This window comes from Vibrio genomosp. F10 str. ZF-129 (assembly GCF_000287055.2).
GTDB lineage: Bacteria > Pseudomonadota > Gammaproteobacteria > Enterobacterales > Vibrionaceae > Vibrio.
Map to the genome: position 1 here is coordinate 1 of NZ_AJYQ02000128.1, position 57,671 is coordinate 57,671.

Consider the following 57,671-nt stretch of genomic DNA (forward strand, 5'->3'; position numbering starts at 1 on the left):
GGTTGTTACTGCCGATCAGACGATCCAGCAAGTCGCCCATGAAATGCGTATTGTTCATCGCACATCATGCGCCGTCATTTATGAGAACGATAACATTGTTGGCTTAATTACTGATCGAGACATGACAAAACGCGTTATTGCTCACCGAGTGGATGTAGATCGACCAATATCTGACGTGATGACACATTCCCCATTGACCATCAAGCCTGATGACCTAGTCCTTCATGCGGCTTCCGTTATGATGCAGTTCAACATTCGAAACTTACCTGTAGTAAAAGACAATAAGGTGATTGGCTTATTAACCACTTCCCACCTGGTTCAGAATCACCGTGTACAAGCAATTTTCTTGATTGAAAAAATAAAATATGCAACGGAACCAAGTGCGCTCGCGAGTTTCACTGCCGAAAGACAAGCCATATTTGAAGCGTTGGTCGAAGGGAAAGTAGCCCCTGAAACCGTGGGTAAAGTCATGACCATGATCATGGATGCTTACACGAGAAGGTTCATTCAATTCGCGATTGACCAGTTAGGGCCGCCACCGTGTGACTTTTCGTGGATTGTGGCTGGGTCGCATGCGCGAAACGAAGTTCACATGCTGTCAGATCAAGACAGCGCCATTGTTCTTGATGATTCTGCAACCGACAATGACCGGGTTTATTTCCAACATTTTGCGCAGATGGTGACAAATGGCCTCGCGAGCTGTGATTACCCATTGTGTCCAGGTAAATACATGGCCGCGACACCAAAATGGTGCCAGCCGTTAAACGTGTGGAAGCACTATTATAAAAAATGGGTGTCTAACCCAGAATACGAGCGTTTGCTTAATATCAGCGTTTTCCTAGAAATTCGCACGATTTATGGGAACAAAGAGTTTGAAACGGTATTGCGTGATGAACTTCATTCGAACATCAAGAATAATCGAGAGTTCTTGGGTACGCTGGTGAAAGATGCCATAAGTACTAATCCGCCTCTGGGTATTTTCAATAGCCTCGTGTTGGAAAAGTCGGGGGAAAATAAGAAAACACTGAATGTAAAAAAATACGCCATTAACCTTATCATCGATCTAGCGCGAATTTACGGCTTAGCGGTAGAAAGCGATGTGTCGGCAACCGAAGAACGTTTTGCCGCCGCCCACGAGAAAGGGCTGCTCAGTGAAGATGCCCTTAAAAATATCCTAGGTGCGTATCAGTTCATTTTATCCTTCCGGTTCAATCACCAGCTTGACGCTTTAAAAAATGGTCAAATACCGGATAACAACATCAACCCGAATAGCTTTGGCAGTTTTGAGCGAAAGCATTTGAAAGATGCATTTAGAATCATCGCAGATCTGCAAGATGCTGCTAAAGTGCGCTTTGGGAATCGCTAATGAAAGCACGATTACACTTTTCACCATTACACTACTTTCACCCACTAGAGCGATTAAAACGAAAACGTAAGCACTGTTTGGCGACGATGAAGCTGCCTTTGCTTCTTGAACAACTGCTTAAAGAGCCCTTACCAACGTTTGAGGATCTGGCTAAAGATGGCGAATACATTGTACTGGATATTGAAACCACAGGTTTAAACAGTGAGAAGGATATTATTCTATCGATGGGTTGGGTAGAAATATCAGGAGGTCGAGTTGATCTCGCATCCGCGCATCATATCTACATTAACGATGATTCTCAGATCAACCCTGAAACTGCGGTCATTAACCACATTACCCCACAAATGTTAGCGGCTGGCGTGTCGATTCATGATGCGATGATGACATTTTTTGAAGCGGCGCAAGGGAAATACATTGTGGCTCATGGCTGTATCGTTGAAGAGAACTTCATGAAACAGTACCTCATTAACCATTACCACTTTCACGATCTTCCTCTCATTTGGCTCGATACCTTGCGCTTAGAGAAAAGCATGGAGAAAGCGATCAATCAGCATGAAAATATTGATTTAACATTGGGGAGTACACGAACGCGATATGGATTGCCAGAGTACAATAGCCATAATGCATTGGCTGATGCAGTCTCTACCGCTGAATTGTTTCTGGCTCAGCATAAGCGGTTAGTCAGTCGTAAAGACGTAACTATTGCCTCGCTATATCGATTTAGCCAATAAGGAACGCTATTGTTGTTCATAGGTATTTAGTGACAACCCTCTATCGGTTTCTTTTAAGTTGTTGCATGATTAAATCATACTAATTGTCAACGGGTTGCAGTATGTCGATAAGTGATAAAGTGAAGGATTTTAAAATTAACGGTTGTTTTTGAACCATCAATTTAACGATCAGTGGTCACCTAACTAATGATGTTGAACTGAATCATTTCCCCTTGGATGGCATAGTTACATTTCATTTAGAGGCTTTGGGTATAGACAAAGAAATATCAATCTCTACATGTGTTGTAGAGCCTTCCCCCTACTTATAAGCCTAGTTTATTGCGTCTGCTATTGGCGATTGCCACTCGTGTATAGGACGCTTTTAAAATCGTTGAACGATACGTTGATCAAAAAAATGTTACTTCTGGACGACTTTGCTAAATTTACGATTGATTAAATTCGAATAGCCGTATATGCTTCATATTAATTAATCATACAATAGTATATTTGGAGTTAGACATGACTAAACCTGTCATTGGTTTCATCGGCCTTGGTCTTATGGGCGGCAACATGGTTGAAAACCTACAAACACGCGGTTACCACGTAAACGTGATGGATCTTAATGCAGAAGCTGTTGCTCGTGTTATTGATCGTGGCAATGCGACCGCATTTACTTCGGCTAAAGAGTTAGCTGCAGCGAGTGATATCGTGCAGTTCTGTCTTACCACTTCAGCTGTTGTTGAAAAGATTGTTTACGGTGAAGATGGTGTTCTTGCAGGCATTAAAGAAGGTGCCGTGCTTGTTGACTTCGGTACCTCTATCCCGGCTTCCACTCAAAAAATCGGTGCAGTACTGGCTGAAAAAGGCGCAGGCATGATCGATGCTCCTTTAGGACGTACTCCTGCACACGCTAAAGATGGTTTGTTGAACATTATGGCTGCTGGTGATATTGAAACATTCAATAAAGTTAAGCCAGTTCTAGAAGAGCAAGGCGAAAACGTATTCCACCTAGGCGCACTAGGTGCAGGTCACACGACTAAGTTAATCAATAACTTCATCGGCATGACCACGGTTACGGCTATGTCTCAAGCGTTTGCGGTTGCTAAAGCTGCAGGTGTTGACGGTCAGCAATTATTCGACATCATGTCTGCTGGTCCATCTAACTCACCATTCATGCAGTTCACGAAATTCTACGCAGTAGATGGCGAAGAGAAATTAGGTTTCTCTGTTGCCAATGCAAACAAAGACCTGGGTTACTTCCTACAAATGGTTTCTGACTTAGGCACTGAATCGCCGATCGCTGAAGGTACTTCTAAAGCACTACAGGCAGGTGTTGATGCGGGTCTTGGTCAAAATGACGTACCGGTAATCTTTGACTACTTCACTAAACTAGAGAAGTAATACCGTTCAAGTTGGTATGATAAAGCCTTACCGCTAAGTGTTACGTTACAAGTAACGGCTTAGCGGAGAGGCTTTTTTTATGCCTGTAACGAAACCAAGCCGGGTGTATTGCTTGTGATCACTTAATACTGAACAATCATGCTCGTTAAACTTAAGTCCTATCTGAACCCATCAAGTCATTAATTCATCCAGCAGCATAAACAAATCAGCACACAAACAAGTCAGCAAGTAAAAATGTCAGACGGTTATTGATGTGCCGGTTGCAAACTTTCCCTCTGCTGTCCGTCTCTTTTTGTGTTGTGCCTATCGTTAGTTGAGTCGATTAGTCGATCATCTGGTCAAGCATGTTGAGCGATATTAAAGATTACCGAGGAGATCAATACAAAGTTGCCAGACAAAAAAAGGACCAAACGATTCAACGTTCAGTCCTGTTTGTTTATTTCAATGTCCGTTCTACTTTAAGCTCGTAAGCTAGAGTGAACGACATTAAAGGAATTAGAAGCTATAAGTCACACCGATACGGCTACGTAATTCAAAGTCATTGTTGTAACCGGAAAAAGAGTCATCTTTCGTGTAAGAAGCGTAACCGAACTCAGCGTAAGGTGCCCATTGGCCCATGATGTAACGGACTGTAGAATTGTATTCGGTATTCGTCTCTTTATCTTTATACAGAATATAGTCGTCCGCTTTGTAGTAGTTAGCCTCCAAACCAAAGCGCCAGTTATCAACACTGTAGTTTATATTACCAGTTAAGCGGTGACGACGTTCGTTATCAGAGGTGTTGTTTTGGCGAATATCATAACGATAACGTGCACTTAAGCTTAGGCCTTCAATGCTCTCTAGTGAATATGTAGCACGAAGCTGTGGCTTATAGGTCATGCCTGAGCTACGACCTTCAATTGGCATACCGTATGTCAGTGTCCAGTTATCGTTTAGTTTTTGACGGTAGTTTAAACCTAGTTCCCAGCCATTATTTTGTAGATCTTTTAAGAACTCTCCGTCTTTACCTTTGAACTTAGCTTCTATGTCAACTAAGAAATTTCCAATGTTATCGGCCAGCTTTACACGTGTCGCATGTTGCTCAGAGCTGTTTTTGTATTCGTGACGAACATCGAAGGACGCCGCAGATGCAGCGCCTGCCGCCATTACTGAGGCAATTGCGATAACAAGGGTTTTCATTTGAGTCATGGTATTGATTCCATCTTTATATTTAACACTGCTCGGAACAGGAGACAGTACGCAGGAAAAAGACATTAAATTAATGTCTTAATGTATTACAAATGATACAGGGCATCTGAATAGATATCTGTGAATTTGATCGGATTGTTGAGAAAAAGTCACTTTAACAAATTCAAACAAACTCGAATGATATTGCGAAGCTTCCGAATTCAGTTTCTCATGTTCGTATTATTGTCCATGTTTAAGTAACTAAAGGTCAATTAGCCATTATAAATGGGCGACGGAGCAGAGTGTTAGTGAATAACACCTTAATTAATCCCCCGTATTTATCGATAGGCAATCTGCATTTTTAACTTGGTTAGTGGTTTTTTCTTATGAAAATACAACTTTGAACTTGATCACTTGTATGATTATTAAAATGGATTCGTTAGGGATCAATATCACGAACTTGAGTTATTGTACTACAAATATTTATGGGCCTTATTATAGTTAGCATAACGAAATGACACACTAAGGTTACAAAATGGAACTCAATACCCTCATTGTTGGCATCTATTTCCTATTTCTTATTGCGATAGGTTGGATGTTTAGAACATTTACCAGTACAACCAGTGATTACTTCCGAGGGGGAGGTAGCATGCTTTGGTGGATGGTCGGTGCCACCGCCTTTATGACGCAGTTTAGTGCGTGGACATTCACCGGTGCTGCAGGTAAAGCATTTACCGATGGCTTTGCAGTTGCCATCATTTTCATTGCCAATGCGTTTGGCTATTTAATGAATTATCTTTACTTTGCGCCGAAGTTCCGTCAGTTGCGTGTTGTCACTGTAATTGAAGCAATTCGTATGCGTTTTGGTAAGGTAAACGAACAAGTATTTACTTGGTCAGGTATGCCAAACAGCGTTATCTCAGCAGGTATTTGGTTAAACGGTCTTGCCATTATCGCATCGGGTATCTTCGGTTTCGATATGACAACCACGATTATTCTTACAGGTCTGGTTGTACTCGTCATGTCTGTAACAGGCGGTTCATGGGCGGTTATTGCGTCAGATTTCATGCAGATGGTTATCATCATGGCGGTAACGGTAACGTGTGCAATCGTTGCTGTTTATCACGGCGGCGGAGTGGGTAACATCGTTTCTAACTTCCCAACAGACTCGTTCATCACCGGTGATAACCTTAACTACCTAAGCATCTTTAGTATTTGGGCGGTATTCATCTTCTTAAAGCAGTTCTCTATTACGAACAACATGTTGAACTCGTATCGATACCTCGCGGCGAAAGATTCAAACAATGCACGTAAAGCGGCACTTTTGGCGTGTATTCTAATGACGTTAGGCCCAATCATTTGGTTTATGCCAAGCTGGTTTATAGCTGGACAAGGTGTTGACTTGGCAGCGCAATACCCAGAAGCTGGCAGTAAAGCCGCTGATTTTGCTTACCTATATTTTGTTCAAGAATATATGCCTGTTGGCATGGTTGGCTTGTTAATCGCTGCGATGTTTGCTGCGACTATGTCTTCAATGGATTCAGGTCTAAACCGTAACTCTGGTATTTTTGTTAAAAACTTTTACGAACCGATCTTACGCCCAGCCGCATCAGAAAAAGAGCTAGTCGTCGTTTCAAAACTAACGTCCACCTTCTTTGGTCTTGCCATTATCCTTGTAGCTCTGTTTATCAATTCGCTTAAAGGTCTTAGCCTGTTTGATACCATGATGTATGTCGGTGCGTTAATTGGTTTCCCAATGACGATTCCAGCATTCTGTGGTTTCTTTATTCGTAAAACACCAGACTGGGCAGGTTGGGGTACGCTAGTTGTGGGTGGCTTCGTTTCTTACTTTGTTGGCTTTGTTGTTACGGCTGACATGATTGAAGGCTGGTTTGGTCTTAATGAACTAACAGGTCGTGAGTGGTCTGATCTTAAAGTAGCGATTGGTCTCATCGGTCATGTTGTCTTTACTGCTGGCTTCTTTGTTCTGTCTACATTGTTCTACAAGCCTCTTCCTGAGCATCGTGAAAAAGACGTAGACAAGTTCTTTAATAATCTAGCGACGCCACTTGTTGCTGAAAGCACGGAACAGAAGAAGCTTGATAACAAACAGCGTCGTATGCTTGGTTCACTTATCGCGGTTGCGGGTGTTGGTGTCATGGTGATGTTTGTGCTACCTAACCCATTGTGGGGGCGTATGGTCTTCGTATTGTGTGGCCTGATTGTACTATCGGTTGGATTGCTTTTGGTGAAAGCGGTTGACGACAAAGTAGAGCAACCAGTAGAGGCACAGAGGGCAGAAAATAACTAATTAATACAATTTAATCGCAACATTTTAATACTAGCGGCCAACATGTTTGGCCGCTTTTTTATTACCTAAGAAAGCAAATAATCTGATATTTGGTTATTTACACCCCTTATAAGAACTCGCCCCAGCATATAAAACTGACTTTACTTAATACAAACACCGAGATGTCCACATAAATATTAGACATAAACTTAGTTAAACGCAGTGTTTAGAAATATTAAGTTAAGAGTAAAGTTTCATGTAAAGTCGATTTTATGGTTTTTTAATTGTTAATTAAACATTTCTCTGGTGTTTCATCTTGGTAATTCTATAAAAATAAAGAATTAAATATCGTTATAAAATAGAATGCACTGCATGTACATTCATACCTGTCGATTGTAACGTTGTTTTAACTCAGAAATCTGAGTTATCCACTTTAACGTAACATAAAGGTAATAAATATGAAATATAACCACAAGCTAGCAATGTTTCTTACGTGTTTAACTATATTTACATTTCGTGCTAATGCGACGATGGTGCCTGAATTTGAGTTTCATGAAGGGACCCAAGCAACGCAAAGCACAGTTTGTAATTTAGTTGTTCTTCCTGGTGATGTTGTAACGATCAATTTTAAAAAAGATGATTACGATTGTGATAATGACGAAGCCAAATCTTTAACTCTCAGAGATGTTCCGGAAGGAACCGTTATAAAGATTTATGATGATCCTAAGCTTTCAAGTGATGATGACTATCTCGTTATTACAGTAAATGAAGATATTTTCGATAGCTATATTATTGGGAATTTTGAACAATCCTACATCGATGAGACGGTCAATGTCTATTATTCCGAAGATAATGGACTAAACGGTAAAGTGTCTTCTGTCCGCATAGTGGTTCCAGAAGCAAACTAGTCCCTATCGATTAATTGCTTTATCAGTGCCTAAAACTGATTCAGTTATAGGCACCATAACCATAAGGTTCCTCTATGAAATCTCTAATTTTATTAGCTATATTATTACCTTCTTTGGCGTTTTCTTCAGAGTATCCAGTGAAAGAAATTGCCATCAGTCTATCTGGTTCCGACCAGGGCCAAATATTTTCCAATGGAAAAAATCAGATAGAAATATTTGTAAACGTTGAACTTGAAGAAGGAGAAGAAGTTGATTGGATTAAATTAATCCGTGAACAAGATGAAACTGATATTCAGGATCTAGGCTGGCTATACCGATCACCGTTGGGAGAAACAGACGAGTATTATATCAGTCAGGGAAAGTATGCTCGGCCTAATGAATTTTTAAAAACGACGCAAGGGAATCCATTTGGACCAAGCTATATGAATCAATCATATCGTATTCGTTCAAATTCTAATATTCCTTCTACTTACGAATATAATCAGAATTTATATTTATCTACTGATATTATTCATACAGCTGATATATGTGCTGAAGTTACGCTGAAAAGCGGATACATCGAGACAAGTTGTAAATACAGTGAGCCTTCTATTACGGTGAATGCAATTGCACCTAATATTATTCCTAGGAACCAGTTTTCATCCACCAACATTATAGACGAAGACGATATAGAAGAAAAAAACGATCTACGGCATTTTACCCACGTAAAAGCACTAGTGGGCCCTGCTCGTTTAGAAGGTGCTATCCATTCAGTCTATATCGATAACTCGCCAGAAGATAGTCAACTGTTAATATATAATGGTACTCAAGTGACATTCGCTGGAGCGGATACGTCGGTATATTGGAGTGATAACAAGACATATCATTTATCTATGCCTGGATTGAAATATTTTAATTACTTAACTTTGGGGCGATTACTCGAAATTGATCTTAATTCGGTTACTACCGAAATCAATTCGTTAGCCAGTGGTTCAACTCATATTCTTAATGTTTTATCTATTCCCTATAACAAACAAGGGTCAACTTACGACACAATATGGGTTGAAAATGGAGGTGTGTACAAATCTTCATATAATGGGTGTTATTTTCCTCCAGAACGGGGTTATATAAGTTCCAATTCAGAGACTTGTTCAAAAGATATATCTGAAGCACTATTGGAAGAAATTAAAAATCGTAATCCAGAATTAGTTATTGTCGACAGGTGGGGTACGGAACACCGTATACTCATTGGAAGTATAATTTAGACTTGGTATTTAGGTGTGAAATATTAATTATCCGCCCACAATCTATTAAAATTTTAGTATTTAATTTCACATTTAATGAATGTGGGATAATAGATTTTTTTATAAAATATAGCCGTTAAAATTTTTATTTATTATGTAATTAAATTTATTATAAGATAAGTTATTCATGAGGGATTATCGATGAGTGATATAGTCAGTAATGCATTTAATTTTTCAGAATTTATTAATTCTGGCGTAGATCCTCGCACAGGAAGTTACTCTATTAGCTTCACTCTAGGGGAATTACTTTCAAATCAACTTTCGGGGCCAAATTTTCAACTAACCATCAGTCATAATTGTCTTAATCACAATGACGAAGGGTTTGGCTTAGGCTGGTCATTAAGTATGTCTGGCTATGATAAGATAAATCGAAGGCTTACTTTAGGATCTGGAAGAAGCTTTGAAATTATACTTGGTAATAATTCCAATGAATTTTTTATGCCACATCGTAAAACAAAAGATGTTAGAGCATACCTAGTAGATAATGACGCCACGATAAAAGTGGTCTATAAAAGTGGAGAAATAGAGTATATTGACTATGATTCTGGTAATTTAATTAAAAAAGTTTCAAACTTAGGGCATGAAATATGTTTCTCTTACCAGTATTTTAATGGGCGCAGTGCTTTGCATAAAGTAATTGATTGCAATGAGCACTCTATTTCAATTGATCATTGGAGCCATAGGTATTACTCAATTATAAGTAGTAAAAATGCAAGTAGTGGATATTCTAGATCTTACTTACTGAGTAAGATATCACATGGCAATGGTGTATTACTCAATAGTATGTCTATGGTTAATAATAGTGATCTAGATACTAAGGTTGAGTATCAATATATTGATGAGTTAGATAATTATATTATTAGAAGAGTTGAACACCACTCAGGGCTTATTGAGGCGATAGACTACGACTATGAAGGGCATCTTCTTCCTGAAGGAAATGAAGACATAAGTTCTGTTCCTTCCGTTAAGAGGCACTTTCTTTATCCTGGATTAAATCAACCTTATATATTGAGTCAATATGAGTACTCTCTTAATAACTATCTTGGTCGAGGAAGTAATTTAAGATGGGAAAATGGCGTTGACTTGCTTTTCAAAACTGAATCAGATTATAAGTACTCTAGTAAGGAAACCGTTAATGGCTCCCTGTTAATTGAAAGAACATATAATAAATACCATTTTATTGAGTCGGAAATTTATACTAGAGATAGCGAACTTTATAAAGAAGTCGACCTCGAGTATTTCGCCGACCTTAACAAAAGTATCGAGGATCAACCCGATAACTATTCCTATATAAAAAAAGAGACGACCACGTATTACCTTAACGAAGAGCAACGTACTGAGACATTGGAATATAATTTTGACGATTACGGGAACTGTATTTTTGAGCGTGACAAAGATGGGACCGAGACCGTACTAGACTATTACTCTGCTGATGGGGAAAATAGTGACTGTCCACCACACCCTTATGGTTTTATCTGTTACTTAAAAAAAACAGAAACTCAACCGCTTAACACTCACTACGGTGAACAGAGCATTTGGAAACGGTATCGATATGCCTTGATTACATGCCTGAATGATACCGACTGTATAGTTGAAACTGATGTACGTACCTCTTATGGGGAAACAACTGCAAGTACGTACTTTCAAGATCCGTCTGTTCCTGGTTCATGTGGGCTCGTGTCAAACATAATGGTGTCACTGAATGGAAACTCTTGTGGATCAATAACTTTTGAGTATAAATTTATAAATAATGAACGGATATCTTACGTTACTATGGAAGGGTTCGACGGAACAACAGCTACACGGATGGAAACACAAGACATTTATTCCGGAAACCTAATCAGTAAGGTTGATCATGAAGGTCTAGTCACACGTTATACCTACAATGAAAGTGGGCAATACACGGTAATAGAGGTCGCTCCAGAAACAGACCGCTACGCCAATAAAAAGTTTGATTACGATTATACGCAAGGTAGCAATAGTCTCTTGATCACCGGTTCCCAAGGGCACCACCAAAAATTCATTTACGACGGTATGGGGCGAGAGGTTTATCATTTATCCGAGGATGAATCAGGCATTTTCCGTATAATTGGCGAAACTCATTATGATGCAGAAAGTCGCGTCTTATATTCAATTGAGCGTGATTGGTATGACAGCGATCCAATAGAATATACCACGCGATATTATTACAATATATTTGGGGAACTGGATCACACGGTAATGCCTAATGGAAATGTATTACTCAGTAAATTCGATCCTGTAAAACTGACGACAAAAACGGGAATTGAAGGTCTGTCTTACGATATTATTCAATATGATATCAACGGTAAACCGGTTAATGAATCGAGGTTTACCTCTGACGGCCAATTCGATTCGAGTAGCCAACGATTCTACGATAGTCACGGCCAAACCGTCAAAGCAACCGATCCTTTAGGGCATTCTTCCTATTATTCTTACGATTATTTAGGGCGAAGCTTGACTGTAACGGATCCCACCAATACGGTTAAGTCACTAGAATACGCGCCTAACTCGGCCGATCCACTCATTACTAAAATACGTGTAGCGGGTAGAGTGGTCGGAGAGCGAACTTATGATGGGCTACAAAGGATTGTTGCGGAAACTCAGGGAGAAGTAATAACGTCTTATTCGTATCGTGATAACCAAACAAGCCCTAGCAAGCAATCCTCCTCACAACAGCCTACATGGTCATTTGATTATGATCCATTGCTGAAAAAAAATACCAGTGCATCCACAAACTTGAGTCATCTAAAATTTGAGTATGACTCTGTGACAGGTAAACTCATTTCAAGTGAGAATGAAAATAGTAGAAACATCTACGAATATGACCACCAAGGGAGACTTACAAAAGAAGTCAGAACAGTGAATGGTGTGTATTATGAATCAATATATAAGTATTCTATTCTAGGTGTTTTACTGTCGTATACCGATTACCTGGGTAATATCGAGAGCTACACTTATGATTGTAAAAAAAACCTTATTGAAATAGAAAAACATAGTCAAAATATAATTTATGTAACTAGGTTTGAATACGATCAATATAATAGATTGATCACTCAGTCTTGTTATGACTCAGATGAAATAATAAATAATCGAGTGGATCACCATATCTATTGGGATTGTTTTACTAGAGAAATAAATAGAATAATAACAAAATCAGGAAATATCCTATTTTCCTTAAAAACAGAATTTGATCTAGCGGATAGAATAATCTCGAAAGAAAAATCAAAAGAAGGCGTGATTTTACAGAAAGAAGAATTTGGCTACGACGAAAAAAGTCGCCTCTTACGCTATAGTGTTTCCGGGCCAGAACGTCCTAATAACATCAATGAGTTTGAAATCGAGAGTCAAACTTTCACCTATGACAGCCTTGAAAATATCAGTACTGTTGTCTCTATTTTTAATGATGACAGTGAAGATATAGAAACCTACCACTACGATAATTTGGCCGATCCTACGCAATTAAGTAGAATAGAACACAGTCACCCAGAGATTAATACAGTCAGTGTTGAATATGATGATCGAGGAAACATCATAGTAGATGAACAGAATCGCTCTTATATTTATGACGACGATGATCATCTAGTATCAGTGAAAGATGAATTAGATGAAATTATATCAGACTATTCTTATAATGCAGAAGGGCAACTAATCAGTAAAAAAGGTGATGGGAGTGTAATCTCATATCTATATCGAGGAGATCAACTTATTAATGAAATCAGTCAAGAAGGAAGCACTAGTTACCTTCGATATTTAAATAAACCCATACTCCGTTTATACAATGAAAAGAATTCTATGCTTCATCAATTTTTAGCACTCGATAAAAATGGTAGCGTACTTTCAGAAATTAGTTTCGGGGAAAATGAAGACAAAAACTATATTTACATGCCATTTGGCTATAAAACTATCAATTAGTTTTTATATAGAGGGTAATAACATGATGGAAGATAACCTAAATACTCTTTTCCGACAAATTCTCACGCCTAAAATAGCGGATAAGAATAGAGTCAGGACGTCGAATAATGACCATGGTCTGGTCGATCGGCATGGCCAACCACTTAAAAAGTATAAGCAACAGAAGGATGCGATCATCACTCGCTCTGAACAGGATAAATGGATTGTTACCGACATCAAGAATTTGGACAGCCGACCTTCAGAAATATCACGAAGAGATTTCTTGCACAATAGCCTTCTTTTAATGTGTGGTTCTCTTCTTCCTATGCCCGGTAGTAGCGCTCTAGCGAGCCCCCAAACGATGTTATTCGAATCAAAAATTTTGCAAAGGAATATGCTGGGTTTTCATGGGGAACGCATGGATCCATCTACGGGGTTGTATCCAATGGGCCAAGGGTATCGCTGGTACAATCCGGTGTTACGGCGATTTTGCCAATATGATCGTAATGCTTCGCCGTTCGGAGTTGGTGGGGGGAATGGCTATGCTTTTGCGATGAATAATCCCATCGGAATCACTGATCCATCGGGGCACGGCGTTATCGCCGCTATCATAGCGTTCATTTCTTCAGTAATAGCGTCGGTGGGTTCAGCGATTTCTGCGACAGCAGGTGCGGTAACAGGCGCAGTGTCTTACGTAGGCAGTGTTGCCGGTGCGTATGCTGCGTCTGCCAGTTACTTAGCAGGTGCGACAGGTGCCACTGCAGCCAGTGTGGGTTCGTTTACAACCATTGCGACTAAGGCAATCATCTATACTGGGCTAGCCTCAGGCTTAGCCGAGGGTTTTAGGGCGAGTGCTGGCGCAATTGCACTGGCTTCAGGTGCAAGTGATGAAACCGCTCAACTGGCTGAAGATATTACTTACAATATTTTTGCCGCGGCATTTTTTTTCACCGTTGCTCTGCTTCCAATTAAATCGACCGCAACAACCGCTGTTAAGGTTGCTGGGCAGCTTGGTCGTGCTGCGGGGTCTTTAGGAGTGGCTTCACAAATTGTATCGGCAACTGGTGGTGCGATCGGTTCATCCAACAGTTTAACGGCATCTAAGCTAACCCAAGCTGCTCTTTGGCTAGGGGCTATCGCGGATACCCTGGTTCTGGCGAGTTCTCCACTAGCCAGTTTAAAAGTAGCGAAATCAGGAGGGAAATATAATCTTGAATCGATGAAAACGAGCTACACGTATAGGGTTAAGCCCAAATCAAATGGCAATAAAAAGCAAAGTTTATCTAATACCGTCGAGCGGTATAGTACGATAGGCGTTAATGCCTTGGAAAGCGCAGCAACTAACTTAGCCGTAGCCGGTTACTACGGCCAAGATTCAACAATGAATAAGGCGTCGATGACGATGACCGTATTTAATCATGGCACCATGGCTAGCCTGAATCGTAAGCAATTGGCGAATAAAACAACAAAGCGAGAGTTTTTAAAAGAAGGGCTGAGAACGGTACGTATAGGTTATAAGGGCAGCTGGGCTCTTAACGCTCACCTTCCTTTACATGAAGAAGCATTTTATGGGAGAGATGAATAAAAAGACAATTGCATTATATTATCTAATAAATAAAAAAATAATAATAGATGGTTTTAATATGTTTAAAGATCAAGTTATTTTTATAACCTGATAGGTAATGAAAAATTAAATTATTAAACACTCTGATTTCTAGTATCTCCTGGTAAGTTATTTTATCTTTGTATTCTTATTGTAAAATTTATCATTTTAAATATAGGAAAGCCAATGAGATATACTACGATAGGTATTCTAGCTATAACGTCAGTGGCCTTTGGCGTGAATGCTGAAGAATTCCCTAGGCTGGATGAAGCCCTACCTTCAGATATCAAGATTAAGGGTCAAGAGCCTGTATTCGATTTTGATGTAGACGGCTGTTATCCGGTCGCAGGGATAAGTCGAAGAGGAAAGAAAAACTCAGGGTTAGATAACTCCGGGGAACTCAACGAAAATTGTCGAGATGCAGGCTTTCTGAAAATGTCTAATACATTACATCGTTATGCCTGCATTGATAGACAAGGAAGCACTTATTGCGGGCACTTTTATGCTTTATATTTCGAGAAAGATCAGGCGCTACGTCGGTTTGATAGGATTGGTCACCGCCACGATTGGGAACATGTTGCCGTTTGGACTAAAAATGGAGCCATCACCCATGGCAGTTACAGCGCGCACGGTAAGCTAAAAACGAAACCACTTGGGCAGTTGCCTATGCAGGGCGATCACATTAAGTTCGTCTATCACAAAGAGGGTGCTTTGACACACGCCTTCCGATTCGCAAAGTCTATAGAACTTGCTGAAAACCATTATCGCTATTGGGTAACACCAACGATCACCAGCTGGTATCAGTTAACGGGAGAGGGAATATCTAATCAATCAATGAGAAACAAGCTCAACAGCTTCAACTATGGATCTGCGACTATTCCGCTGAAAGACAGCAATTTCCGAGTCAATGTGAATAATGCTCGGCCTTCTGGTTATCCTGCGTTTACTCAGGCCAGTATTGAAGCCTCAAGATAAACTCATTAAACGGACAAAGCGAAAAATAAGAGGAAGAAATAAAGAGGCAACAGAATGCTGTTGCCTCTTGTGTGTTGCCTCTTGTGTATTGCCTCTTGTGCGTTAGCTAACAAGTATGCAGTTTGAAATTAACGTTTGTTAGGTAATAAGGCGAGTAAGATTATGGGCAAGACACTTCATCCCAAAACCAGGTTGCACTTTGAGTTGGCGTTTCCCAAACTCCTGGGTTGTTTTTCGCGACAAAACAAGAGCCTTGGTAACTAACCATATCGCCATTGCTTGCTTGTGTTTGACCAGGAATCCATTCGGTGACGTTGTCTGTATTGCCGTTGCCACCATTACTGTCACCATTTTCATTACCCGTATCGATGCCGTTATCCGTGTCACCGCTGTTATTGTTATCACCATTGTTATTGTCATCACCGGCGCCATTGTCACCATTATTGGTGTCATCACAACCTGCGTCAGTCACTTCGCGCCAAACGCCCCATTGTCCTGTGCTTCCCGGTTGTTCACCGCGTGTCCACCATGCCGCCTCATACACTGTGCCATCGTGTAAAACACGGTCACCGCCTTCATAAACATTATTGGTTTGCCACGGAGCAGCGCAGCTGCTTTCATCGACTACGCGTATAGTACGCTCTACCGTAGTGGATTGATTTGCGCTGTCTGTAACACTGTATAGCAGCGTCTGCGAACCCAAACGGTTTGTTTCTACGTCTCCATAGATTTCAATCCTAGTGGTGAGATCGCCATCTTCTTCATCAGAGGCGCTCACTCCAGCTAACGAGTCAAACTCACTACCGAACTGAATACTGGTATCACTGACGCCCTTGAAGATAGGCTTAGAGCTGTACACGTCAACCGAACGCACTTTCGATGTCTGGTTGCCATCACTGTCTTCAACCAAATAAGTCAGCGCATAAGTGCCCACACTTGAAGTATTAACTTGGCCTTCAACGGTGATGTGGTGGGTTAGATCACCATCTTCATCGTCCATCGCGGTCACATCAGACATCGGGTCAAAATACGATTGATGCGCGACACGAGCGTCATCAATGCCTTTTAGAACAGGTTCATTGCTAGTGATTGGTGGTGGTGTTTGACCATGAATATAAGGCCCATAGTCACGAATAAATTGCTCATTGTAAGCGCGACCGCCAGCATCGGTGCCCATGTCCCAGTTCACAGACCAGGTCATTACGCCGCGCAGTGGTTGACCTTGTTGATTGAGCTGTTCAAACGCATCGTAAAGATCCTGTGGGTTTTGTACATAACCCGTTGCCGCTGCATCATTGTTGGCAGGAATCCCAAACACCAATTTGTTGTGCGGGATCTGATGAAAGCCACGCGTTCCGTTCGATAACGAATCGGCAATGTAGTAAATAAACTCTTGCTTGAGTGCGTCATTATTCTGTGCAATCCAACCAACACTATCTACCCAGATCCCATCACCGCCCTGATTGTAAAATTGCGGGTTGATCCAGTCGTAGTAGCCGGCGAGATTATCAATATAAGGAACGTATTTCCCACCTTGTGTCAGGTATGGGAACTCGGGTGCCATCGTAATTAAAAAGTTCTTACCCTCGGCAGCATAGTGGTCCTTGACCATTTTAAGCGCAGCAGGAATCACGATTTGGTTGTCTGCGGCAGTCACAGCGGCTTGTTCAAGGTCGATATCCAGTCCATCAAAGCCGTATTGCTCTGTGAGACGAATGATTTCTTCTGCAAACGCTTGTTCATCGCCTTTTTGTAGCTCAACGTGGGCATCAGCACCGCCTAACGCAAGCAACACCGAACGGCCTTGCTGATTGAGTTGCTCGATCTGGTTGATAAATTCTTGTTCAGACAATCCAACCGTTGGGTCTAATTTAAACGTGGGGATCCGGCCTTCTGCTGTGTCGTATACCTTCATAAAAGAAATGTCGACGACATTGTACATAGGGTTAATGTCATCCAGTGACATGCATGGTGAATTGCCTCCTTTGTATCCGGCACCATCGCACCAGTTGTGCCAGTACCCTACAACAACGTTACCATCTGGGTTGACCATTTCACCGGCCATGGCTGAAGCAGACGCGGCTGAACCCGATAGCGCCGCTAAACCCAGACAAATTGCCATAGGTAATGACTTGATATTGAACATGTAAATTCTCCTGATTTAACCAAATAAGCGGCTGTAGATTTCTACTCACGGCTTATCTTTCAAGGTAATAAAACTCATTAGATAAGGTTTGTGTAACGGAATATTTGCCTGAAACCAGAATGGAAATCATTGACTGAATAGACAGCTGCGATCGATAAGGTCCGTGTATATGCCCAACAAACAAGCTGATTTCAAAAGCCAAGTTATGTTGAGTTAAGAAAGGCCAACAACCAATGAAACGAGTCGTTTCATTCAGAAGCAAGTCACTCTCTCTCATAATCCATCCATTAATAAGTGAGCCAAACAACGGCAATCAAGCAATGGAGTAGTCTAAGTGAAGCGAATTGTTCCAATATGTGTACTGATAGCAGGTACGTATTCCACATTGGCCACCGCCGCACCTGAGTGGGAAAAGAAAAGTTACTCAGGTGGTGTTCAGGTGTGTCATGAGCAAATGTTATTTAAATCAAAATGGTGGGCTGGGTCGTATAACGAGCCGAATCCGCAAGGAGCGTTGAGCTCTAATCAAGCAGGATGGGGGAATGATCCCTGGCTGCCTATTCCAGACTCTAACGAGTGTGGGACAGAGCAAGGCAACCAGGCTCCGATCGCTAATGCAGGTCGAGATCTTAATGTTCAGTCACCGAAAAGTTCGATTCGTATCGACGGTTCAAACTCATCGGATCCCGATGGTGACACACTCAGTTATGTCTGGACTCAAGTGTCTGGACCAACAGTGTCTCTCAGTAATGCGAATAAATCAGTAGCATCATTTGCATTACCTGAATTAACAAAGGATACCCAGTATACCTTCCAATTGGTTGTCGATGATGGTCAGACCTCCTCTCTCGATCTAGTCAAAGTCACCGGGTTAGCGATGGCGGTCGAGAATACCCCACCCACAGCCAATGCAGGCGCTAATTTAAGCGTCCAATCTCCGCGTTCCGCGGTAAGTCTTGATGGTTCTGGTTCACAAGATGCGGATGGCGACCCACTCATCTATCGCTGGCAGCAAGTGTCTGGCCCAACGGTGACGCTGAAGAATTCACAGCAAGCCCAAGCAACATTTGAAATGCCTGAACTGACCAAGGATACCAACTATACCTTCCAACTGACCGTTGATGATGGTGATGTCTCGTCTAAAGATCAGGTAACGATCACAGGATTGGCTGTGGTGGTAGAGAATACGCCGCCTATAGCAAGTGCAGGCGTTGACCTAAGCGTTCAATCTCCGCGTTCTTCGGTAAGTCTTGATGGCTCTGGTTCGCAAGATGAAGACGGTGATGATCTGAGTTACCACTGGCAGCAAGTGTCCGGCCCTTCAGTGACGCTGCAGAACCCAACACAAGCGATCGCAACATTTGCTCTGCCAGAACTGGAAAAAGATACCGAGTATGGTTTCCAATTGATCGTTGATGACGGTGAAGTCTCATCACAAGATCAGATCACGGTGACTGGTTTGGCTAAGGTGATAGAAAATACGCCACCGACTGCGGATGCAGGAACCGATCAAGAAGTTCAGTCTCCAGCTTCTAACGTGCGCCTTGATGGCGCGGGTTCACAAGATGCAGAGGGTGACGAACTCACTTACCAGTGGCGTCAGCTATCTGGTGATGAAGTGTCACTGAACAATGCAAATTCAGCGGTGGCGACCTTCTCTATCCCGGGTCTAACACAAGAATCTCATTATTCGTTTGAGCTAACAGTGAGCGATGGCGAAACAACATCAAAGGATACCGTTCAAGTTTATGCACTTGCAGAGCTTGAGCAACAAGAGCCCGGCTCTATTGTCATCGAGATGGACCAAGGTGACCTCGGCATTCCGAGTGCTTCTACCTACGAGGTCGTTCTAACCTCTCTAACAACTGGAGCGAGTCAACGCTTTGAGATGACAGCTCAGGGTGACCAACAAATTGTAGATTTAGCGCCAGATGAGTACCAAGTTTGGATTGAATTTGAAGATGACTACCAACCAATAAACGTACCGCGAGTCATAGCGGTGACAGACGAAAGCCCAATGACACTGGCATTTCGCGTTAAACCAAGTGTTGACTTAGAAAAACTCTCGACCATTGATGGCGTCGAAGTCAGCACTATCATTGATGGCGTATTTCAGGCGCGTCAAATGACCTGGGGTGACGGCTATTTATACGTTGGGTCATCGGCTATATCCGAAGAGAATGGTGCAAGAGGCAACAAAATTTACGCTATTCCTTACGATTATCGTACCGGTTTAGCTGGGGATCCAGTTATTGTCGCCAGTGGTTTAGTTGAACCACACGGTGTGGCGTTCAAAAACGGAGACCTTTATTTCGCTACGGCGGCTGAACTGTATCGTGTCAAAGACGTCGCCTCCAATTTAGGCAAACCGTCAGAGCCTGAAAAGCTGATTGATTTGCCAGCAGGTGACGACAACTTCCCCCTCGAACCCGTGGGCTTATACTGGCACCAAAAGCATACGCTCAAGTTCAACTCATTCGATAGTAGCGACGAGAACTTATACATTTCTATTGGCTCTCCGTGCAATATTTGTGTGATCGACGAAGAGGTCAAATACGGCTCAATACTGGCGGTCGACTTAGAGACCCTCAATGTTGATCAAATAGCCGATGGAATCCGAAATACCGTCGGGTTTGACTGGGATCCAAGATTGGGCGACTTATGGTTTACCGACAATAACCCTCAAAATACCGATGGACACAACACCTATTTCCCAGGTGAAATCAACAAAATATCCGCAGCCCAGTTAGCAGATAAAGAGATGCCACATTTTGGCTTCCCTTATGTCTCAGGTGAGGACACCCTGTCCATTACCCAAGAGCAAGAAAATGGAACGTCCGTCTATACCGGTGGTTATGATTATCTGCCACCAGGGGCGATTTACTCAGGCATCCTAATCAAAGACATTGATCCTGCCAATTTCCAAGCACCAGAATTTGAACTGGAAGCCGGCTCGGCACCATTAGGGTTGACATTCTGGCAGCCAGATGGGACCACGCCAACGAACGGACAAAGCTCGTTTGTGTACGCAACACATGGCCCAGGCGATGGAAAAAGAGCCGGTTATGAACTGCGTATTATGACATTGGATTCTGAAGGGAAACCTATCTTTGATCGCTCATTGATCACCGGATGGAAACAACCTGAGGGCATTTCAGGTAAGCCAGTCGAAATGTTAGTCATGCCAGACAACAGCTTGCTCGTGTCTGACGATGCTGGTAATACGCTATATCGTTTGCAATACAACCCAACGTCAGAAGGCCGAATTGAGCTTTCACCGACAAAAGGTGACCTTGCAGAAGACGAAAGTTTAGTTGAAGCCACATTGACCGACAGCAACGGCGTAGCAAGACGCTTATACATGTCGCTATCTTCAGGAGGTTACACCATTGATCACCTGGAATACGGTGATTACACCCTATCTATTCCAACACATGAAGGGTTAGAGCCCACCGAATCTGTTTACCAGATTACCGTGAATCAACAGCAGCCTCTCGGTGAAGTAAGTTGGAGTTATGAAGATGATTCCGGTGACGAAAAACCGCTCGGCACAGTGACAGTCAATGCACCTGATGCGCCAAGTAATTCAGCGCCGACCATTTTGTTAGAAATGGAGGCAGCAGAAGGGGGCACGGTATACATCGATTCAGAATGGGGAGAAGCCACCACAGCCGAGATGAACGTTGGTCAATATACGGTTGATTTCCCATACACCGGAACGGCCATTCCTTCGCCAAAACAGCAAGACGTCAATTTGTCGGCTTCAGGTGCGGCACTGAACTGGACGTACACCGAATATGACAACGATGAAGACTACTTTAATGCCGTTATGGAAGGGGAATGTTCAGGGTGTCACAACGGAGGCAACTTCGCCCCTGATCTCTCTGAAGGCCCATCAACAGGTCTGATTGAAAACTATTACGACAACCCGAATATTATTGCCGATAAAATTGCAGCGATGACAGACATGCCAGGAGTCACCTGTGATTCCACATGCCAAGAAACATTGGCCCGTTATCTTGAAGACGACCTTTGGGGAGATGCGTTACCCAACATTGTTGATAGTGCAGAAGTCTACGGCAGTCGTCACTTACGCTTGCTCGGACAGTCTGAATACATCAACACAGTGAACGATTTGTTCGACGTTGAGATCGATAAATCCTCATTACCATCGGATGATAAAGAACAAGAAGGTTCGCTCTATGGCAACGCAGGCGAGTTTGGGTATCTATCGAGCGACAAAATGAACAGCTACCTAAACGCGGCGGTGTACGTCCAAGAAAATATGGACATTTACGCACTGAGTCAGTGTAAAAGTGGCAGTGGCGGCAATACCCCTGAATGGAACCCAAGCCAAACCTATGTGGCCGGTGACATGGCGGTTGATGACGGCAAAGTTTATCTTGCAAACTGGTGGACAACAGGTAATCCGCCGAAAGAAAACTCAGCCCCTTATGGCCAACCGTGGACCTATGTCGAAGATTTTGAGGCTGGCGACCCTGACTGCCTGGAAAACTGGTACTGGGAAACCGCTGAGAGAATGTTCAAGCGTCCTCTCACTGAAACCGATAAAGCCTTGTATCCAGCCAGCGACATTGAGCTGAGTTTGGCTAAGATCCTCGTGTCGCCGCACTTCCTTTACCGAAGAGAAGGGGGGCACCTTAATGATGAAGGCAATTATCACCTCAATGCGTATGAGTTAGCGAACGTAATTTCTTATACCGTACTCGGCTCTGTGCCTGATGAAGAGTTGTGGTCAACCGCGAAAGACGGCAGTTTGATCCGCTCAGACGTATTAGGGCAACAAATTGATCGCTTGTTATCAACCCCACAAGCTTACGAGCAATTTGCCAACTTTATGATGCAGACTCTAGAGTTTGACGAAGAACGCGTTGTCGTTGACCGAGAGGGCATGTCTGAAGATGTGGGTGAAGCCATGCTGGATGAGTTTACAACGTACATTCGCGAAACCGTATTTGGTGAAGAAATGGGGCGTTTTTCAGACCTGATGGCTTACGAGAATACGTACGTCAATCAAGTGCTGGCTAACCATTACGGATTCAAAGGCAGCTTTAATTCTGGTTTCAAAGAAACAGCAATACCGAATGAACGTGGTCAAGGGCTACTCAGTCTCGGGGCGATTGCTGTGGCATACAGTACCGATGAACAAACGCGTCTTATTCCGCGCGGAAAAATGGTTCAGCATTCATTACTCGGTTGGGAGCAGGCCATACCTTCTGGCGCAGCCCCAGACGACATAGTGAACGACACCTCAACCAAAGATTTCTGGACTCAAGCGACAGGGCCATCGACTGAATGTTGGGTATGTCACGAGAAAATGAATGATGTGGGTTTTGCCTATGACGTACTGGATAAAACAGGACGTTACCGCGCTTACGAAGATTACACCTCCGTACACGGTGAAGTGTTTAACAATGTCGCGCTTGATACTCAAGGCACATTGATTGATGTTGATGGAACCGATACACAGTTCGATGATCTAGAAGACATATCACTCTATTTGGCAAACAGCGAACAGGCTAAGCAAGCCTTTGTTAAAAACTACATCTCTTACACATTGGGTGAAGCGTCAGTAAGATTCGCACCCTTATACCCTGAATACGCTTCGTTTGAGCAGTTCAAACAGCTAATGAAGGATTTACTAATGTCGACCACCGTTATTGAGCGTGAGGAGTAATAAAATGACTAAATTAACGACGGTATCAAGACGTTCATTTCTAAAAGCCTCTGTCTTTGCAGGAATGGGGGTAGGGTTAGCGAAATTCTCTACCCAATCTTTTGCTTCTAATGGCAGTGCGAGTGGTAATGCAAGCAAATTCATCTTTGTCAATTTTTCCGATGGCTACCCAAGGGGAACTTGGCATCCGACTGGCAATTCAGGCGGGCTGACAATGAACGCCTGTACTGAGGGGCTAGAAGCGTATAAAAACGACATCGTGTTTTTAGCCGGATGCCGAAGCGAAGGCGGCACAGGGCACAGTGGTTACAATGGCGTATGGCAAGAAGAAAGCGGCCAAGGCTCGATTGATGTGCATTTTGAATCGGTTTACGCACAAGGCATGCCCAAACGAGCACTGCGCCTGGGTGTCGACACCAAATACTGGGGGCACGGTGGGTTAGTGACCAGCCGTTCGGTTAATGGCAGCGGTTTAGTGCATAACGATGATCCTAATGCCATATTTTCAGAGCTTTATGGCTCACAGGAAGGAAATCAAGACCCAGTCGAACAACGTAAGCTTGCGTTATTGAGCAGTTACTTAGAAGACGTGGCTCATTTAAGCGACAACCTAGGAGGGCTTGAACAACGTAAGCTAGATACCTACAGCCAGGCGACAACACAAACCAAGCAAGAGTTAGAAAACGCCCTAACGGACACAGGGCAATGCTCGACCAGTTTGTACATGAGTGACAGTTATGGCCGAGACAAAACCGCAGATTTGCAGGTTGCCAACGCCGCCATGGCGTTATCGTGTGGTAAAACCAATATCGTGTCGTTGCAGCTGGGCACATCGAACGATTCCAAGGTCGTGGAAACCGTCAGTACTACGCCGCCACATTCCGCCTCGCATTATGGTTCTGCTAGCCTGAAGCAAACCTACATTGCACACAGGCAGTGGTATGTGAGTAAAGTGACTCGGTTGATTGAACACTTAAAATTGATGGGCGTCTATGATGATTGCATCATTTATGTCACCTCAGAAATGGACGACGGACAAGCCCATAGCTCAAACGACTTGCCTTGCATGTTGATTGGCGGAAAAAATTCCAAGCTAGTCACCCAAAACGGCGGACGGATCATCCGTAACGTTGGGGCAATAGGCCAGGTATTGTCATCAATGGCTTCTGCGTATGGAGTGCAAACCCCGTATCAAAGCCCGGTGATCAACGATTTGTTTGTTTGAAACCAATAAGGTAGGAGGAAAGTAACTAAACAACAATACGTTAGGTATCGTAAGAGAACTCAAGTCTAGCACTGAAAAAGCGAGCTCTGAAACCTCTAGCTCTAATATAACCAACCATAAAGTGGGCATGTCATAACGACATGCCCACTTTTTTTCCTCACATTTTTCCCTCACATTCGGCTCACATCTATCCAGAGTAACGCGTTGTTTCATCGCTTTAGCGTTATCGGCCTGCGAAAATTCCGCCTAATAAATAATGAAGGAAACACAAAGAATGCGCCCACGATTACTGTCCCCATTGATGGCATTGTTGCTATTAACCGCCTGTGGCACAGAGAGCAATAAAGGGTTGCCTACCCAGCAACAAAGTACTCCAGATGCTTATTCAGACAACGATGCTTATTCAGACAACGATGCTTATGCAGACAGCGATGGTGATGGCGAAAGTAATTCCAATGAAATTTCAAACGGAACCAACCCAAACGACGCCAATGACCCTATTCAAGGTGGAGACTCTGATCATGATGGAGACGGAAACCAGAATGGCGTTGATCCAGACTACTCACCAGAACTCGACAGTGACAACGACGGTGTGACTGACGGCAACGAATACGAAAACGGGTCTAACCCACTCGACCCCAACGACCCGCTGCCAGGTGGCGGAGAAGACCATGATGGCGATGACATACCCAATGGCAGTGACGCAGACTACTTGCCAAATAACGATGAAGACAACGATGGAGTATCCAACGGCCATGAATATGAAAATGGCAGCGACCCACTTAACCCCAACGATCCGCTTATAGGCGGTGGGCACGACCTAGACGGTGACGGCGTCACAAATGGGGCTGACTCAGACTATAACCCCGACGGCGATACGGATAACGACGGCCTCACCAACGAAACAGAATATGGGCAGGGAAGCGATCCTCTTGATGCAAATAGCCCCATTGCGGGTGGCAACATGGATCATGATAGCGATGGCACACCGAATGGCGCTGATCCCGATTACAACTTACAGGTCGATACTGATGGGGATGGCTGGACAGACAACGAAGAAGTAGAAAATGGATTTAATGCCAACGATTCACATAACCCAGTGATGGGTGGACATGGAGATTTAGATGGAGATGGTATTAAAAACGGTCGAGATCCTGACTATTCTGAGCTGGGAGATGCCGATAGAGATGGCCTTACCAATGGCTCTGAATATCAAAACAACACAGACCCGAACGACGCTAACGACCCTGTGGCAGGAGGTGACAGCGACCTGGACGGTGATGGTACTCCAAATGGTGCCGACACTGATTATGAACCCGAGGGGGATGCTGATGGCGACGGGCATAGCAACGAGCTGGAATATATTGAGACGAATAATCCCCTAAACCCGAACGTCCCTGTTCTGGCGGGCGATCAGGACCTAGATGGTAATGGTGTCGTTAATGGCGTGGATGTGGATTACAACGCCAATGCCGATGCCGATGGTGATGGCCTCAGTAACTGGGTTGAATACCGAGATGGATCAGACCCCGTTAATTCCAACCACCCCGTATTTGCGGGCGAGCAGGATATTGATAGTGATGGCATCGTCAATGGCACCGACGCTGATTATCACGGTGATCACGACTTTGATGGCGATGGCTATTCAAACGAAACTGAATATCGTGATGGATCCGATCCCACCGATCCCAACAGCCCTATCGCGGGTGGCGCGCAAGATGACGACAAAGATGGTACCCCAAATGGCGCCGACCCAGATTATAACCCCGCCGCCGACAGTGATGGTGACGGCCAAACCAATGGCGCAGAAAACATGTCGGGCACGGATCCGGTCAACCCCAATGATCCCGTTATGGGCGGCGCTCAAGACATCGATGGCGATGGGATCGCTAATGGTGTCGATCCTGACTACCAGGCGGATGCCGACGACGACAGCGATGGACACAGTAACGACACAGAATACGGTTCAGGCACCAACCCGAGTAACCCAAACGACCCGTTAGTGGGTGGGGACCAAGATCTCGATGGTGACGACACCGTTAATGGAATCGATTCCGATTACAGCGCGAGTGGTGATGCTGATAACGATGGCATCAGCAATGAACACGAATACGGCCAAGGTACTAACCCAGCCAACCCAAACGATCCGGTTCCCTTTGGTGACCAAGACCTAGATGGTGATGGGGCCGTTAACGGCACCGACCCAGACTACGCCCCGGGCAATGACAGTGATGGCGATGGCCTAAGCAACGAAGACGAATATACATCGGGTACGACCCCTTCAGATGCAAACGACCCAATCTATGCCGGTGACCGAGATTTAGACGGCGACGGAGCGGTGAATGGCATCGACGAAGACTACCAAGCCAGCGGTGATTTCGATGGCGATGGCCTAATGAACGAAGAGGAATACCAGTCAGGCAGCAACCCAGCTGATCCCAATGACCCAATCGTTGGGGGCGCGCAAGATTTGGACAACGATGGAGAACCTAACGGCATTGACCCAGACTACACCCCAGCCCACGATACCGATGGGGATGGCCTAACGAACGAAGCCGAATACACCGATGGAACAGATCCATCAAATGGTAACGACCCGGTGGTGGGTGGAAATGGAGACAACGACAACGACGGCATACCCAATGGGATTGATCCAGATTACAGCGCCAGCGCCGACGCAGACGGCGACGGTTTAACCAATGGCGAGGAAACCACCGCGGGCAGTGACCCACTGGATGGCAACTCCCCGATTTATGCAGGTAATAGCGATGTGGACGGTGATACCATCCCCAACGGAGTGGATGAACATTACGATCCGAATGCCGATCAAGACGGTGATGGCCTCACTAATGAACAGGAATATATCGAAGGCAGTGACCCAACCAACCCGAACGACCCCGTTTATGCAGGGAACGAAGACCTCGACGCAGACGGTATCCCCAATGGTGTTGATGAAGATTACCTTCCCACTAACGATGGCGATGGCGATGGCTTTAGCAATGGCGAAGAATACGGCGCAGGCTCCGACCCGGCAGATGCCAATAACCCGGTATTCGCGGGAAACGAAGATTTAGATGACGATGGCGACCCCAATGGCATCGACGACGATTACAGCCCTTCTAGCGATGAGGACAGTGATGGTCAAAGTAACCAAACCGAGTATCAAAATGATGGGAACCCGACCGATCCAAACATCCCACTTTACGCAGGAAATCAAGATCTGGATGGCGACGGTACGGTCAATGGTGCGGATACCGACTACAATGCATCGGGAGATTTTGATGGTGATGGCATTCAAAACGAGGCGGAGTATCAGCAAGGCAGCGATCCCGCCGACCCTAACAGCCCGATTATACAAGGCAATGAAGATTCCGATGGCGATGGTATTCCCAATGGTGCCGACCCAGATGTAAACCCTGGTTCTGATGCCGCTGGGGATGCTGACGGGGATGGGGTGTCCAACCTCGACGAATACAACCAAGGCAGCGACCCATTGGTCAAGAACGTGCCGACATTGACACAGTTTGATATGTCTAAATCAGCGATCCAACCAGGAGAGAGCGTTGGGGCTACGTATACCTGGGATCAAAACCAAGGCGCTCCTGGGGAAAAAGTGTTGTACCAATGGAAAACGCCCAATGGGTCAGTGCTATTAAAAGGAAAGGCGAGCGGCGGCGTTATTCCCAATTTTACGTTGAGTGAAATAGGGATTTACACGCTGTTAGTGACACCTTCAAACAGTGCCAACATCAACGGCCCGTCGCTTGCTGGCAACATAAAGGTCGAATAGGCCATTGTTATTTGCAACTCATCGTTATTTGCAAATAATCGTTATTTAGGAATGATTGTTATTAAAGAATAATGGTTACTTGAGAGTGATGGTTACTTGAGAGTGATTGTTACTTAAGAATGATTGTTGTCTTAAAAGATATTGTCATGCGCTGTGCGTTGACTTCCTAAGTGCTAGGCGGTGAACGCACACCGAGATCCATCGACAAAGATCCTAAATTAAGCCCCTAAACTATAGTATGAACAATGTAAAAGCCTGACTTACCTAATAATACCTTTTTATTTATCTACGCTATACTCTTGTTGATCTATCTAACAATAAGACAGGGCAAGATGAGTAAGCAGTTAAAAAATATTATTATCTTTAGTGAAGTGTACTCTCAGGGAAACTATCGTGATGCCTCGGCAAACCTGGGTATGTCGATAGCCACCATTTCTAGGGCAATCAATGAACTGGAAGAAGACAGCGAAGTTCAGTTGTTTATCAACGTCAAAGGCGAATTTCGTCCGACGGTTTATGCCCATACGCTTTACGAACGATTAACCGTGACTAATACAGAACTTGTGAGCACTTATAACCTGTTTAAATCCGACAGTCACTGCGTTAACGTGCTTATCCCACCACAGCTATCCTCCTCGAATTTGGTTGAAAAACTGGTGGAATACAATCAAGAGTTTGATGTTGCTCTCGTCATTAACGAAGCGCACAGATACGGCTCTTATGACGAAGCCTATACCGCACTGGTGAATGGCGAACTGGATTTTATGTTGGATGGCTACCCCAATAAAGCCAATAGCTTTATTTCAGAGCATATCGGCGAGTTCAACGTCTCACTGATTGCGTCTAAGAAGTATCACGACTCCATCAGCGTGAATGACATAGACGAAAAAACCAAGTTCGCTAAATATTCTTGGCTGGGGCAAACGGGCGATTATTTTCACCAGCATTTTGGCGTGACACCGGAAAAACAGGTTGGATTTGTCACTCAAAACGCGACGAACTATTTTCAGGTGGTGAAAGAGACCCCTTTTATCGGTATCTGCCGAACGGATATCCTTCCTAACTTAGAAAAACACTATGTCTATGATGAAAGTCCATTCATGACGGCCAACATATATTTTGTTACCACAAAAGCGGCCTTACACAACAAGCCGGTAGTAAAGTGGTTTTATGAAAACTTTAAAAACAGCGACCAGATGATTCCGAATAGAGAATTAAAGATGAAGTGATCTGGGATCCAAGTGTCCTCGAGGGATGAAAAAGCGATAAGACGCTATTTTAATTAGACGCTATTATAATTAGACGCTATTTTATATTAGACGCGATTGTTTATTAGACGCGATTGTTTATTAGATGCGATTGTTTATTAGAAGCGATTGTTTACAAGAGAGTGAGTGATTTTTTGTAACCAAACAAACAGATCACTCACTCTCTGAAACCGAACCTCTTCAGTTTAGTCTTGCCTAAATGAATTAATGGCGCTCAAGATCAAGCTGCATGACCTTAACCCAAGCCTGAACAAAATCGGTAACAAAACGATTTTTTGCGTTATCAAAAGCGTACACTTCTGCAACGGCTCTGAGCTCTGAGTTTGAACCAAAGATCAAATCCACCGGTGTTGCCGTGTATTTCACCTTACCTGTTTTCAGCTCAACACCCTCGTATATGCCTTCTGATTTCGCTTTTCGCCACTGAATGGACATATCCAACAAATGCACAAAATAATCATTATTGAGCGTACCCGGCTGGTCGGTAAACACACCATGAGAGCTACGATCTGTATTCGTATTCAGTGCGCGCATTCCTCCGATAAGCACCGTCATTTCTGGGATGGTTAACGTCAGTTGATCCGCTTTGTCGACCAACGCCTCAACCGGAGACAGCGAATAGCCACTCTGATCATCGCTTTTTTGATAAAAATTGCCTTCATAAAAATTACGGAAGCCATCAGCATGCGGTTCAAGCACAGCAAAAGAAGCCACATCTGTGTTTTGTTGTGTTGCATCGGCTCGCCCTGGGGTAAAGGGGACGGTGACGTTAACGCCAGCCTCTTCAGCGGCTTTCTCAATTGCCACAGCGCCACCTAAAACAATCAGATCCGCAAGCGACACCTGTTTATTGCCCTTAGTGGGTTGGTTACCCGCTGACTGGTTAAAAGCGGACTGAATGGATTTTAGCTCCGTGATCACACGCTTGAGTTGTTCAGGGTTATTCACCGCCCAATTCTTTTGCGGTTCTAGAGCAATACGAGCACCATTGGCTCCTCCGCGCCTATCCGAATCGCGGTAAGACGAAGCCGATCCCCAGGCAACATTTATCAATTCAGGCACCGTTAATTCAGAGCCAAGCACGCTTTGCTTCAAATCAGCAATATCTTTGTCGTTTACCAATGTGTAATCGGGTGTTGCAATTGGATCTTGCCAAATAAACGCTTCGTCAGGAAAATCATCACCCAAGTAGTGACTGCGTGGGCCCATATCTCGATGGGTAAGCTTAAACCAAGCCTTAGCGAATGAAAGGCGATACGCATCTGGGTCGGCTAAAAAGTGCTCTGCGATCTTTTTGTATTCAGGGTCGAACTTAAATGCTAAATCAGCCGTCGTCATCACAGGAGGATTAAACTTCCCCTTTACGTGTGCGTCAGGAACCGATTCATGCAACGATTCATCTGTTGGCACCCACTGAATCGCGCCTGCGGGGCTATGCACCTGCTCCCATTCAAAGTTCAGCAAGTTTTGAAGGTACAGCGATGTCCAGCTTGTTGGGGCTTGCGTCCACGCACCTTCCAGCCCACTGGTGATCGTATCTTCCGAGTGGCCTTTGCCGCATTTATTTTGCCAGCCTAGCCCTTGCTGTTCTATGGAGGCGGCTTCGGGTTCTGCGCCCAAACACTCCGATGATTTGTGAGCGCCATGCATCTTACCAAAGGTATGTCCACCCGCCACAAGCGCCATAGTTTCTTCATCATTCATCGACATACGGCCAAAAGCCTCACGTATGCTTTTAGCAGAAGCGAGAGGATCCGGAACCCCATTAGGCCCTTCCGGGTTAACATATATCAGGCCCATATGGGCGGCGGCTAATGGTTTTATTAACTCACCTTTCTCATTGCGCCTATCACTTGCGAGCATTTCTAATTCAGGCCCCCAATAAACAGTATCAGGCTCCCAATCATCGGTGCGCCCTGCGGCAAACCCGTAAGGGGTAAAGCCCATATTCTCTAAAGAAACATTACCAGCGAGCACAATCAAATCGCCCCAGGAAATACTTTCACCGTACTTTTTCTTCACCGGCCACAACAAGCGCCTTGCTTTATCTAGGCTCGCATTGTCAGGCCAACTGTTCAGTGGTGCAAATCGTTGCTGTGCGCCACTTGCGCCGCCTCGTCCGTCAAGCGTGCGGTACGTGCCTGCCGAGTGCCAAGCCATACGAATGAAAAACGGACCATAGTTCCCCCAGTCTGCTGGCCACCATTGCTGAGAATCGGTCAGGGTTGCATTAATATCCTTTTTCAAAGCCACCAAATCAATGTCGCTAAACGCTAGCTTATAATCAAAATCTTCCCCTAACGGATTAGATCGTAAATCATGGTCACGAAGTGGTGACAGATCAAGCTGATCTGGCCACCAAAATTGATTGGATTTGGCGTGTTTAGCCTGTGAGTGTGATGCTGACTTTCCCTCATTATTGCTATATGAGGCGTCTGCAGACCCCAATTTATTTTTAGTAATATCGCCCTTAGGTGCCGCCACTGGAGCGGCAAACAGTACCGTGGCCCAAAAAACCACCGCGACCAAAGTGATCAAAATGGCCAAAGCAGTTAAAGGGATAAGAATGGGGTTAGTAGAACGGGTTAATTTTTCTGAAGTATTCATGGAGCACTTTCTCCTGGATATGACAGGTTATGGATTATCAACGTGTTATGAGTTATCAATAAGATATGTGTTATCAATGTGCGTGGTCATCAGACTGCATATTCGGAACTGTACCCCAATTTTTCTGCTTATAACGTAATCACTATGATTCATAAAAAGACAGGCACTTAATCGACGGTTAGTTTGTTGAAATATCGCTACTGTTGTTTTTGTAAATTAGGTCGTTGATGTCTTTGTGACTACCTGTCGTCTGGTTTAATTAATTGTTTTATAAAGTTTTTATTATTTATTTTGCGATATTTCTCATCCATTTTCTTCGCTCAATTAGAGACAAATTCATCCCAAAGTTCCCTTTCTAATCATGAAACGAGCCGTTTCATTGTCTCGCTGTGCCTCGGCTGTAAGAATCGCTCCAACTCAGTGAGAGCGGGCGTGATTTCAAGGCGTGACGTAAAGGTCTAGCTTCAAGGTCTAGCTACTAGGTCTAGTAGGTCTAGTTTCTACACGAAGAAAACGGTCCCTCTTGAAGTCAGGTCTCACTGCTGAAAGGTCAAGTGAACGTCAAAACATGAACGACCTTGGTGCGCTCCCTTGGTCATCTATTAACTTGGTCATCTATTAACATGGCCATCCATAAAAAAGTAACCATTGACAAAGTAACCATTAATTAAACGGAACATCATAGTTAATGACTAGGAGTCTTAGAAAATGAAAATACAAAAAATAGCCATCGTCATCAGCTTATTGCTTTCTACAGGCGCCTCGGCAGGCGGCATTCATGAAGAGGGCGAGTTTTACCTGGGCGGTAAAGCAGGAGGCTCTATTTTTGGTGAGCCATGCGACGGCAACAGTGTCGATTGTGAAGATGCCACTGAAGCCCTGGGTTTGTATGGCGGTTATCAGATCAACAAATGGCTGGCGTTAGAAGGCGGTTATGACTACCTAGGTGGGCCAACCGCAACCTACCCAGCGATAGACCAACCTAACAGCCAGGTTGATTATGAAAGCACCGTGCAGGGGTTCGAATTGGGCCTAAAAGCGGATTACGCCCTAACAGAGCGACTGGCTCTATTTGGTAAAGGCGGAACAATGCTGTGGCAGGTAGACAACGACGCTAACGAGCCGATAAAAGGGTCAATCAATGAGAGCGGCTCTGGAGCATCACTCATGCTGGGCACCGGGTTGGAGTACCGTTTGTCACCCAGTTTGAGCACCCGCTTGGAATACCAATACATCGAAAGCGTGGGGGATGATTCAACCGGCTCATCTGATGTGCATGTTGTTAGCTTGGGGCTGGATTACCGTTTTGGAGGCGCGTCGAACCATTCAACGTCGCCATCGCCTGTTGAAGCCCGAGCGAGCGAGCCAATGACGGATAGGGAAGAAAAGGCCAAAGACATGATGCAAGAAGACATGATGCAAGAAAAGATAGCAGCCGTCGCCGTGGCCCCCCAGGTTATTGAAACGTTCACGCAAGTGCTGAGTGGGTCAAGTAATGAAGCGCTGTTTGAAAGCAACAGTACCGAGATGTCCGCCGAGCTGAAAGTACAACTGCTGCATGTACTTGAACGCTTGCAACGCTACCCAGAAACAACGGTGCAGATCATTGGTCACACCGACAGCCTGGGCGACGCCAATTACAACCTGTCGCTCTCGGAAGTCCGTGCACAAAAAGTGGCGGATTACCTAGCGTCTCAAGGGGTATCTCGTCAGCGCATGACGGTGAAAGGTGTCGGGGAGCTCAACCCGATCGCATCGAATGACACCGCGGGTGGTCGAGCCCACAACCGCCGAGTCGAAATCGTGTCACCAGAAGTGACGACACAAAGCACAATCATTGAACAGAAAGAACAATAAAGGAACACCATAATGATGACAATAACCAATAAACAACGAATGAAAATGGTGGCGCCGTTAATGGCGGCGCTGCTACTGAGCGCCTGTGGTGACAAAGGCGATGAAGGTTTACCTTCCCAAACAACGCTCGCTGGTGACAGCCAAATGTGTGAAGTCAGCCCAGGTTTTTCTATTGCGTGTGACGATGACAATGATGGTATCTCTGATGCGGATGAACTCCTCAACGGAACCAACCCGAATGATCCGAATGACCCAGTACAAGGGGGCGATAAAGACACCGACGGCGATGGCATTAAAGACGGCCAAGAAGTGACGGAAGGTTGGGACAAAACCGACCCGAATGACCCAGTGCAAGGGGGCGCTAACGACACCGACGGTGATGGCATTAAAGATGGCCTGGAAGAAATAGAGGGCTGGGACAAAAACGATGCCAACAATCCCGTGCAAGATGGCAACCAAGACAGCGATGGCGATGGCCTTAAAAATGGCCAGGAAGAGGTAGAGGGCTGGGACGACAACGACGCCAACAACCCAACCGACGGTGGCGATCAAGACAGCGATGGTGACGGCATTAAAAACGGCCGAGAAGAGCTAGAAGGGTGGGATGACAACGACGCGAACAACCCCGTTGAAAATGGCCACAACGATAGCGATGGCGATGGCTTCCCAGCGGGGCAAGAATGGCTAGAAGGGTGGGATGACAACGACCCGAATAACCCGATATCGTCAGAAAACGTACAATCGGTCGAGTTGGTTCTGAGTAACAGTGTGGTTAAGCCCGGTCTTGGGTTGCAAGCAAGCATTGATTACCAGGCGCAAGGGTATTCAGACACCTTCACCACGTTGGATGTGCCCGATGCGGATCATGTCAGCTGGGGCATCGTTGATGCGAATGGCGATAGTGTTGTAGGGTTAACCCCAACCAGTGAAGGCCATGTGACTATACCAGAGTCTGCCGAGGTGATGGATTATGTTGATGAGCCACTGACCATGCAGGCAACGTTTACCGAAGAGGGCTGGTTTAAACACCAAACTCCGCAGGAAAAAACGTTCACTGTGACACTGGCAGAGGTGTCAAGCTCTGAGGTGGCGCTGTTAAAAGACGGAGCACCGTTAGAGGGTAGCGAGATTAATATTGGTGATAGTATTCAAGCCCAAACCACGGTCACCCTGGCCGACGGTAGTGAGATTCTAGCGCCGTCGGATGCATCGACGGGCACGTGGAGTATAGACCAGGCAGCGATGGACCTAGGTGTGACGATTGATCCGGTGACCGGTGAGTTGGATACATCAGGTGTGGACAATGCGGCCGTTGGTGAAGACGGCGTCAGCATATCGATCAGTTGGACAGGGGCAGGTAGCCTTGAAGGGGGCGAAGGTAGCATAACCGTTAGGATTGAAGGATATGCATTTGAGATTACGAAGATAAGTGACACGTTGTCAATCGGGCCTTTGGTGACGGTTTCGATGGCGGAGAGCCTCGAAAACGGGATTGAGATAGGGTATACGGCTGCAGGCGATTATGCATATTATACGTGGGATGACGCAGAAGCGTATTGCGCCGCCACGTCGGGTGGGTTGATGGATGTGGGTCAATTGAATACGTTGGCAGATTGGATGGATGGCAACACCGAGATGAGTGAGCCGTATCGTCGTGGCTTAGGTTATGTGCAGACGGTAAGCAATACGATCGTAAGGAAAGACGCGTGGTATATATGGGGCGAAATAGGAAGTGATGGTGGACGTTGGACTGTAAGTGGGTGGGTAGGGGGAGAGGCGAATGTGATAGAGACAAGGTCGAAGAATTTTCTTAAGATCGCGTTAGCCTGTGCCTACCCTGGGTAGATTTCGGTTGGTGCCCGGTTTTGCTAATTATTTCGTTGTCTGATGGTGGTCAGCCGTTCCCGAATGCACCATCGCGTTAGCGGTATTAATTGGGGTCTAGGTCTTGCCATTTGCCTTCATGGTAATATTGGTAAGACCCGCTAATCCCCATCGGCGCCAACGCGTGCAATAGGCCGCCACCCGCTCGCAGGCTTGAGCGTGACTCTTGCCTTGCTGTCGGGCCAGTGCGTAACACAGGCGGCATTTTGCAGCGAAATTTGACAGGGCTCTCGGCGCCACGCCGCAGAGCCCTTTTTCGTTCACTAGGTAGCCAAGCCAATCAAACCCCTTCTCGACCCGACCAATAAACGTTTTGTCTGGGTGCTGGGCGAAACCAAACAGGTTGAAAAATTGATTCAGCCGGCGCACTGCGGTACGCAGTTGCCCATGGGTGCGAGTAAGAATGACAAAATCATCCATAAATCGCACATAATGGTTACCCGATCGACGGCACCAATCACTTAACGTTTTATCTACCGTATACAGTTGAAATCCGGCCAACAGTGGGCTAAGCGCACAGCTTCTCGGAATGCCGTTCAACGGAGTATGAAACGTGCCACCAAATTCGACACTGTAATGTAAAAACTGGCCGAGCAAGTTCAACAGGTTTGGGCAATGCACATACTCAGCGAGCTGATCAAGGAGGGGTATTTTTTGAATATTGGCGTAATAGCCTTTAATGTCGGTACGGCACACAAAACGGTACTGGCCCTGTTGAAGTTTGCGATGCAACGTGGCCACCGATTGCTTCGCCCCACCGTGGCCTTTCACATGCATACAGCTTTTGTGGCAGGGCAAAACAGGTCGCAGCGCCAAGGCGAGCAGCTTAAGCACTATAGCATCACGCGACGACCATACAACCGCCTCAGAGCCATCTGTCTTTGTGATGCGCTGCATGGGCGACAACCGATACAGCCCAGAATGCAATTGTGGCTGTAGTGACAGTAATTCCTGTTGGGCGTTGAATCTGAAATGCCAGATATCAGCGTTAGGCGGGTGGTGCCTGCGTTGGTGGCACACCCATAGGTAGGCCTGTTGGTAGGGTTTGCTCAGTGACCATATTCACCCCCCCCAACGAATGGGCTCGTGTTCGCTCAGTGAATGGTGACTCGCGACGGCGTAAGATACGCTAACCGCAAATTCGCTAGCCGCAAATTCGCTAGTGAATCTCCCGCCCCCTTTCTTTGAGATCTATCCTTACCTCATATCCAATTCACACACCCGCTTGATGATCAGCACGAGCTCTTTTGTCATGCGTTATTTCTCACATCTCATGGCTGTGAGCACACGGTATATGACCGGTAGAGGCATGCTCTATAAATCGCTGCCAGAAGGAAATATAGCCATTTTAATCGAGAATATGGATATAACTTATAACACAAGGGAATAGATAAATGGCCTATATAAATCGAATGAAACTAATCAATTATAAACGTTTAATTATCAATTAATATAGATAGTGCCAAATTAGAAAGGGTTGATGATGAAACATCGTGTTTACTTGTGGCTATTGTTTTTTTGGTCAATATAGCTAAGTAATCGAATACTAATACAAATCAAGCATCAAATAAATACTATTTTGGAAGCGATGTCAAATTAGTGTAAATATATCGTGTCAAATTAGGGTGGCAACTATATGAAGAATATATCGAATTTATCGGAATTATTAATCCACTTTGAAGCGATCTACCGTTACGATGGCCTGCGAGCCGCTGCACTTAAGACGGGCATACCATTGTGTCGATTGTCTCGGTCACTGAATGATCTAGAGACCATTGTTAAAAAGAAACTATTTTATTCGGATAAAAACGAATTTAAGCCCACACGAGAAGGCGGGCGCCTGTATCATGAGGTTGATACAAACTCGATGCTCATTAATTTATCTCATCAATTGAATGAATATATGAACCATGAAAGCATCAAAGCCTGTGTATTACCTCAAATAAAAATGAATCTAAGTGGTGAAATTATCTCGAATTATTATGACTACAGAAAAGATTCAGGGAGAGTCTTGTCAGTCACAATAACGAGTGAGTATTTTAATGAGCGGGAAATGTACAGTCAACTTCGAGCGTGTGATCTAGACATTGTGTTGTCGTATTACAAATTTGACTCTATCGCTGTGGAAAACAAGCAACTGTATATTGATGAGTATTCATTTTATCAAATCAACAATGATAATAACAAAATAGAATACTTGGCCATGCTTGGTCTAGGCAATACGAGTAATGATAATTTCATTGTTGATTTTATTGATCAGTGCTGTGATAGCGAATGTACAGTGAAATCTCTACCTAGGTTAATTCTTCCCGATATTGATAGCTTACTAAAAGTGGCAAAAGAATTGCCGCTCATTGTCCTTCTAAACAAAGCGTCGATTAGAAAATTTGTTAATTCGGGTGTTGATTTAAAAAAGATAGACAAAATAGGTACGTTAGAGCTCCCTGTTTATATTTCATACCATAAGATGAACCCTAAAAAGAAAATGATCAATATGGTGTCTGAGACATACCTGAACCTCTTGAAAGAGGAAGATGTTGACTTAGAGTGCTTGCCTGTTTAAGGAAAACAAGCTGCGTATATTAACCGCTGCGTACATTAACCTAGGTGAGCATTGGTCGTATCTATAACCGGAAAGTATTATGAATAAGAACCAGTTAAGACTCGTACTGAGAGAGCCAACAGTCAATCAGTATAATTTATTGAGGCAATCTGTTGGCTGGGAATCGATAGAAAAATATCGAGCTAATTTGGCGTTGAAGAATTCTTTACTTTCAATTTGCGCTCTTTATGAAGATGAACTTATCGGTATAGGCCGAGTCGTTGGCGATGGTGCTTTGTACTTTTATGTTCAAGATATTATCGTTAGCCCTAAATACCAAAATCAAGGTGTCGGACGAAAAATAATGGAAACTATTATGTCCAATATCAATAAAATGGAAAAAGAAGGGTCAGGTGCGTTTATCGGAATAATGAGTGATAAAGAGTTAGCCTCTTTATATGAAAAGTTCGATTTCAAATTTCAATCAGAAGATGTGCTGTATATGAGTGTTTGGCGAAAGGTAAATAGTTCACCTTGTAGAAGTAATACACTATCAAGGTATTGAATCAGTCGTTGTCATAAAAATCATGCGGTCAATATACTTGATGAAGTGCGTGAAAACGCGAAAAAGAATCACATGGCCATAATCAGTGAAATCTGAGTCGCTGTCGCTATGGAGGTGCCATTGGCCCTTTCAAGAGAGCTTTCACAGGTGAATATCGATGGCGCGATAGTGCTCGGTATCATCGAAAAAGGCGAGACAAAACATGGCCTGGTAATGGCAAGTGCGGTTATTGATAGCGTTATTCATCTTTAGTTTGTGTGCATGACGTTCAATTAGAGCACATGAAACCTGCCGGAGTCGGGATACTCGGGCCAGAGATTTACCCCACAGTCAGATCCCAAGTAGGGTAGGGCCTTATGCGTAAGCAGCCAGCGAAGCTTTGCATACTATGCTAACGCGCTAGGCAGCGTTAGTGAGTAGAGATAGCTAACGAGTTATATGTAATCCGCCAATTAATTTTGTTTTTCCTAACTTTCGTTTTTCCTAACTTTCTATGTTTAAAATAGGTGTTTGTATTTCTTGATTCGATTAAGCGATACTTACATCCCACCTATAGCCAGTAAAAATTTAGTATATAGCAAGGTCGTTATTCCTTCCCCTCAATCATTGCCATTTATACAGCATCACCATAGCCTAATGAACCATCCGTAGATTCTTCCTATATTATTGTTAACAATAAGTTACACAGAACAAATTATCCTAATTTAAACACTCTGTTTTTTTTCAGTCGTTTAGGTGCACATCACACCTATTATTCTAACTGGGTAGTAAACGTAGTGTTTGTTTTTTATTGCTACACTATTGTTACATTGTTGTTACACTATTGTTACATTGTTGATTCTCTTTTTTTTCATCAGGATTGTATTTTATTGATTTAATATTTTTGTTTTATCAGTTTTATAATTCATTAATAGGACAATAATGGCCATTTTATTTAAATATATGATATTTAAGGGGAATAATATGAAATCACAGTTAATTTTAGGTGTTGTAATACAATGTTTATTGGGATTTATATGTGTAAATGCTTCTGTTCTTTCAGCGGGGGATAATATACCTGATAACTATGAGCGTGATACGTCAACCGTAACTAATCCGTTAGAAAAAATAGCTATTTATAGTGTAAGTAATTCAAATAACGCTGTAATTTATGCCAATGGAAAAATGCAAGTAGGGGTTCGTGTCGCTTATAGGATTAAGGAGGAAAGTGGTTATGAAATAGATAGTATAAAACTTCGCGAGTCAATCACTGGAGCCAACTTATCTATGTGGAGCGTTGGGCCAAAGAATGATTATTCACACAATTTAAATACTAGATCTATTCGAAGTTACCCTCATGATATTGACCCTAATAGTATTATTGAGGGAGGCTATCAGGATTATTATCTATCAGGAAAGGATATTGAAGATATTCAGATTTGTGTAGGCATTAACCTTGTTAACCACGAGAGTAAAACATACAGATTTCAAACGACTTGTGAGGAAAGTGGGATTGGTGAATCGCTTAATATTGATGTACTAGAACCGGTGCAGTATAGCTATGATAATCTTACTCACACTATAACTCCGGCTTATGATTCTTTTTTGGAATGTAATGGTTTGAGTTCGGTATACCATATATATCATGAATTTAAATTGTCGGGTGGCAAAAAGATTTGGAATGCGGAAATAAAAGATGAAAGCGGTGGTAGTATGAGATTTCCGAAAAAGTCCGATAATATAAGTGCATCTGATTTTAATTGGTTCCCTCATGCTATGTTTAGAAAAAGAGGTGGGTCAAATTCGCATTATAGTTCTTTTACTTCACCGCACTTTGATACGGCTTTATACGCTTTATCAGCTCCAGAAAATGGAAAAGAGAGGGGTGTCATTATCCCTAGCCTAAAGATTCTATTACTTTGGGTATCGAGATCCGGGAAGATTAACATTCCAGGAGAATGCAGTTTAGATTCTCCTTCCCTAAACCCGAATAACTCGATTGTTTTCTCTGAAATAATTGGTAGCCCAATGCTAAATAGCCGAACTGATGTTAACTATGGCGGTAGGGTTTCACAGGGGTTTTATCATAGAAACGATATATATGTTGTGTTTGAAGATCAATATGGAAACCCTGGTAAGTTCACGATATCAACGACAAAAACTGGAAGAAACTATTATTCAGAATTTGTACAATCTTGGTCTGGATCTAACGATAATAACCTTAAAGTATTTAATAGGTTTAGTAATTAGTGATAATACTTCGTGCCGGCTTAACTAAATGATATAATAGATATTAGGATTATCTATAGGTAATCCTAATTTATAAATATTAAATTTCTTATGAGTTAAACTCACCTTTAATTATATTTATTGATGTTTAGAATAACGGTTTTTATTTTCTCTATTTTTCTATAAATATATGAGAGCTTACTTATGTCTGGAAAAATATCAAGTAATGCAAGTAATTTCGAAGAAAGTATTTCCACTGGTGTGGATGTTAGAACGGGAATGTACTCAATTAATATAAATATTGGTCACTTTGTTTCTCACCGAGGCTCTGGTGACCATGCTTCTCTGCAATTAAGTTACAGCGCCGCGAGTAACGAAGATGTAGGGTTTGGAAGAGGCTGGCGTGTCCCGGTTAGTTTTTTTGATGTTCGGAATAAAGTGTTGTCTCTGTCAACGGGGCAAAGCTTTGAAGTCGAGTACCAGTTTGATAGCCATGAGTTTACGCTACCATACAGGCGTTTAAAAGATATCAGAGTTTTGTACCTCACTGATACCAAAGAGATTATGGTGGCACGTAAAGATGGCCACCTAGAATATCTTGATGGAAAAGAAGGAACACTTACAAGAAGTATTTCTCCCAGTGGGTTGACTATTTACTATGACTATTTCTATCTAAATGGTCATCACAGACTTTACCGAGTCTATGATGACGATGGTAGAGAATTGCTTATCGACTATGGGAAAGGCTATGAAGTCATTATTAAACATAGATTAAACGGCAGTATTAAAAAAACCATTACGCTCCATAAACAACAAAAGGGTAATCGAATCCGTATGAGTGCCATATTGTTTCAAGGGCACGATGATCCCATCGTATTCAATTATCGCTACGAGCAACACTCAGGGTACGATCTTATTGAACGAGTACAGCATGCAACGGGTCTGGTAGAAGAGATTATCTACAAAGATCAAGGTCATGGGTTACCTGATGGAGCGTCATTAGATTATATCCCGTTTGTTCAGTCTCATGTTATACGCAAAGGTACTCATCACCTTTCTGCTCAACAAGAGGTTGTCCAACAGACAGAATACCGTTATTCAAACCTTAACTACTTAGGTAACGGGAGCGGATTATTGTGGGAAAGTGGCGACCCTCTATTTTTAGCGAATTTTGACTATCGCTATTGGACCATTGAAATCGTCAATAGACAAAAAAAAATACAAAGACGTTATAACAAGTACCATTTGCAAGATCTGGCGAAATACTATGCTCACGGTAAATTATACAAGAAAGAGTCTTTTGAATACTTTGCAGATTTACACGTCGGCATCGAGGCTCAGCCACCGATTTATAGCCTGGCAAAATCTCAGACGACGACGCACTATTATGGAGGAACATCACGTAGTTTTACCAAACATTATGACTACGACGATTTCGCTAACCCTACTTTTGAGCAAAATGCTGATGGTTCACAGGTTGTAAGAACCTACTATCCAGCACACGGTAAAAAAGGGGCTTGCCCAGTACATCCATTTGGGTTGGTTGCGTTTCTTAAAAGCGAAACGTTCATTCCAAGTAGCGGAGAAACGCCACGTACATCTCATATGACTTATAAAGCATTAAATCGTTTGGATGACGACAGAGAGACGTTCATTGTCCCTTTAGCCCAACGAGACGACTTCGGGGTATCGACGTTTGATTATTATAAAGATCCAGAATATCCGTTGATTTACGGAAGAGTGAGTACTCAGGTAGACACGTTTAATGGCTACGAGACAAAAACTCATTTTAACTACGAGTTTTTAGACAGTGGGTTAGAAACAACGACTTCTATAATCAGTCATGATGGTTTTACTGTTAGTGAATCGGGCAAGGTTGACTATTTTTATGGTAATCCTATTGAAATCATAGATTCAGAGGGCGTGATTAGCCGCTTTAGCTATGATGCTTTGGGTAGGAAAACCGGTGCTGTTGTCTCGCCAGGGACAGACTTTGAAGCGCACCAAACTTTTAGTTATAAAGTGGGCGATGGAATTAATAGTGCCAAGCAAGTGGACACGAAAGGGAATACGATAGAAAAAAGATTTGATAACGCAGGCAAGTTACTTGAGGTTATTCAGAGCGAACCCGGAGAAGAACCGAAAATGGTTCTATCGTGTGCGTATGATAATTTCGGCATGATGGTATCAAAGACTGAAACGGATTGGCTTGATGGTACGGCACTGTCACTGACAACCTCTTATCAGTACGATGTTAATGGCGAAGTTTGCCAAATAACCCACCCTGATGGGCGAATAGAACTGATCGAGCAGAACCCGGTAACCTTAACGACTCATTATCAGCACAAAGCGAGTCATGGGGGGCCATCTCTTATGAAAGACATCACAACGTTCGATCTTTCTGGTCGAGAGCTGAAAAAACAGACTTATGACTCAGCAGGAACCCTGCTGGCAAGTACGCAAAACAGTTACGATGGTTACGGCAATCTATTAAGCGTTACCGACACAGAAGGCCGAGTCATTCAGCATCGCTATGACGAAATAGATAGGCTTATCAAAACAACTCGCACGATTGATGGACAAACGGTTTCTGAACGTTACGTCTACCCAGATTTCACTGCGGCTGATTTGCCATGCCAAATCCTAGTTAATGACTTAACTATGGGTGAGGTTGAATATGATGGATTAATGCGCTTAAAGCAGCAAACTGGGCTAAACAGTGGCACGGTCAATTATTCCTATTCGGGTAGTGCACCAATGCCCGTTTCAATGAATACGGCTAAAGGTGATCAAGTGAACTTCAGTAATAACGAATTTCTGCAAGTGCCTACGACGATTTCTGTATCAGGGCAAAGTCAGTTAGGGAGCGCGTACACTTATGATACGCAAACCGCTCTTCCTATATCGAGTCAAAACTACACTGGGGAACGAACGGTCACGAGGGATTCTCAAAGTCGAGTATTGACTGAAACGGTTTATATAGATGGGGTGGAACGCCAAGCGAGCTTTCGGTATTCCCTACAGGGAAAACTGCTAGAAAAAAGCGACTTTTTTGGTAATACGAGCATCTTTGATTTTGATAACTTAGGCCGTCTTCGGTCGTCTGAAGAGATTGTTTCAGGTATCAGCACGGTGACAAATTTTGATTATGATGAATTTAGTCGACCATACAAATACGTTACACAGAGAGGAGAAGACAAGGCTGAGATTGAACTTAAGTTCAATTCTTTTGGGGGAGAGATTCATCGCCAAGCGAGGTTGAATGACAGGCTGGTTTTTTCCATAGAGCAAGAATTTAATAAGCGCATGTTGCTCGATTCGCGTACGTTTAATCAGGGCGATGATTCGACACGAGAAACGTTTTTCTATGATGATTTAGCACGTTTAGTCAGCTACACCGTTAATGGGTCTAATGCACCGCAGGATGAGTACGGTAACACGATAATCGAACAGTCTTTTGTGCATGATGTTTATGGCAATATTACACAGGCGACGAGCGCGTTCGACGATGGCCGTGTTAATGTCGCCTCCTTTACTTTCCCCTCATCAAACCCACAACGCTTAGTTAAACTGACCAATACCCATCCAGACTATCCTGCTCGTGTGATGTTTTCATACGATGCCGCAGGGAATTTACTGAATGATGAGCAAGGGCGCCGCTTTAATTATAACGCACTGAGTCAGATGACTTCGGTGAAAGAAGGAGGAAATGTTGTCTCAGAGTATCAATATGATGCGGGTGGACGTGTGGTTTCCCAAAGCGTAGAAGATAATCTGATATACCTATTTTATCTTAGCGGTCAATTAGTGAACGAAAAAAGTGGGTCAGCGAACAGCCATTTTCAGAATATAGGGCCAGGCTTGTCATCTCGAAGCGTAACGTCCCCTCAAGAAGAGGTCCATCAGTTTAGTTTAGGTAATAGCCAAGACAGTACTCTTGAGACTTACACCAGTACTGATGGTGAATCGAGAGAGCAAATCTCACGGAAATACACCCCTTACGGAGAGGGCTAAGTGATGATATCTAATACTAATTTCAACGCCAATCGAAGACGCTTACTGAAACAGGCGGGAGCGGCGTCGACACTGGGTGTGTCCGGTATCGCAATGCCCGTTTTAGCTTTGTCTACGTCAGATGCCTCAGAACATACGGCAATAAAACAAAACCCGTTGGGGTTTAATGGCGAACGCCAGGACCCAGTTACGGGCCATTATCATCTGGGTAAAGGGTGCCGACTTTACAACCCAAGGTTGATGCGGTTTCATAGTTATGACTCCATGAGTCCTTTTGGTAAAGGGGGAACTAATGGTTATGCTTATTGCTTAGGTGATCCTGTCAATCAGCGCGATCCAAGTGGCCACTTTGCCTTACTTAGTATCCTAATAGGGGCGATTGTAGGGGCAGTGGTCGGCGCAGGTGTTTCTGCTGCGTCAGAAGGGATACAGATGGCGATCAACCCTGATCATAAGTTCGATTGGAAACAGGTGGTGACTGGCGCAGCGGTGGGTTTTATTACTGGAGGGATTGGAATCGCCGCCGCCGCACCGAAAGCCGGTGCTCAGTTGGGCCTTACCATCGTTAAATCAGCCGCCACTGAGCTGTTTTCTGTCCCTATTAACACAGCTACAGCCTTGTCTATGCAACCGAACGCATCGAAAGTATTGCAAAGAATTGGTCAAGCCTTAGGTTATTCACTCGCTATTTTGGGGGTGGGGTATGGTGTTAAAGGCGCAGTGAAGTTAGGGAAAGATGTTTTTAAAGGTCGGGTTGTAAAAACGCTTTCACATTGGGAACGGGGACAAAAGTTCTACGATAAACATATCACCCTAAGGCAAGCTATATTTACAGGTGGAGGTATTGCAAGTGGTATATCTAGCGCTTCATCAGGGATTGTTTTTAATACTAGGAATCATCTAGGGCAAGACTCTAGAATAAGTGATGGGTTCATGCGGTTTTTTCATTATGGAAGTTCTATAAGTGGTGCGTTAGGCAGCCGATACCTGAACCCTATCAAAAATATTAAACTAGACCCAGGAGGCTATTTTTCAGGCAGATTTACTGATCTTTCTCATGTCACTGGCGCTGTCGCGTTGTTTTTTACTGAACCAGGAAGTGAGGAAAATAGGCTGTGGAATACCGTGTCATTTTTAACGGGTACTACCTCCCTTTATACGTTAAATACACAGAATCATCTGAAACATTTTAATAAGGTACCCGTTTGGGAAAAATATGGTATATCCCAAGGTGTGTGGGGAAATGTGAGTAAATATAATGCGATGAATAGTAGTCAGCTCCACTTCTAAGAATAATTTTAATTATCGAATAAAGCACCTCTCTCGAAAGGAGAGCCATTTTATAAGTAAACAAAGTGTTTGATTATATTTTATTGGGTTTTAATTTGTAGCTAAATTTTAATGCTCGTTATTAACCGGAGGATGTCTATTTAAATGAGTTGTTGTATTTTTAAGTAACTATTTTAGTAGACATTAAAGGATCAGACTTAGTATCAAGTCTACATTGAGATACTTAGCGGGATTATTTTAGTTTAAAACACACTGTTTACTTGTCATTGCCTCGTTATTCTCATGAAATTAAATATTGATCTAATCATAAAGGGTAAATTCAATGAAAACTGCAATGGTGGTAGCGTTAAGCGCAACTTTATCCTTATCTGCAATGGCACATTTAAGCGGAAATGAGAATGAATATTCGAGTACGGTAAAGCCTATTCCTGCGAAAAATTATTTACAATTCACAAGGCCCAGCTTTAAGCCAGGGTTCATTCGCCATATGGTCCTCTTTGACCTGAAAGATGAGGTCACCGTTGCTGAAAGAAAAGAAATAATTACCAGGTTTCTAGCGTTGAGGGAGTCCACTCGTGACGGTGAGCAATACATACACAATATTGAAGCGGGCAGTCACAACATGAGTCGAGAAGGACAAGGCAAGGGCTATGATCTTGCTTTTGTCGTGAGCTTTTTGTCTCAAGGGGATCTCAATTATTACGTTGGAACACCAGCAATCAATTCTCCTGCGTTTTTTGATAAAAACCATCAAAAATTTAAAGAATTCGTAGGACCTTACTTGAAGGTCGAAAAAAATCCAGGAGGCAAAGACAAGGTCGGGGTGTTGGTTTTTGATTACACCCTGTAACGGATTATTGTCATTAACGGGTTCGCTTAAGAAATGCCCGCTCTGCTTTACTCAATAGAGTGGGCGTTGTGTGTTAACGGCCCACTGTGTTGTGCGTGTTAATTTTGAAGCAGACAGAAGACACCAAATAATTGGCTGTGATTATTGTGTAAATACTTGATTCATGAGCGAGTGGAATCGCATGTTTTGACCTGAAGGCGTTTCTTGACGCTTTTGGCGCCATGCATTCTGAAACGTACCAGCAAGTTCTTTGTAGCACAATGGACAGCAAGCATGTTTAGCGGAAAAATGCGATTTTGGGGTTTGTGAAAAAGACTCATTGTGCTCTTTACACCACAGTAACACAGGCGTACGGCTGTTCACGTAGTGGACTTCATTATAACCAAAGCGGTCTCCCCATAGACGACGGGATTTTGCGATAAATTGTGCTTTGGTATCTCTTGGGATTGGCATTGTTTTCTCCAACAAAACGTTTAGTAAATTGCTTGATAGCCGTCCGCCTCAACGAACGTTCACCTTAATGAGCAAGGGCAAACCGTTTTGCTATTCATTGTGCTCAGAAGGCAGTGCAATATTGGCAAAGCTTGGTATAGATGGAAATGAAACGGCGTGTTTACTAGGCGGTTGTTATAGAGTGGCATTGATGCTGGAGAGTGATTTAATGCGAATAAAAAAACTTCAAGTGCTTTGAATATAAAGGAAAAGTAGAAAACAAAAAAAGCCCGCAAGGGGTACGGTATGCGGGCAAAAACACAGAACATATACACTTGCGTGAGTGTCGCAGGTATAAAACAGAGTATGTTACAGCTCCATTGCAACAACCTCTCACTCTGTATTATCAAACCTATCATTTACCCAAATAGAAGACGATCAGACACTCTGTTTAAGCAATATATTTATCGCACAGGTGATGTTAATCGGTATTTGATGCTTGAGAATTTGGGTATTTGTAGTGCGACTAAAAATCAAAAGAAAGGCTGAAATCCCAGTAATTCCAATCCGAATTGTTTAAATCAAAGTGGTGCGATAAATACGGTTTGACGCCCCACAGATTGAGCGTAAATCCCAGGTTGATGTAGCGGTCTGCGTGTTTTGGTGTCTCACGATAGTTATTGTTGATCTTTTTGAATGACAATTTATTGTAGTGCTGTTTATCGTGGCCGTAAGAGGTCGATAAATTTAGCCAATCGTTCACATCGTAGCTTGCGCCAACCAGTTTGTTCAAATAAATACGTTCTTGCCTAATTTGTGTATCTAGGTGTGAAATTGAGAGATTTTGTCGATCAATGTACTGAGCGTCAAAATTGGAAAAGAAGACGACGTCTTGGTATTTGAATGCCGAAAATATGCCCATAGTATATACGCCCGTTTTATCGGTGTTTCCACCAACGGAAGCTGACACTTCATTGTATACGGTGTCAAATAAGAAGAAGGAGTACCCTAACCCTATATCACCAAATTTGTCTGAGTCGACGGAACCAAATAAACGCCAATCGTCATTAAGGTTGTGTGACGCGTTAAGTGTCAATACGTATTGGTTTGAGTAGTCACCCAAAAAATCACTTTGGCTCATTGTGACGTCAAATGTCTGATTGACAAATTCGACATAGTCAAACTCTTCATTAGAATTTGATTCAGTATGGAATGTGGTATTCGGATCGGCGCTATAGGCGATGTGACTTACAACTAAAGCTGAAAACGGAATAATGAAAAAGAGGGTGTTTTGAAAAGCTCTAATAAGCAAAGCAGAAATCTCAGTAAGTGATGTCCCTATTCATGGATAAAATGTAAGCCCCGCATCAAGCAGGGCTCACCGTTCATTTTTCGGTTAGCCGCGAGCGTTCATCACGCGGTTTTTCAGTTGTTGAAGGTTCTTCTTAAAATTAGGGTTTAAACCAATGTGGCTCTTGATGTTGTCGACGGTTTGTTGAGCCACGTCATTCAAGTAAACGCCATCAATTCGACCTGATTCTCTGTCGACTGTGATGTGGATTTCACCGCCTTTAGTTGATTCGATGTGACCGCCGTCTGCGCTGATGTCACCAGTGATGTGATTGATTAGCGTTCCATTTTCGTCGTAGATCTTCACGCCGTCATTGTGCTGGCGCTCGTCAACGATGTAGCCATCAACTTCTTCGTGCGTTGTCATCATCCAAACGTTGTCACCTACTTTAGCTACCTGACGGCCATTGTCAGCGTCTGGCGTTGCTTCAATCGGATTGGATGGATTATTGTGAATAGGGTGACCTAAGGTTGGTGTCCATTCAGTAACAAGTGTGTAGTCGCTATCACGAACGTAAACAGTCCCGTTTTCAATGCTCAAGTAGCCATCGATTTCACCGTGAGTCGATACCTGCCACATGTTGTCAGCAATTTGGTCGATTTGACGACCATTGTCAGCGTCTGGCGCATTTACTACCGGATTAGTTGCATCAATAATAGGCAAGTTACCTGGTAAGTCTGAGTTGTTTGATCCCGACGTGTTACTTGAAGATCCACTCACCAATCCAGCAAATAAGGCGGCAGAAGTTGCCCCTACCATTGCCCAACCACCTTGGCTGTCTTTCTCGTATAAGTGACCATCAACAGCAGCAATCGAACTATTGTGAGCTTCAAGTTTAGCGATAACCGAAGCGTCAATTTCTGCCATTTGAGTATCGATAACAATGCGAGTCTGTTGATTCGCTTTGGCAACATCCACTTGTTGTGCAAATGTACCAAACGAAATCATAGAAAGAATAGACGTAGCTAAAATGGTTTTTTTCATCAATAAGTTTCTCTACAAGTTTGTGTTTATCGTTCATCGATAGACTGGTGAATTTGTGTTTCCGATGAGTAGAGAATAGAGAGAGTTAGATTTTTGAGTCATTCGTAAAAGGGAACATCGCTATTAACCGTTGGTTAAGAGCGATGTGCTTAATGGGAGTGCAATGCACGTTTAGCTCTTCTGCAAATTTTCTAGAATCTGAGTCGTGATGCTAAGTAACCATTGTTGGGTGGAATCGTTTTTATCCTTGATGGAAGAATACACAAGTATGTCTCTTACAAAGTGCTCTTCGTTATCGGCAGGCATTAAGGCTTTCAGGCTAGGGTATCGATCGATATGAATGTAACCTGTAGAAGGAAACAGTATATTCGTCTCTGCGATGGTCTCTAAAATCGCGGACGGAAGTTCAGAACGAAGAACAATATTCGGTTCAAGGGTTTTATCAACCTCTCTAATCACTTTCTCTGCGAACGATTCGGTTAGGTTCCAATCAGCAGCAATGAGGGTTGCTATGGGGTACTGCTGGGCTTCTAAATACGTAATGTAATCGCCTCCCACTGGATGTTCTTTCCTAACATAAATTCGAAAGTGGTCTTTGGTGATGAAGTGACGAGCAATGTCTTTGCGTGAAAGCGAGAGATCGTAGTTGATGCCGAGTTTGACGGTGCCTACAGAAATATCATCAAGAGATGTTTTGGTCCAGTTGACTAAATGAAGCTCAATGTGAGGCGCTTGGAGGTGGATTTCAGTAAATAGGTCTTTTCCTATGGCATGTAATAGAAAAGGTGAGATAGCAATGGTGAGCTTGCCACTTAAGTCACTCGGTGAAAACTCTTGTAATGACTTAATGTTGTTATTCAGCGCATCGAGCGTAGGCGTAATTTTTTGCGCAAGTTTGTCAGAAAAAGGTGTAGGGCTTAATCCTTTAGGGACTTTTAAGAATAATGGGTCATCAAAGTGGTGCCGTAACTTATTGAGAGACTTACTTAATGCAGGAGCCGACACATGGAGGCGAGCTGATGCTTTTTGAAGGTTCTGCTCTTGGTAAATAACTAGAAATATGCGTAACAGATTTAAATCTAAATGAGTGAAGAAGTCTTTAGCCATCCTTGCCTCGTTGTGTCGAATTTAAGAGACGTCGCGACTGAATATAATAGTGCGGCATCACTGTGTTGTTTATTATCTTTATTATCAATTATCTGATTAATATAGCTAAAAACCAATGTAGATGGAAGATACATGATTGAATAATCTAATAATTTCATAAAGTTAAACCCGAAAGAGAATCGACGTTGAAAGTGAATAACGTGATGGGCCAATGATCCGCCCTCTCTGCGATAGGCTCTCTTTCTGTTTTAAGAAGCTAAAGAGGAAAGAATGAACGCTGCCAAACCGGTTTGATACCGAGCCTTTGCAGCGCTATTTCTTGATAGAAAGTTTTTGGTAAACAGTTTTTGCGCAAAAGTCTTTACGAACAAACTGTTTTGTCACGGAGCTTGTGACATGTAAGTGATGATTCGTGATGCCAGTGATTCGTGATGCCAAGGGTTCTCGATGGCAGTGGTTCTTGATGCAAGTGGCAGTTCTTGTTCCCAAAATAAGCACTACAATTTGAAGCGTCCAACGATTTCAATCAATTGTCGGTTGACGTTATCAATGTCACTTGCTTCATTTAACGCTTGTTTACCGTTGCTGTCTAGTTCAACAACAATGTCGTTGATTGCAGACATATTTCGGCTGAGTTCACGGGTGACGCTGCTTTGTTCTTCGGCTGCGGTGGCGATCTGAGTGCTGAGATCATTAATATCGTTAACAAATTGGCTCATGGTCTCCAGGCTGTGTACCACTTCGCCAGCCCCTTCTGCCGTGTGCTCGCATCGGTTTTTAGTCACATCCATCGATTCAACCACACTCTGGCTACCTTTCAATAAACTGCCTAATGCGGTTTCAATTTCTTCGGTGCTTGTTTTAGTTCGACTGGCTAAGTTGCGCACTTCATCGGCAACAACGGCGAAGCCTCGCCCTTGTTCCCCTGCACGCGCCGCTTCTATGGCTGCATTCAAGGCCAGTAAATTGGTTTGCTCGGCAATGGCGCCAATGACCCCCAATATTGTCGTGATGCTGTCGGTTTCGTTACTCATCTTTTGTACTTGTTCGGCGGAATTTTCAACATCGGACACCAATTCAGAGACATTAGATTGCGCGTTCATGGCGGTTTGTTTTGAGTTGTTTCCTGCTTCGTTGGCATTATGGGTAAGCTGTGCCGTGTTGGCGGCATCTGTCGCCATGGACTCGGCGGTTGAATTCATTTCCTCAATGGCAGTAACAACCTGTTCTGTTTCAGAAACGTGATTTTGAAGAATCACAGAGTTGCGTTGTGACTGATCTTTGAGTTTATCGATGTTCTCATTTAAGTCACCCGTTGCGCCTTTTATCTCAAGCATCATGTTTTGCAGATTTTCGATAAATTTATTGACCCCATTCGCAATTTCACCGAGATCGTCTTTGGTTTTGACGTCGAGACGTTGGGTTAAATCGCCATTACCTTGAGACAATCCATCAATGGTTTGTCTTAGTGCTAAAATAGGGCGATACAGCACCTGCAAGACCAAGACTGCAATGATGATACTAACGATCGTGGCGATCAACGTGCTGATGATTGCCGAGTATTTTGCGGCGGCTAAGCTGGCGAAAGCGACCTCTTTGTCGACACCTATCGCAAAATACCAGCTCTTATCGGCGATATTAATTTTGTGTGAAAAGAGAAGCTTGTCGCTGCCATTATGTTGGTAATGTTGGACACGACTGACATTGGTCACAGCATTATTGACGACGCCTTTGAACCATGGGTAGTTGGTGGCTTTGTCACTGGCTTTTAATAAGTCGGTAGATGAGGCCAAAATGGTCGAGTCCTGATTCATGATGATGGCAATGGCCCCTGGAATTTCTGTCGCGCCTTTGACCATTTCATTGAGAAACCCAAGCTGCATATCGACGGATATCATCCCTTCTTTGATTTTCTCAACGATACTTACCCAGTAAACATCAGAACCACTCCCTAGGTATGGATCGGTGATGGCGGTTCCGCTGCTCGTTCGAGCGAGTTGATACCAAGACCGCTCGGTAATGTCACCATCCAACTTGTGATTAGGCCAGGTGTCTGCGGTTTGATTCCAATAGCCATCGCCGTTTTCAAAGCCAACCACTGAACTGTTCAGGTTCATCGCTCCGGCCATTATTTTGGTAAATTCGATAAAGCTCTCAGCCGTTCCCGTCATTTGTTCTGATTGATATTTTTTAGCGATTTTATTCAAACCAGAGACTTTTTCACCTAACTGGTTTTCAATTAACTGGGCTTGCTTTGCAACATAGTCTTCATTAGCGGCAGTAATAATCTCGATGAGTGTTTTTTCTTGCTTTACATAAGAGACGTAACTGGATGTTGAAACAGACACGGCAACTAATGCAATGATTGAAATAAGGAGTAAGTTTTTAAAACCAAGTTGTTTCATGATTGCATCTGCCTATTTATTGATTCTTTTGTAAATAATAGAACGTAATGGTTCGTTAGGTTGATTTTATGAGAACTATTTTTGAAAATAACGGTTTTAGGCAAGCCTCTGTGAGGAACACGCCCTTGTGAGAGAAAGAAAAAAGTGTGGCAGGGCGGTTAGTTTGAATGTTTACTCGCAAGGATTCCCCAGCATAAGTTGATCGTAACAGCCATTACCTTTGATCAAGGTTAATCCCAGATCAAAAATGTGGCTCAGCTTTTGTCCTCGTTCATTTTTAGAAAACATCATGTACATAGGATTACTGATCAACGGTTTCTCGTCGATTTGAATCAGTACTTGGTCAGCCTTTGCTACGGACGACACCATCGTTAACCCCACTTGTCGCTCGATCGGTACAGCATCAACTCTGTGTCTGAGTAGTTTTAGGATGTTCTCATCAAGATCAACGGAATTGATGGTCTCTACCCCATTCTTGACGAGCAATTCTGTGGCAGCAAACCCAGCAACACCGCCAATGTTGTACTGAGACAGATCCGAAATCGTGTCCCAATGAAAATCAACATCTTTGTGGTAGAACATCACGGTATCGGCGTGCATGAGGGGGATGGTCGGGTAGATAAACTTAGTTCGACGCTCGTTGTTTGAATACCAGGGGAAGGTTCCATCATACTTGGCGTACTCGACCAGTTTGGCACTGCGCACCCAGGGCATGTAATCGATTTTAACGTCGTAACCTTGAGAGTGAAATGCGTGGTGGACGACTTTTTCAAGAAGACCGCCTTGATATTGGCTAGAGGTGTATGGGAACCAATCGCCAGAGGCTAAACGCACTACTTTTTCTTCCCCAGCAACCGTGAAAGGGGTTATCCACATACACACACAAAACACGAAATAGGTTCTGATGGTTTTCATCCTATCGATCCAGTCTTCTGCTTATCCGTAAACACTTATTCACTAGACATTACTCGCCATCCATTACTCGAAAATAATTACTCGAAAATAATCACTCGAAAATAATGATGGGACAGCAAAAATTAAAATGAAACTTATCATTAACAATGGCACAGTTTTAACCATAAAACGAACAGTAAATTCGATGTTTGTCATCTGTTCTCACCATAGAAACTGTCAGAGTATCGATACTTATGGGGTACTTACATTGAATAAATGGCCGGTTTTTACGTAGATCAATGCGCCATCGTCTTGTGTGAAAGGCTGGTGCTGACTTAGGTGAGGGCTGCGTAGCCAAGTGCCTTTAGGGTAAGTGCCATGTTCATCGTAGAATGTCCCTTCAAGGACGAATATTTCTTCGCCTCCCCAATGCTTGTGGCCGTTGAATTGTGTATTCGGTGCCCATTTTACAAGGGCAACATGCTCCCCTTCAAACTCATGCAATGGCATCACGGTGAGCCCATCAACAAGGCCTTGTCGCCACGGCTGAACATGCGTATCTATGACTTTTTGCTCTGCGTCTGCTTGGTCAAATTGGTGAAGTTTGACGAAAATCGTCGCACCCTCTTTGCCAATGCGCGGTTGGTGGGAAGTACCGATGGGATTTCGTACATAGCAACCTTGCCCGTAATCCTGATGCTCATCGGAAAAGATACCGTCTAATACTAAAAATTCTTCGCCACCAGAATGTAGGTGGGGTGAAAACTCACTAAAAGGCGCATAACGTACAATGGAAGTGGCTCTTGCAACTTCGTCTCCAATTCTATCTAACATCATTCGCTCGACACCGGGCATCGGTGAGTCGACCCATTGGTAGTCTTCTGGTCGAATGATGATTCGTTGCTGGAAATCGGCGTTCAGGTAAGTGGTCATGTATGCCTCATGCATTAGGTAAAGCGACGGCTTTTAATAATAGATCAATGGTAATGATAGATCGCTAGTAATGACAGTTGGGTAATAGGAAGTCGACTCATCACCACAAGACATTACTAGTATTAGAAGATAGTACAATAAGTCGTCAGTTTATGAGTAACACGCCCTAATAACTTATCCGCTTCTTTCTTACCGGCTTTTATTTGTTTGGCCTCTATTTATCCCTTTTTTAGCTATTTTACTGCCCAGTTATCCGTTCATTGCTTTTGTTTCTTGCTCTCGATCACTCTTAATACGTAATCGGTACTCCACGCTGTCCCTAATAAACATAGCCAAACGACAAAAACCGAATTGGGCACGTTTGCTGTTGGGGTGAGCATTAAGGCGGAAAATGCAACGGTGGGAAGAGCCCAGCCGAGAAGTGTACCCCACTGATACTTCTTAATCGCAAACAGGTGTCCAATAACCGCTATTGCGATAGAAAAGCAAAACGTGAGTGCTATAGCGTAAGGCAGTTGTGCAACCCATAAAGGCGCGAAGATACCGAGGCTCCACCAGGGAAATTGCTGCGACATCTTACTGTGTTTGGTTGCAAACCACGCTAGCATAACCGCGAATGTTTGAATGACGGTCATGGCTGCGTTGCCATCGAGCTCATTACTCATTTGCGTGATCATGAGGCCGGTTTGTAGCGAGACGAGTATGAGTAAGCTCGTGACTTTCGAGATGGTTCCTGAGCGTCTCGAAAATGCCACCATCATGAGTGGAAATATCACCCAAGAGGAGACAGATAGCGCAATCGATTGGTAAGGTAAAGTGAGCCCATAAAGGGTTAAAGCGGTGAGTAGAAGAAGCCCAGCAATGCCTCGCTGAGGGAGTACCCACAATGCGGGAATGATTAAAGCAAGTATCGCTACATGGCTGCCACTGAGACTGACAACCTGAGCACCGATGATGACTAAAACAGAAGCCGCGATGAATGAAAGTGTCGGAAATAAGATAGATTCGTCCTCTAGCATTTCGTTATTCATATTGGGCAAAGCACTCGATAAGCACGTGTTTAACGTATTGAATAAAGCGCTTTGCCCTGAAAATTTGCCCTGAAAATAGGATCAGTAAGTTTTTGATGTTTTTATCATTACTCTTTTATCTAAACAGGCAACCCTAACGACAACCGAATAGCCATTCCGTTGTCGCTGAGATTGTTTAAAAAGAACGTTTAAAAAAGAGGCGTAAAAACTAGTTACCGATCAGTGCTGGAATACCCGGCAGTTGCCCAACGGCCGCGAGTGAACCAACACAAATTACAAAGGCCACTCCAGGAATGATGTACTTGTCTTTCTTTGATAGCGTTTTTGCACGTTCATGATCGCCAATAAGACCCATGTTATCGAGCAGCATGGTGGTTGCCCAACCAAACACTGGATTCACAAAAGCACAGGCAAAGATACATATCCCAGCACTTAACGAATCTTTATGCTTATGAACCATTTGCATTCCCGCCTCTAATAGAGGAAGGAAAACCCCCACAATCAGTGCAACACGCAGAACCGGTTCCCACATGGCGAGATCCATCGGGTAACCGATAACAGAAGCAAGCACACACATAATACCGGTAAGCACCGCGCCACCAGGGATAGGGCGTTTTGCAATGGCCGCTGGGATCATATAAGTCCCCCAAGACGATGCTAGGTTACCACCACCTAAAATCGCACCCACACCTTGTCGAACAGACGCAACAACCATGGTGTCATCAACATCCATCAATACACCCTTTGCTTCTTTCGGGTAGTTGAGCTCTTGGAATACTCGGTGACCAAGGTAGTCAGGTGACCACATAGCAACGGCTAATAGCGCGAAAGGAATAACCGCAATAAAATGCTGTAAATTCGGCCATCCCATTTTCCAGCCAGTGTCTTCACCCCACCAGTAAAACGGACTAAAGTTTGGCAGGCCCGGTTCAGTGGTAAACGCAAAATCAGCACCCAAAGCGTAAGCAACGATCC

The 57,671-nt window shown here is 43.6% G+C and carries 36 protein-coding genes (1 of these 36 running past the window's edge); 22 read left to right on the forward strand and 14 right to left on the reverse strand.

Going from position 1 to position 57,671, the window contains the following annotated elements; genetic code table 11:
* From A1QO_RS17430 to A1QO_RS17440, 3 genes are all read left to right on the forward strand, one after another.
* The coding region (locus A1QO_RS17430; RefSeq protein WP_017040984.1) for a DUF294 nucleotidyltransferase-like domain-containing protein at positions 1–1,366 on the forward strand (1,366 nt) is incomplete at its 5' end.
* The gene (locus tag A1QO_RS17435) at positions 1,366–2,097 is read left to right on the forward strand and encodes a 3'-5' exonuclease (protein ID WP_017036042.1); all 732 of its coding nucleotides are present in this window, start codon (positions 1,366–1,368) and stop codon (positions 2,095–2,097) included. The genes A1QO_RS17430 and A1QO_RS17435, both read left to right, overlap by 1 nt.
* A gap of 498 nt (positions 2,098–2,595) precedes the next feature.
* The gene (locus A1QO_RS17440; RefSeq protein WP_017040354.1) at positions 2,596–3,477 is read left to right on the forward strand and encodes an NAD(P)-dependent oxidoreductase; all 882 of its coding nucleotides are present in this window, start codon (positions 2,596–2,598) and stop codon (positions 3,475–3,477) included.
* 495 nt (positions 3,478–3,972) lie between these two features.
* Here A1QO_RS17440 and A1QO_RS17445 read toward each other — a convergent pair whose 3' ends face one another.
* On the reverse strand, positions 3,973–4,665 hold the full coding sequence (locus tag A1QO_RS17445) for an oligogalacturonate-specific porin KdgM family protein (RefSeq protein ID WP_017036040.1): 693 nt from the start codon (positions 4,663–4,665) through the stop codon (positions 3,973–3,975).
* 514 nt (positions 4,666–5,179) lie between these two features.
* On the opposite strand from A1QO_RS17445, the gene A1QO_RS17450 reads away from it, so the two are divergent.
* The 6 genes from A1QO_RS17450 to A1QO_RS17475 all read left to right on the forward strand — a co-directional run bounded on the left by A1QO_RS17450 (position 5,180) and on the right by A1QO_RS17475 (position 15,615).
* Complete coding sequence (locus A1QO_RS17450) at positions 5,180–6,955, forward strand: sodium:solute symporter family transporter (protein WP_017036039.1); 1,776 nt, start codon at positions 5,180–5,182, stop codon at positions 6,953–6,955.
* 437 nt (positions 6,956–7,392) lie between these two features.
* Positions 7,393–7,842 carry a hypothetical protein gene (locus tag A1QO_RS17455; protein WP_017040355.1) on the forward strand — a complete coding sequence of 150 codons (450 nt, stop codon included), beginning with the start codon at positions 7,393–7,395 and terminating at the stop codon, positions 7,840–7,842.
* A gap of 74 nt (positions 7,843–7,916) precedes the next feature.
* Positions 7,917–9,086, forward strand: a complete 1,170-nt coding sequence (locus tag A1QO_RS17460) for a hypothetical protein (RefSeq protein WP_017040356.1) — start codon at positions 7,917–7,919, stop codon at positions 9,084–9,086.
* 180 nt (positions 9,087–9,266) lie between these two features.
* A complete protein-coding gene (locus A1QO_RS17465) occupies positions 9,267–13,058 on the forward strand; it encodes an RHS repeat protein (protein ID WP_017040985.1) in 3,792 nt (1,263 codons plus the stop codon).
* 22 nt (positions 13,059–13,080) lie between these two features.
* Positions 13,081–14,622, forward strand: a complete 1,542-nt coding sequence (locus tag A1QO_RS17470) for an RHS repeat-associated core domain-containing protein (protein WP_017040358.1) — start codon at positions 13,081–13,083, stop codon at positions 14,620–14,622.
* 204 nt (positions 14,623–14,826) lie between these two features.
* Positions 14,827–15,615, forward strand: a complete 789-nt coding sequence (locus A1QO_RS17475) for an NPP1 family protein (protein WP_017040359.1) — start codon at positions 14,827–14,829, stop codon at positions 15,613–15,615.
* Between the two features lie 160 nt (positions 15,616–15,775).
* Here A1QO_RS17475 and A1QO_RS17480 read toward each other — a convergent pair whose 3' ends face one another.
* On the reverse strand, positions 15,776–17,761 hold the full coding sequence (locus tag A1QO_RS17480; RefSeq protein WP_026027032.1) for an immunoglobulin-like domain-containing protein: 1,986 nt from the start codon (positions 17,759–17,761) through the stop codon (positions 15,776–15,778).
* A 52-nt stretch (positions 17,762–17,813) separates the two neighbouring features.
* On the reverse strand, positions 17,814–18,038 hold the full coding sequence (locus A1QO_RS17485) for a hypothetical protein (protein ID WP_017040361.1): 225 nt from the start codon (positions 18,036–18,038) through the stop codon (positions 17,814–17,816).
* Between the two features lie 57 nt (positions 18,039–18,095).
* Between A1QO_RS17485 and A1QO_RS17490 the strand changes: the two genes are divergently transcribed.
* The 4 genes from A1QO_RS17490 (at position 18,096) to A1QO_RS17505 (ending at position 29,703) form a co-directional block, all read left to right on the forward strand.
* On the forward strand, positions 18,096–23,459 hold the full coding sequence (locus A1QO_RS17490; protein WP_017040987.1) for a PKD domain-containing protein: 5,364 nt from the start codon (positions 18,096–18,098) through the stop codon (positions 23,457–23,459).
* A gap of 4 nt (positions 23,460–23,463) precedes the next feature.
* Entirely contained in the window at positions 23,464–24,684 is a 1,221-nt protein-coding gene (locus A1QO_RS17495) for a DUF1552 domain-containing protein (RefSeq protein WP_017040576.1), read from the forward strand.
* A 274-nt stretch (positions 24,685–24,958) separates the two neighbouring features.
* Positions 24,959–28,474: a hypothetical protein gene (locus A1QO_RS17500; RefSeq protein WP_017040988.1), complete on the forward strand. Its 3,516-nt coding sequence runs from the start codon at positions 24,959–24,961 to the stop codon at positions 28,472–28,474.
* Positions 28,475–28,806: 332 nt separating this feature from the next.
* Positions 28,807–29,703: a LysR family transcriptional regulator gene (locus A1QO_RS17505; protein WP_017040989.1), complete on the forward strand. Its 897-nt coding sequence runs from the start codon at positions 28,807–28,809 to the stop codon at positions 29,701–29,703.
* 243 nt (positions 29,704–29,946) lie between these two features.
* Here the strand turns inward: A1QO_RS17505 and katG are convergent, their stop codons facing one another.
* Complete coding sequence (gene katG, locus A1QO_RS17510; RefSeq protein ID WP_017040990.1) at positions 29,947–32,349, reverse strand: catalase/peroxidase HPI; 2,403 nt, start codon at positions 32,347–32,349, stop codon at positions 29,947–29,949.
* A gap of 708 nt (positions 32,350–33,057) precedes the next feature.
* Here katG and A1QO_RS17515 point away from each other — a divergent pair.
* Both A1QO_RS17515 and A1QO_RS17520 read left to right on the forward strand, forming a co-directional pair.
* Complete coding sequence (locus A1QO_RS17515) at positions 33,058–34,206, forward strand: outer membrane beta-barrel protein (RefSeq protein WP_017040991.1); 1,149 nt, start codon at positions 33,058–33,060, stop codon at positions 34,204–34,206.
* A 12-nt stretch (positions 34,207–34,218) separates the two neighbouring features.
* Positions 34,219–36,051, forward strand: coding sequence for a thrombospondin type 3 repeat-containing protein (locus A1QO_RS17520; protein ID WP_017040992.1), 1,833 nt, complete (start codon positions 34,219–34,221; stop codon positions 36,049–36,051).
* Positions 36,052–36,147: 96 nt separating this feature from the next.
* On the opposite strand, the gene A1QO_RS17525 is transcribed toward A1QO_RS17520, so the two are convergent.
* Positions 36,148–36,987, reverse strand: coding sequence for a reverse transcriptase domain-containing protein (locus A1QO_RS17525; RefSeq protein ID WP_017040993.1), 840 nt, complete (start codon positions 36,985–36,987; stop codon positions 36,148–36,150).
* Positions 36,988–37,726: 739 nt separating this feature from the next.
* Here A1QO_RS17525 and A1QO_RS17530 point away from each other — a divergent pair.
* The 7 genes from A1QO_RS17530 (at position 37,727) to A1QO_RS17555 (ending at position 47,559) form a co-directional block, all read left to right on the forward strand.
* Complete coding sequence (locus A1QO_RS17530; RefSeq protein WP_017040994.1) at positions 37,727–38,653, forward strand: helix-turn-helix domain-containing protein; 927 nt, start codon at positions 37,727–37,729, stop codon at positions 38,651–38,653.
* A 79-nt stretch (positions 38,654–38,732) separates the two neighbouring features.
* Positions 38,733–39,197 (forward strand): GNAT family N-acetyltransferase, encoded by a 465-nt coding sequence (locus A1QO_RS17535; protein ID WP_017040995.1) that lies wholly within the window; start codon positions 38,733–38,735, stop codon positions 39,195–39,197.
* Positions 39,198–39,317: 120 nt separating this feature from the next.
* A complete protein-coding gene (locus tag A1QO_RS20645; RefSeq protein WP_017040996.1) occupies positions 39,318–39,449 on the forward strand; it encodes a hypothetical protein in 132 nt (43 codons plus the stop codon).
* Positions 39,450–40,118: 669 nt separating this feature from the next.
* Positions 40,119–41,426 (forward strand): hypothetical protein, encoded by a 1,308-nt coding sequence (locus A1QO_RS17540; RefSeq protein WP_017040997.1) that lies wholly within the window; start codon positions 40,119–40,121, stop codon positions 41,424–41,426.
* A gap of 183 nt (positions 41,427–41,609) precedes the next feature.
* A complete protein-coding gene (locus A1QO_RS17545) occupies positions 41,610–45,419 on the forward strand; it encodes an RHS repeat domain-containing protein (RefSeq protein WP_017040998.1) in 3,810 nt (1,269 codons plus the stop codon).
* Positions 45,420–45,422: 3 nt separating this feature from the next.
* The gene (locus tag A1QO_RS17550) at positions 45,423–46,709 is read left to right on the forward strand and encodes an RHS repeat-associated core domain-containing protein (RefSeq protein WP_241790486.1); all 1,287 of its coding nucleotides are present in this window, start codon (positions 45,423–45,425) and stop codon (positions 46,707–46,709) included.
* A gap of 322 nt (positions 46,710–47,031) precedes the next feature.
* Positions 47,032–47,559 (forward strand): Dabb family protein, encoded by a 528-nt coding sequence (locus tag A1QO_RS17555; protein ID WP_017039835.1) that lies wholly within the window; start codon positions 47,032–47,034, stop codon positions 47,557–47,559.
* Between the two features lie 141 nt (positions 47,560–47,700).
* On the opposite strand, the gene A1QO_RS17560 is transcribed toward A1QO_RS17555, so the two are convergent.
* The 9 genes from A1QO_RS17560 to A1QO_RS17605 all read right to left on the reverse strand — a co-directional run.
* On the reverse strand, positions 47,701–48,012 hold the full coding sequence (locus A1QO_RS17560) for a hypothetical protein (RefSeq protein ID WP_017039836.1): 312 nt from the start codon (positions 48,010–48,012) through the stop codon (positions 47,701–47,703).
* Positions 48,013–48,517: 505 nt separating this feature from the next.
* Positions 48,518–49,303: a hypothetical protein gene (locus A1QO_RS17570; RefSeq protein WP_017041000.1), complete on the reverse strand. Its 786-nt coding sequence runs from the start codon at positions 49,301–49,303 to the stop codon at positions 48,518–48,520.
* Positions 49,304–49,387: 84 nt separating this feature from the next.
* A complete protein-coding gene (locus A1QO_RS17575) occupies positions 49,388–50,326 on the reverse strand; it encodes a hypothetical protein (protein ID WP_017041001.1) in 939 nt (312 codons plus the stop codon).
* A gap of 171 nt (positions 50,327–50,497) precedes the next feature.
* Positions 50,498–51,433, reverse strand: a complete 936-nt coding sequence (locus tag A1QO_RS17580; protein ID WP_017040828.1) for a LysR family transcriptional regulator — start codon at positions 51,431–51,433, stop codon at positions 50,498–50,500.
* Between the two features lie 497 nt (positions 51,434–51,930).
* The gene (locus A1QO_RS17585) at positions 51,931–53,838 is read right to left on the reverse strand and encodes a methyl-accepting chemotaxis protein (protein ID WP_017035269.1); all 1,908 of its coding nucleotides are present in this window, start codon (positions 53,836–53,838) and stop codon (positions 51,931–51,933) included.
* Between the two features lie 171 nt (positions 53,839–54,009).
* Positions 54,010–54,753 carry a substrate-binding periplasmic protein gene (locus A1QO_RS17590; RefSeq protein WP_017040829.1) on the reverse strand — a complete coding sequence of 248 codons (744 nt, stop codon included), beginning with the start codon at positions 54,751–54,753 and terminating at the stop codon, positions 54,010–54,012.
* 231 nt (positions 54,754–54,984) lie between these two features.
* Positions 54,985–55,665, reverse strand: coding sequence for a cupin domain-containing protein (locus A1QO_RS17595; RefSeq protein ID WP_017038883.1), 681 nt, complete (start codon positions 55,663–55,665; stop codon positions 54,985–54,987).
* Positions 55,666–55,922: 257 nt separating this feature from the next.
* Entirely contained in the window at positions 55,923–56,684 is a 762-nt protein-coding gene (locus tag A1QO_RS17600) for a hypothetical protein (protein WP_017039888.1), read from the reverse strand.
* Between the two features lie 220 nt (positions 56,685–56,904).
* On the reverse strand, positions 56,905–57,671 hold the 3' portion of the coding sequence (locus A1QO_RS17605; protein WP_017035273.1) for a DUF3360 family protein. It continues 694 nt past the right edge of the window; only the last 767 of its 1,461 coding nucleotides appear in the window; the start codon falls outside the window, past its right edge; it ends in the stop codon at positions 56,905–56,907.

What these genes read in the sequence shown, in the direction of transcription:
- A1QO_RS17435 (WP_017036042.1), top strand. Translation starts at nt 1,366, where the DNA reads ATGAAAGCACGATTACACTTTTCACCATTACACTACTTTCACCCACTA.
- A1QO_RS17440 (WP_017040354.1), top strand. Translation starts at nt 2,596, where the DNA reads ATGACTAAACCTGTCATTGGTTTCATCGGCCTTGGTCTTATGGGCGGC.
- A1QO_RS17445 (WP_017036040.1), bottom strand. Translation starts at nt 4,665, where the DNA reads ATGACTCAAATGAAAACCCTTGTTATCGCAATTGCCTCAGTAATGGCG.
- A1QO_RS17450 (WP_017036039.1), top strand. Translation starts at nt 5,180, where the DNA reads ATGGAACTCAATACCCTCATTGTTGGCATCTATTTCCTATTTCTTATT.
- A1QO_RS17455 (WP_017040355.1), top strand. Translation starts at nt 7,393, where the DNA reads ATGAAATATAACCACAAGCTAGCAATGTTTCTTACGTGTTTAACTATA.
- A1QO_RS17460 (WP_017040356.1), top strand. Translation starts at nt 7,917, where the DNA reads ATGAAATCTCTAATTTTATTAGCTATATTATTACCTTCTTTGGCGTTT.
- A1QO_RS17465 (WP_017040985.1), top strand. Translation starts at nt 9,267, where the DNA reads ATGAGTGATATAGTCAGTAATGCATTTAATTTTTCAGAATTTATTAAT.
- A1QO_RS17470 (WP_017040358.1), top strand. Translation starts at nt 13,081, where the DNA reads ATGATGGAAGATAACCTAAATACTCTTTTCCGACAAATTCTCACGCCT.
- A1QO_RS17475 (WP_017040359.1), top strand. Translation starts at nt 14,827, where the DNA reads ATGAGATATACTACGATAGGTATTCTAGCTATAACGTCAGTGGCCTTT.
- A1QO_RS17480 (WP_026027032.1), bottom strand. Translation starts at nt 17,761, where the DNA reads ATGTTCAATATCAAGTCATTACCTATGGCAATTTGTCTGGGTTTAGCG.
- A1QO_RS17485 (WP_017040361.1), bottom strand. Translation starts at nt 18,038, where the DNA reads ATGAGAGAGAGTGACTTGCTTCTGAATGAAACGACTCGTTTCATTGGT.
- A1QO_RS17495 (WP_017040576.1), top strand. Translation starts at nt 23,464, where the DNA reads ATGACTAAATTAACGACGGTATCAAGACGTTCATTTCTAAAAGCCTCT.
- A1QO_RS17500 (WP_017040988.1), top strand. Translation starts at nt 24,959, where the DNA reads ATGCGCCCACGATTACTGTCCCCATTGATGGCATTGTTGCTATTAACC.
- A1QO_RS17505 (WP_017040989.1), top strand. Translation starts at nt 28,807, where the DNA reads ATGAGTAAGCAGTTAAAAAATATTATTATCTTTAGTGAAGTGTACTCT.
- katG (WP_017040990.1), bottom strand. Translation starts at nt 32,349, where the DNA reads ATGAATACTTCAGAAAAATTAACCCGTTCTACTAACCCCATTCTTATC.
- A1QO_RS17515 (WP_017040991.1), top strand. Translation starts at nt 33,058, where the DNA reads ATGAAAATACAAAAAATAGCCATCGTCATCAGCTTATTGCTTTCTACA.
- A1QO_RS17520 (WP_017040992.1), top strand. Translation starts at nt 34,219, where the DNA reads ATGATGACAATAACCAATAAACAACGAATGAAAATGGTGGCGCCGTTA.
- A1QO_RS17525 (WP_017040993.1), bottom strand. Translation starts at nt 36,987, where the DNA reads ATGCAGCGCATCACAAAGACAGATGGCTCTGAGGCGGTTGTATGGTCG.
- A1QO_RS17530 (WP_017040994.1), top strand. Translation starts at nt 37,727, where the DNA reads ATGAAGAATATATCGAATTTATCGGAATTATTAATCCACTTTGAAGCG.
- A1QO_RS17535 (WP_017040995.1), top strand. Translation starts at nt 38,733, where the DNA reads ATGAATAAGAACCAGTTAAGACTCGTACTGAGAGAGCCAACAGTCAAT.
- A1QO_RS17540 (WP_017040997.1), top strand. Translation starts at nt 40,119, where the DNA reads ATGGCCATTTTATTTAAATATATGATATTTAAGGGGAATAATATGAAA.
- A1QO_RS17545 (WP_017040998.1), top strand. Translation starts at nt 41,610, where the DNA reads ATGTCTGGAAAAATATCAAGTAATGCAAGTAATTTCGAAGAAAGTATT.
- A1QO_RS17550 (WP_241790486.1), top strand. Translation starts at nt 45,423, where the DNA reads ATGATATCTAATACTAATTTCAACGCCAATCGAAGACGCTTACTGAAA.
- A1QO_RS17555 (WP_017039835.1), top strand. Translation starts at nt 47,032, where the DNA reads ATGAAAACTGCAATGGTGGTAGCGTTAAGCGCAACTTTATCCTTATCT.
- A1QO_RS17560 (WP_017039836.1), bottom strand. Translation starts at nt 48,012, where the DNA reads ATGCCAATCCCAAGAGATACCAAAGCACAATTTATCGCAAAATCCCGT.
- A1QO_RS17575 (WP_017041001.1), bottom strand. Translation starts at nt 50,326, where the DNA reads ATGAAAAAAACCATTTTAGCTACGTCTATTCTTTCTATGATTTCGTTT.
- A1QO_RS17580 (WP_017040828.1), bottom strand. Translation starts at nt 51,433, where the DNA reads ATGGCTAAAGACTTCTTCACTCATTTAGATTTAAATCTGTTACGCATA.
- A1QO_RS17585 (WP_017035269.1), bottom strand. Translation starts at nt 53,838, where the DNA reads ATGAAACAACTTGGTTTTAAAAACTTACTCCTTATTTCAATCATTGCA.
- A1QO_RS17590 (WP_017040829.1), bottom strand. Translation starts at nt 54,753, where the DNA reads ATGAAAACCATCAGAACCTATTTCGTGTTTTGTGTGTGTATGTGGATA.
- A1QO_RS17595 (WP_017038883.1), bottom strand. Translation starts at nt 55,665, where the DNA reads ATGACCACTTACCTGAACGCCGATTTCCAGCAACGAATCATCATTCGA.
- A1QO_RS17600 (WP_017039888.1), bottom strand. Translation starts at nt 56,684, where the DNA reads ATGCTAGAGGACGAATCTATCTTATTTCCGACACTTTCATTCATCGCG.